This is a genomic window from uncultured Azohydromonas sp. (assembly GCF_937926365.1).
Taxonomy (GTDB): Bacteria; Pseudomonadota; Gammaproteobacteria; order Burkholderiales; family Burkholderiaceae_C; genus Azohydromonas.
The window spans coordinates 1-51,969 of record NZ_CALAOH010000176.1 but is presented as its reverse complement, the minus strand read 5'-3'; the positions used below and the strand labels follow the sequence as shown (position 1 = coordinate 51,969).

General features: G+C 69.5%; 45 protein-coding genes and 1 pseudogene. 21 read left to right on the top strand and 25 right to left on the bottom strand.

What is annotated here, in order from left to right:
* On the top strand, window positions 1-2,366 hold a 2,366-nt coding region (locus Q0741_RS18920), incomplete at its 5' end, for a DUF4082 domain-containing protein (RefSeq protein WP_298234743.1).
* 141 nt (window positions 2,367-2,507) lie between these two features.
* On the opposite strand, the gene Q0741_RS18915 is transcribed toward Q0741_RS18920, so the two are convergent.
* On the bottom strand, window positions 2,508-2,906 hold the full coding sequence (locus Q0741_RS18915) for a hypothetical protein (protein WP_298234742.1): 399 nt from the start codon (window positions 2,904-2,906) through the stop codon (window positions 2,508-2,510).
* A 197-nt stretch (window positions 2,907-3,103) separates the two neighbouring features.
* Here Q0741_RS18915 and Q0741_RS18910 point away from each other — a divergent pair, with 197 nt between their 5' ends.
* The 3 genes from Q0741_RS18910 to Q0741_RS18900 are packed head-to-tail and all read left to right on the top strand — an operon-like array spanning window position 3,104 to window position 6,844.
* A complete protein-coding gene (locus Q0741_RS18910) occupies window positions 3,104-4,495 on the top strand; it encodes an AAA family ATPase (protein ID WP_298234741.1) in 1,392 nt (463 codons plus the stop codon).
* A 7-nt stretch (window positions 4,496-4,502) separates the two neighbouring features.
* Complete coding sequence (locus Q0741_RS18905; protein WP_298234740.1) at window positions 4,503-6,002, top strand: VWA domain-containing protein; 1,500 nt, start codon at window positions 4,503-4,505, stop codon at window positions 6,000-6,002.
* Entirely contained in the window at window positions 5,999-6,844 is an 846-nt protein-coding gene (locus Q0741_RS18900) for a DUF364 domain-containing protein (protein WP_298234739.1), read from the top strand. Before Q0741_RS18905 ends, Q0741_RS18900 begins: the two co-directional genes overlap by 4 nt.
* Before the next feature lie 10 nt (window positions 6,845-6,854).
* Here Q0741_RS18900 and Q0741_RS18895 read toward each other — a convergent pair whose 3' ends face one another.
* Entirely contained in the window at window positions 6,855-7,226 is a 372-nt protein-coding gene (locus Q0741_RS18895) for a hypothetical protein (RefSeq protein ID WP_298234738.1), read from the bottom strand.
* A 647-nt stretch (window positions 7,227-7,873) separates the two neighbouring features.
* Here Q0741_RS18895 and Q0741_RS18890 point away from each other — a divergent pair.
* From Q0741_RS18890 to Q0741_RS18880, 3 genes are all read left to right on the top strand, one after another.
* The gene (locus tag Q0741_RS18890; RefSeq protein ID WP_298234737.1) at window positions 7,874-8,056 is read left to right on the top strand and encodes an H-NS family nucleoid-associated regulatory protein; all 183 of its coding nucleotides are present in this window, start codon (window positions 7,874-7,876) and stop codon (window positions 8,054-8,056) included.
* 331 nt (window positions 8,057-8,387) lie between these two features.
* The gene (locus Q0741_RS18885; protein WP_298234736.1) at window positions 8,388-9,419 is read left to right on the top strand and encodes an SGNH/GDSL hydrolase family protein; all 1,032 of its coding nucleotides are present in this window, start codon (window positions 8,388-8,390) and stop codon (window positions 9,417-9,419) included.
* 252 nt (window positions 9,420-9,671) lie between these two features.
* Complete coding sequence (locus tag Q0741_RS18880; RefSeq protein WP_298234735.1) at window positions 9,672-10,868, top strand: acetylornithine transaminase; 1,197 nt, start codon at window positions 9,672-9,674, stop codon at window positions 10,866-10,868.
* A gap of 231 nt (window positions 10,869-11,099) precedes the next feature.
* Here the strand turns inward: Q0741_RS18880 and Q0741_RS18875 are convergent, their stop codons facing one another.
* From Q0741_RS18875 to gcvA, 5 genes are all read right to left on the bottom strand, one after another.
* A complete protein-coding gene (locus tag Q0741_RS18875) occupies window positions 11,100-12,293 on the bottom strand; it encodes an MFS transporter (protein WP_298234734.1) in 1,194 nt (397 codons plus the stop codon).
* 37 nt (window positions 12,294-12,330) lie between these two features.
* Entirely contained in the window at window positions 12,331-14,292 is a 1,962-nt protein-coding gene (arsN2, locus tag Q0741_RS18870) for an arsenic resistance N-acetyltransferase ArsN2 (protein WP_367184141.1), read from the bottom strand.
* A 127-nt stretch (window positions 14,293-14,419) separates the two neighbouring features.
* Window positions 14,420-15,490, bottom strand: a complete 1,071-nt coding sequence (arsB, locus tag Q0741_RS18860; protein WP_298234733.1) for an ACR3 family arsenite efflux transporter — start codon at window positions 15,488-15,490, stop codon at window positions 14,420-14,422.
* Between the two features lie 18 nt (window positions 15,491-15,508).
* Window positions 15,509-15,820, bottom strand: coding sequence for a helix-turn-helix transcriptional regulator (locus Q0741_RS18855; RefSeq protein ID WP_298234732.1), 312 nt, complete (start codon window positions 15,818-15,820; stop codon window positions 15,509-15,511).
* Window positions 15,821-15,878: 58 nt separating this feature from the next.
* The gene (gcvA, locus tag Q0741_RS18850) at window positions 15,879-16,811 is read right to left on the bottom strand and encodes a transcriptional regulator GcvA (RefSeq protein WP_298234731.1); all 933 of its coding nucleotides are present in this window, start codon (window positions 16,809-16,811) and stop codon (window positions 15,879-15,881) included.
* Between the two features lie 145 nt (window positions 16,812-16,956).
* Here gcvA and Q0741_RS18845 point away from each other — a divergent pair, with 145 nt between their 5' ends.
* Complete coding sequence (locus Q0741_RS18845; RefSeq protein ID WP_298234730.1) at window positions 16,957-17,382, top strand: DUF2917 domain-containing protein; 426 nt, start codon at window positions 16,957-16,959, stop codon at window positions 17,380-17,382.
* A gap of 22 nt (window positions 17,383-17,404) precedes the next feature.
* Here Q0741_RS18845 and tssH read toward each other — a convergent pair whose 3' ends face one another.
* The 8 genes from tssH to Q0741_RS18805 all read right to left on the bottom strand — a co-directional run bounded on the left by tssH (window position 17,405) and on the right by Q0741_RS18805 (window position 26,779).
* Window positions 17,405-20,008 (bottom strand): type VI secretion system ATPase TssH, encoded by a 2,604-nt coding sequence (gene tssH / locus Q0741_RS18840; protein ID WP_298234729.1) that lies wholly within the window; start codon window positions 20,006-20,008, stop codon window positions 17,405-17,407.
* A gap of 33 nt (window positions 20,009-20,041) precedes the next feature.
* Window positions 20,042-21,145 carry a type VI secretion system baseplate subunit TssG gene (gene tssG, locus Q0741_RS18835; protein WP_298234728.1) on the bottom strand — a complete coding sequence of 368 codons (1,104 nt, stop codon included), beginning with the start codon at window positions 21,143-21,145 and terminating at the stop codon, window positions 20,042-20,044.
* Window positions 21,142-22,998 (bottom strand): type VI secretion system baseplate subunit TssF, encoded by a 1,857-nt coding sequence (gene tssF / locus Q0741_RS18830; RefSeq protein WP_298234727.1) that lies wholly within the window; start codon window positions 22,996-22,998, stop codon window positions 21,142-21,144. The genes tssG and tssF overlap by 4 nt, the downstream gene beginning before the upstream one ends.
* A 15-nt stretch (window positions 22,999-23,013) precedes the next feature.
* Window positions 23,014-23,502, bottom strand: a complete 489-nt coding sequence (gene tssE, locus Q0741_RS18825; RefSeq protein ID WP_298234726.1) for a type VI secretion system baseplate subunit TssE — start codon at window positions 23,500-23,502, stop codon at window positions 23,014-23,016.
* A gap of 127 nt (window positions 23,503-23,629) precedes the next feature.
* The gene (locus Q0741_RS18820) at window positions 23,630-24,148 is read right to left on the bottom strand and encodes a type VI secretion system tube protein Hcp (protein ID WP_298234725.1); all 519 of its coding nucleotides are present in this window, start codon (window positions 24,146-24,148) and stop codon (window positions 23,630-23,632) included.
* 25 nt (window positions 24,149-24,173) lie between these two features.
* Entirely contained in the window at window positions 24,174-25,676 is a 1,503-nt protein-coding gene (tssC, locus tag Q0741_RS18815) for a type VI secretion system contractile sheath large subunit (RefSeq protein WP_298234724.1), read from the bottom strand.
* Entirely contained in the window at window positions 25,669-26,196 is a 528-nt protein-coding gene (gene tssB / locus Q0741_RS18810; protein ID WP_298234723.1) for a type VI secretion system contractile sheath small subunit, read from the bottom strand. Before tssB ends, tssC begins: the two co-directional genes overlap by 8 nt.
* A 40-nt stretch (window positions 26,197-26,236) precedes the next feature.
* Window positions 26,237-26,779 carry a hypothetical protein gene (locus tag Q0741_RS18805; protein WP_298234722.1) on the bottom strand — a complete coding sequence of 181 codons (543 nt, stop codon included), beginning with the start codon at window positions 26,777-26,779 and terminating at the stop codon, window positions 26,237-26,239.
* On the opposite strand from Q0741_RS18805, the gene Q0741_RS18800 reads away from it, so the two are divergent.
* From Q0741_RS18800 to icmH, 4 genes are all read left to right on the top strand, one after another.
* Window positions 26,778-27,077, top strand: a complete 300-nt coding sequence (locus tag Q0741_RS18800; RefSeq protein WP_298234721.1) for a hypothetical protein — start codon at window positions 26,778-26,780, stop codon at window positions 27,075-27,077. The two genes, Q0741_RS18805 and Q0741_RS18800, sit on opposite strands and share 2 nt — an antisense overlap.
* Window positions 27,078-27,205: 128 nt before the next feature.
* Window positions 27,206-27,946 (top strand): type VI secretion system lipoprotein TssJ, encoded by a 741-nt coding sequence (gene tssJ / locus Q0741_RS18795; RefSeq protein ID WP_298234720.1) that lies wholly within the window; start codon window positions 27,206-27,208, stop codon window positions 27,944-27,946.
* 113 nt (window positions 27,947-28,059) lie between these two features.
* Entirely contained in the window at window positions 28,060-29,415 is a 1,356-nt protein-coding gene (gene tssK, locus Q0741_RS18790; protein WP_298234744.1) for a type VI secretion system baseplate subunit TssK, read from the top strand.
* A 39-nt stretch (window positions 29,416-29,454) separates the two neighbouring features.
* Entirely contained in the window at window positions 29,455-30,249 is a 795-nt protein-coding gene (icmH, locus tag Q0741_RS18785; RefSeq protein ID WP_298234719.1) for a type IVB secretion system protein IcmH/DotU, read from the top strand.
* 193 nt (window positions 30,250-30,442) lie between these two features.
* On the opposite strand, the gene Q0741_RS18780 is transcribed toward icmH, so the two are convergent.
* The 5 genes from Q0741_RS18780 to Q0741_RS18760 all read right to left on the bottom strand — a co-directional run bounded on the left by Q0741_RS18780 (window position 30,443) and on the right by Q0741_RS18760 (window position 35,230).
* On the bottom strand, window positions 30,443-31,099 hold the full coding sequence (locus tag Q0741_RS18780) for a hypothetical protein (protein ID WP_298234718.1): 657 nt from the start codon (window positions 31,097-31,099) through the stop codon (window positions 30,443-30,445).
* A 9-nt stretch (window positions 31,100-31,108) separates the two neighbouring features.
* The gene (locus Q0741_RS18775) at window positions 31,109-32,248 is read right to left on the bottom strand and encodes a DegT/DnrJ/EryC1/StrS aminotransferase family protein (RefSeq protein ID WP_298234717.1); all 1,140 of its coding nucleotides are present in this window, start codon (window positions 32,246-32,248) and stop codon (window positions 31,109-31,111) included.
* A 6-nt stretch (window positions 32,249-32,254) separates the two neighbouring features.
* The gene (locus tag Q0741_RS18770) at window positions 32,255-33,271 is read right to left on the bottom strand and encodes a Gfo/Idh/MocA family oxidoreductase (protein WP_298234716.1); all 1,017 of its coding nucleotides are present in this window, start codon (window positions 33,269-33,271) and stop codon (window positions 32,255-32,257) included.
* 130 nt (window positions 33,272-33,401) lie between these two features.
* Window positions 33,402-33,887, bottom strand: a complete 486-nt coding sequence (locus Q0741_RS18765; protein WP_298234715.1) for an acyltransferase — start codon at window positions 33,885-33,887, stop codon at window positions 33,402-33,404.
* 1,031 nt (window positions 33,888-34,918) lie between these two features.
* Window positions 34,919-35,230 carry an HPF/RaiA family ribosome-associated protein gene (locus Q0741_RS18760; protein ID WP_298234714.1) on the bottom strand — a complete coding sequence of 104 codons (312 nt, stop codon included), beginning with the start codon at window positions 35,228-35,230 and terminating at the stop codon, window positions 34,919-34,921.
* Window positions 35,231-35,345: 115 nt separating this feature from the next.
* Here Q0741_RS18760 and nhaR point away from each other — a divergent pair, with 115 nt between their 5' ends.
* The 5 genes from nhaR (at window position 35,346) to Q0741_RS18735 (ending at window position 38,723) form a co-directional block, all read left to right on the top strand.
* The gene (nhaR, locus tag Q0741_RS18755) at window positions 35,346-36,287 is read left to right on the top strand and encodes a transcriptional activator NhaR (protein WP_298234713.1); all 942 of its coding nucleotides are present in this window, start codon (window positions 35,346-35,348) and stop codon (window positions 36,285-36,287) included.
* Window positions 36,288-36,668: 381 nt separating this feature from the next.
* Window positions 36,669-37,367, top strand: a complete 699-nt coding sequence (locus Q0741_RS18750) for a Bax inhibitor-1 family protein (RefSeq protein WP_298234712.1) — start codon at window positions 36,669-36,671, stop codon at window positions 37,365-37,367.
* Window positions 37,368-37,384: 17 nt separating this feature from the next.
* Window positions 37,385-37,711 carry a hypothetical protein gene (locus Q0741_RS18745; protein ID WP_298234711.1) on the top strand — a complete coding sequence of 109 codons (327 nt, stop codon included), beginning with the start codon at window positions 37,385-37,387 and terminating at the stop codon, window positions 37,709-37,711.
* Window positions 37,712-37,857: 146 nt separating this feature from the next.
* Complete coding sequence (locus Q0741_RS18740; protein ID WP_298234710.1) at window positions 37,858-38,169, top strand: hypothetical protein; 312 nt, start codon at window positions 37,858-37,860, stop codon at window positions 38,167-38,169.
* A 149-nt stretch (window positions 38,170-38,318) separates the two neighbouring features.
* Window positions 38,319-38,723: an FKBP-type peptidyl-prolyl cis-trans isomerase gene (locus Q0741_RS18735; protein ID WP_298234709.1), complete on the top strand. Its 405-nt coding sequence runs from the start codon at window positions 38,319-38,321 to the stop codon at window positions 38,721-38,723.
* Window positions 38,724-38,918: 195 nt separating this feature from the next.
* Here the strand turns inward: Q0741_RS18735 and Q0741_RS18730 are convergent, their stop codons facing one another.
* The 5 genes from Q0741_RS18730 to Q0741_RS18710 form a co-directional block, all read right to left on the bottom strand.
* Window positions 38,919-39,821 carry an SHOCT domain-containing protein gene (locus tag Q0741_RS18730; protein WP_298234708.1) on the bottom strand — a complete coding sequence of 301 codons (903 nt, stop codon included), beginning with the start codon at window positions 39,819-39,821 and terminating at the stop codon, window positions 38,919-38,921.
* A gap of 106 nt (window positions 39,822-39,927) precedes the next feature.
* Complete coding sequence (locus Q0741_RS18725; protein ID WP_298234707.1) at window positions 39,928-40,401, bottom strand: GFA family protein; 474 nt, start codon at window positions 40,399-40,401, stop codon at window positions 39,928-39,930.
* Window positions 40,402-40,620: 219 nt separating this feature from the next.
* Window positions 40,621-41,100, bottom strand: a complete 480-nt coding sequence (locus tag Q0741_RS18720) for a VOC family protein (protein WP_298234706.1) — start codon at window positions 41,098-41,100, stop codon at window positions 40,621-40,623.
* 1,200 nt (window positions 41,101-42,300) lie between these two features.
* Complete coding sequence (locus Q0741_RS18715; RefSeq protein WP_298234705.1) at window positions 42,301-42,642, bottom strand: hypothetical protein; 342 nt, start codon at window positions 42,640-42,642, stop codon at window positions 42,301-42,303.
* Window positions 42,643-42,947: 305 nt separating this feature from the next.
* Window positions 42,948-43,655: an SOS response-associated peptidase family protein gene (locus tag Q0741_RS18710; RefSeq protein ID WP_298234704.1), complete on the bottom strand. Its 708-nt coding sequence runs from the start codon at window positions 43,653-43,655 to the stop codon at window positions 42,948-42,950.
* 145 nt (window positions 43,656-43,800) lie between these two features.
* On the opposite strand from Q0741_RS18710, the gene Q0741_RS18705 reads away from it, so the two are divergent.
* From Q0741_RS18705 to Q0741_RS18690, 4 genes and pseudogenes are all read left to right on the top strand, one after another.
* The gene (locus tag Q0741_RS18705) at window positions 43,801-44,154 is read left to right on the top strand and encodes an H-NS histone family protein (RefSeq protein ID WP_298234703.1); all 354 of its coding nucleotides are present in this window, start codon (window positions 43,801-43,803) and stop codon (window positions 44,152-44,154) included.
* Window positions 44,155-44,500: 346 nt separating this feature from the next.
* Window positions 44,501-47,905 carry an exodeoxyribonuclease V subunit gamma gene (recC, locus tag Q0741_RS18700; protein ID WP_298234702.1) on the top strand — a complete coding sequence of 1,135 codons (3,405 nt, stop codon included), beginning with the start codon at window positions 44,501-44,503 and terminating at the stop codon, window positions 47,903-47,905.
* Window positions 47,898-51,542: an exodeoxyribonuclease V subunit beta gene (gene recB / locus Q0741_RS18695; RefSeq protein ID WP_298234701.1), complete on the top strand. Its 3,645-nt coding sequence runs from the start codon at window positions 47,898-47,900 to the stop codon at window positions 51,540-51,542. Before recC ends, recB begins: the two co-directional genes overlap by 8 nt.
* Window positions 51,539-51,969: pseudogene (locus tag Q0741_RS18690) on the top strand (hypothetical protein); the annotation flags it as partial. The gene recB and the pseudogene Q0741_RS18690, both read left to right, overlap by 4 nt.

Here is a 51,969-nt window from a genome sequence, read left to right as displayed (position 1 = left end):
CGGTCGCGGCCAGCCTCAGCTACGACCCCACCACGCGCACCGCGACGCTGACGCCCTTCACGGCATTGGCGGCTTCCACCACCTACACCGCCACGCTGCGCGGCGGCGGCACCGACCCGCGCATCAAGGACGCCTCGGGCAACCCGATGACGAGCAGCGTGACGTGGTCCTTCACCACCGCAGCGGCTTCCGCCGAAAACAGCTGCCCGTGCAATGCCTGGTCCGACACGGCGACGCCCACCAATGCGTCGATCAATGACACCAGCGCGGTGGAGCTGGGCGTGAAATTCCGCGTGGACGTTGATGGCTTCATCACCGGCGTGCGCTTCTACAAGGGTACGGGCAACACCGGCACGCACATTGGCAACCTCTGGAGCCTGGACGGCACGCGGCTGGCCACGGCGCCCTTCACCAGCGAGACCGCCACCGGCTGGCAGCAGGTGAACTTCGCCACGCCGGTGCCGGTGAGCGCCAACACGGTGTACGTGGCCTCGTACTACGCACCGAACGGCCGCTATGCCGGGGACAGCCAGTTCTTCTCCACCAAGGGCGTGGACAACGCGCCGGTGCACCTGCTGCAAAACGGCGTGAACGGCGGCAACGGCGTCTTTGCCTACGGCAGCAGTTCCAGCTTCCCGTCGGAGGCGTACCAGGCCACCAACTACTGGGTGGACGTGGTGTTCTCGCCGGCGCCGGCGGGTCCCGACACCACGGCGCCGACGGTGACCGGCACCTCGCCGGCCAACGCTGCCACGGGCGTGCCCACGACCAGCAGCATCACCGCCACCTTCAGCGAGGCGGTGGACCCGGCCACCGTGGGCAGCAGCACCTTCGAGCTGCGCAGCGCGGGCGGCACGCTGGTGCCCGCCACCGTGACGTACAACGCGGCCAGCCGCACCGCCACGCTCACCCCCGGCGCGTCGCTGGCGGCCTCCACCGCCTACACCGCCACCGTTCGCGGCGGCGGCACCGACCCGCGCGTCAAGGACCTCGCGGGCAACGCGCTGGCCAGCTCCGTCACGTGGAGCTTCACCACCGCGGTCGCGCCCACCGTGGATGGTTGCCCTTGCAACGCCTGGTCCGACACGGCGACGCCCACCAATGCGTCGGTCAGTGACACCAGCGCGGTGGAACTGGGCGTGAAGTTCCGCGTGGACGTTGATGGCTTCATCACCGGCGTGCGCTTCTACAAGGGCACGGGCAACACCGGCACGCACATTGGCAACCTCTGGAGCCTGGACGGCACGCGGCTGGCCACGGCGCCCTTCACCAGCGAGACCGCCACCGGCTGGCAGCAGGTGAACTTCGCCACGCCGGTGCCGGTGAGCGCCAACACGGTGTACGTGGCCTCGTACTACGCACCGAACGGCCGCTATGCCGGGGACAGCCAGTTCTTCTCCACCAAGGGCGTGGACAACGCGCCGGTGCACCTGCTGCAAAACGGCGTGAACGGCGGCAACGGCGTCTTTGCCTACGGCAGCAGTTCCAGCTTCCCGTCGGAGACGTACCAGGCCGCCAACTACTGGGTGGACGTGGTGTTCTCGCCGACGCCGGCACCGGCGGGTCCCGACACGATGGCGCCCACGGCCACCTTCACCGCCCCGGCGGCAGGCGCCAGCGTGCTGGTCAACAGCAGCGTGACCATCACCGGCACGGCCAGCGACGCCGGCGGCGGCGTGGTGGGCGTCGTGGAGGTCTCCACCGACAACGGCGCCACCTGGCATCCGGCCAGCGGTAGCAGCACCTGGAGCTACACCTGGACGCCCACCGTGGCCGGCCCGGCCACCATCCTGGCGCGCGCGGTGGATGACAGCGGCAACATCCAGTCCACGCCCGCCAGCCGCAGCGTGACGGTGGGCGCGATGGCGTGCCCGTGTTCGGCCTTTACCGCCTCCGAGACGCCGGCGGTAGCCAGCCAGTCCGACTCTGCTGCGGTCAACCTGGGCGTGAAGTTCCGCGTCACCCAGAACGGCTACATCACTGGCATCCGCTTCTACAAGGGCCCGGACAACACCGGCCTGCACGTCGGCGCGTTGTGGAGCAGCGACGGCACGCTCCTGGCCAGCGCTCCTTTCCTCAACGAGACCGCCACGGGCTGGCAGCAGGTGAACTTTCTCTTGCCCGTCCCCGTCACGGCCAACACCGTCTACGTGGCTTCGTACCGCGCGCCCAATGGCGGCTATGCCGTTGATTACGGCTACTTCGCCGTCAACGCCGTGACCTCGGGCCCGATCCACCTGCTGGCCAATGGCGAGAGCGGCGCCAACGGCGTCTTCACCTACGGCGGGACGACGGTGCAGTTCCCGAGTTCCAGCTACCAGTCGTCGAACTACTGGGTGGACGTCGTGTTCACGCCCTCACCCTGAGGCCGTACCGCGGTGCGTAAGGGCACCGCAAGCGCCAAAACGATGGCCGTGTCTCCGCAAGGAGCACGGCCATCGCGTTGATGGGCAGGCAGGTGCGGCCCGAGGAACGCGGGCCAGGCCGATCTCCCCGCCGCTGCGCGCTCAACGGCGGTCGTTGCGCCGGTCGTACCGGTTCGGGATGCCGTCACCGTCCCGGTCGCGGCGCAGGTTGTTGTAGCGGTCGTAACGGTTGGGAATGCCGTCGCCGTCACGGTCCCAGGCGGGGTTGTAGAGACGGTCGCGACGGTTGGGAATGCTGTCGCCATCCGTGTCCCAGCGCGAGGGGTGGCGATAGCCGCGCGGACGGCTCAGCGGCGCCGGCTGCAGGTAGACCGGCGCCGGCACGTACACCGGTGCGGGCTGGCGGTACACCGGCACGCCCACCGGGGCGCCGATGGTTACGGACCACTGCACGTCGCCGCCGCCATGGGCCCGGGCCAGGCCGCTGCCCAGCGCGCCTGCCAGCGCCAGCACCGTGACCACGAATGTCTTGCAACTCATGAACGCAACTCCTTGGCTGTGGGCCTGCCTGTCGCAAGGCAGGGCCAAGTCAGCAACGGCGCACCGTGGCGGGCGGTGTACCGGCGCCATGTAAAGCCCCGGTAAAGCTGCGTAAAGCCGGAGATGGCGTCGCCGTGGGCCGTGAATTCTTGATCCGGTTTCTTTTCGATCCCCCGACCGGGTGGCGACAATCGCGCATGACTTGCCTTGACTCCGCGCGCCTGGGTGCGCTGCTCGAATCCCTGGAAGCCGGTCTGCTGGAGCGCCAGACCGCCGTGCGGCTGGCGCTGCTGGCGGCGCTGGCCGGCGAGCACGTGCTGCTGATCGGCCCGCCCGGCACGGCCAAGAGCGAGTTGGCGCGGCGCCTGCACCGCGCCTTCGACGGTGCGCGCTATTTCGAGCGGCTGCTCACGCGCTTCTCGACGCCGGAAGAGCTTTTCGGCCCGCTGTCGCTCAAGGCGCTGGAAGACGACCGCTACGAGCGCCTGACCGACGGCTTCCTGCCCACCGCCGGCATCGCCTTCCTCGACGAGGTGTTCAAGGCCAACTCGGCGATCCTCAACGCGCTGCTGACACTGCTCAACGAGCGCGAGTTTGACAACGGCAGCGGCCGCGAGCGCACGCCGCTGGTGAGCGTGGTGGGTGCCAGCAACGAGGTGCCCGGCGACGAGGCGCTGCAGGCCTTCTTCGACCGCTTCCTCCTGCGCGTGCCGGTACAGCCGGTCACCGACGCCGCCTTCAGCGCGCTGCTGCAGCTGCGGCCGGCGACTGCCGCCGCAGCGCAGCCCCTGGACGCGGCCGAGCGCGCGGCGGTGGCCGGGGCTGCGGCGCAGGTGCGGCTGGGATCGGAGGCCGAGGCCGCCTGCCACGCCCTGCGCGCCTGGCTGCGCGCGCAGGAGCTGTCCCTGTCCGACCGGCGCTGGCGCCAGTGGATCGGCCTGCTGCGCGTGGCCGCCGCTACCGAGGGCCGCGCCGAAGTCGATGCGCTGGACCTGTGGACGGCGCCCTATGTCGCCAGCACCGGCCCGCAGGACGTGCCGCGCCTGGCCGCCTGGTTCGAGCAGGAGCTCGTCGGCGCGGTGCCGCAGGACGCCCCCTGGCTCACGCATGCGGTGGAGGCCTTCGAGCGGCAGCTGGAGATCGAGCAATCCGCGCCGGACGATCCCGGCGCCGCCAACGCCGCCGGCAAGCTGGCGCTGGCGCGCTCCATCAGCGGCAGCGAGCAGGGCGAGCAGTTGCTGCGCATGGTCTCCGGCACGCTGGAGGAGAAACTGCGCCGCCGTTACAGCCCCGTGCACGTCGAGGCGCGCGTGGCGCAGGTGGACGAGGTGCTGGCGCAGGCGCGCGAGCAGCATTCGCTGGCGGCGCAGCAGGAGCAGGCACTGGCGCGGCGGCTGCAAGGCCGCCTGTGGCTGCCGCCCGACCTGGCGCAGCGCCTGCTGGGCGCGCACGCGCACACGCGCGAGGTGCTGGCCGGGCTGATCGCGCGGCTGCAGCACGCGCGCGAGGCCTTCAGCCGCCTGCCCGTGGACGCGCAGCTGGAGGCCGCCGCCCCGGCGCCGGTTGTGCTCGAAGAGGCCGCCGCCTGAAGCCCGCATGGACGCTGCTCCCCTGGACCGTCCCTACGACCGGCTGGAGGCGCTGCCGCGCGGCTTGTGGCTGCCGGCCCTGATCACCAGCGCCGGCGAGCGCGGCCGGCGTCTGGCCGATGCGCGCACTTGGCTCGACAGCCTCGGTGCCGGCACGCTGCCGCCGTCCCAGGCCGACTTCGGCGACGCCGCGGCCGTCGAGCCGTTGCGCCGCGTGGTGGGCGAGCTGGGGCTGGCCGGCCTGGCGCGCGGCGTGCCGGCGCTGGCCGAGCAGGTGCTGCGCACGCTGCTGTGGCACCTGGACCGCATCGTCGATCACCAGCCGCGGCTGTCGCGCGCGGAGGCCATCGCCCGCGTGGCGGAGGATTTCCGGGCCGAGTGGCAACTGGAGAGCGCGGGGCTGGAAGAGCACCTGGCGCTGCTGCGCAGCCTGGGCGACCTGGGCCACATGCGCTGGGACGAGCTGCATGGGCAACTGCACTCGCGCTCCTGGCAGGCCGCGCGCAAGGCCAGCGAGTGGCTGCAGCAGTTGCCGGCCCTGGTGGCGCTGGTGCGGCGCCTGGGCCGTGCCGAGCGCAGCGCCGCGGCGCCCGCGCCGCAGTCGCGCGAGAGCGCCCGCGACGCCCCGCCGCTGGCGCTGCGCGCCATCGAGACGCGGCTGCCCGATGCGCCGGGCGAGATCGTCGGCGTGCGCTTCTCGTCGCGGCCCGAGCGCATGCTCGCCAGCGAGGCGGTGATGCTGCACCACCCGGTGCTCAAGAAGCTCTGGCGCGCGCGCCATGCCGAGGCGCGGCTGCTGAGCTGGGAGACGCAGGCCGTGCTCACCGACTGGCGCGTGGACCCGCACGCGCCGCCGCACCGGCGCAGCGCCCAGGCCGAGCCCGAGCCGCTGGAGCGCGGGCCAATCATCCTGTGCCTGGACACCTCGGGCTCCATGCGCGGCGCACCGGAGAACATCGCCAAGGCCGTGGCCATCGCCGCGCTGCGCGCCGCCCACGAGCAGCGCCGCGCTTGCAAGCTCATCGCCTTCGGCGGCCCGGACGAGGTGCTGGAGCGCGACCTGGGCGCCGATGCCGCCGGGCTGCGCGCGCTGCTGGAACTCATGGGCCAGAGCTTCGACGGCGGCACCGACATCCAGACGCCCATCGAGCGCGCCATCGAGCGCGTGCACGAGGCGCGCTGGCACCAGGCCGACGTGCTGCTGGTGAGCGACGGCGAGTTCGGCTGCGTGCCGCGCACGCTGCAGCGGCTGGACGAGGCGCAGCGCCGCTTCGGGCTGCGCGTGCAGGGCGTGCTGGTGGGTGACCGCGAAACGATGGGCCTGCTGGAGGTCTGCGACGACATCCACTGGGTGCGCGACTGGCGCCGCTACGCCGATGCGGCCGAGGGCGGCGACGGCCGCGGCTTCTCGCCCGTGCACAGCAAGAGCCTCACGGCGCTGTACTTCCCCAACGCCCTGTCGCAGCGAGCGGCACGGCATGCCCCTTCCACAGGAAACAACGAATGAGCTACGCCGACGACGCCCTGGCCCTGGTGCGGGCCCTGGCCGACCTGGGCCCGCTGCCGCGCGTGCGCGCGCTGCACCTGCCGCCGCCGCCGGCCCCCGACGCCCTGCGCGGCGAATTCGCGGCGCTGGAGCTGGAGGACGGCACGCTGGGCCTGTCCTACGTGCTGCTGGGCGACACCTGGGCACGGCTGCACGGGCAGGTGGACCGCGACGCGCTGGCCGGCGGCGACGCCCTGGCCCTGGCGCGCTGCTACGCCGAGGCGGACCCGATCCGGCGCACGCTGGGCTTCGCCGCGCTCAACGCGCTCACGCGCTGGCTCTTCGACCGTGCCGGCTTCGCGCCCCCGGCCAGCGGCGACTCGCTGGGTGCGCTGGATCCGCAGCCCGGCGAGACGGTGGGCATGGTCGGCTACTTCACGCCGCTGATCCCGCGCATCACCGCGCGCGGCGCGCGCGTGCTGGTGGTCGAGCTGCGTGCCGACCTGGCCGGCGAGCGCGAGGGCGTGCGCGTCACGCTGGACCCGGCCGAGCTGGCCGGCTGCGCCAAGGTGCTGTGCACCGGCACGCTGCTGCTCAACGACACGCTGGGCGCGACACTGGCGCATTGCCGCAACGCGCGGGCGCTGGCGATGGTGGGGCCCAGCGTCGGCTGCCCGCCCGATCCGCTGTTCGCGCGCGGCCTCACGCTGTTGGGCGGCAGCTGGGTCAGCGACAGCGCCGCCTACGTGCAGGCGCTGCGCGCGGGAGCCTCCACCGGCGACTTCGCCCGCAAGTTCTCGCTGGCGCCGCGGGACTATCCGGGCTGGCCGGCGCTGCTGGCACGCGCGCGGCGCGGCAGCTAACGCCCTGGCACTACGCCTGGCGGCGCGGACGCCAGTGGCGCAGCGGACGCGGCGCGTGCGACATCAGGCCCGAGACCGCCAGCACCAGCCAGAACAGCAGCGGCGCCATCGCCGGGTCCAGCGCCATCCAGGCCACCGCCGCCAGCTTCACCAGCACCACCACGCCGGCCAGCTCGCCCAGGCGGATGCGCGTGTCCGCCAACTCGGCCACGAACAGCGCCAGCCCGGTGAACAGCGTCACGGCCGCGCCGCTGCGCGGCGACAGCGGTGCGCCCAGCAGCGCCGCACCCAGCAGCACCAGGCCGGCGATGTGCGCACAGCGCAGCACGATGGCGATCCAGCGCCGCCAGGCAGGAGGTTTGGGAGCGGGGACGCGAGTCATGGGCCGCGATTGTGGCCGCGCTGCCATGAGACACCGCGCGGCGCCGGCGGCCGATTTACTTGCCCGCTGGTAGATTCCCGGAAATTCGTGAAACAATGGGGCATTTGTTGAATGTCCTTGCGCGCGGCCCGTACCCCGGGTAGCCGGCCGGGATGCTGTTGAAAGCGGAAGTTGTACGGACGTGGATTCAAGCCTTGCGTGCTGAATCGGCATCACGTTCTGTATCGTGAGATTGGCCTCGCTTCACGGGGCCCTGGCCGTCAATTGCAGTCCGGTACCGTGGGCAGCGGCAATCAATAACGAGAATTCATGTTGCGGAAACAGTCTTCGCCACCTTGTCGGTATGCTTGAACGCATTGTGTCCGTATCGGCCGGGCACGCCGTCCTTTTCATATGCCTGCTAGCGGTCACGATGAGGCCCGGTACAGGGGTTTGCGAATGCCTTTACCCCGGGTAGGCTGCCCAAGGGTAGGAATGCAGTGATAACCAGAAACACCAACAAGGAACCTCCATAACCCTGCAAGACTTACCGAACCCTTGGCCGGGTTCAGGGTGGATCGTCATTTGATCTTTGAGCGAGAGATATGGCAGCAGTAGAGCAAACCGGTTGGGTCAAGCCGCAGCGGGCTCCCACATACGACGAAATCATGGTGCGCATCGGCGAGTTGCGCACTGAATTGCAGGAACTGGAACGCCAGGCCAGCGACATGCGCGAGGCTGCCAGGCTTGAAGCCCTGGTGAAGATCCGCAACATCATGCGGGCGCAGCAGCTCACCATCGAGGACATCCTGCCGGAGCTGCGCCGCCCGGTGCGCACCGGGCGCGACTGAGGCCGCGCCCCAGCCTCGGGACCAAGCCCGCCGTCCGCGGGCTCTTTCATTTGCAAACGGCGGCCGGGAATCTCGCCCGGCATAAAGGGGCGGACTACCCAGGAGCCGCGCCATGAAAATCGCCGCGCTTACCCGTATTCCGGTCCGCCGGTGGGCCGCCATGTTGCTGGCGTTCACGGTTTGGCACGCCGCCGCGGTCCCGGATATGGAACCCGAGGCCGCCGGCCTGCATTGGGTTGGTACCTGGAGCGCGACGCCGCAGCAGCCCTGGCACAACGGGGCATCACTGGCGACCGGATTTTACAGGCAAACCCTACGTGAAATCGTTCACGTGAGTATTGGCGGCAGCCGGGTGCGCGTGCGCTTTACCAATGCCCATGGACAAGCCCCACTGCGAATTGGTGCAGCCCATGTCGCGCTGCGCAGCCATGGCGCGGCGACCGTGCCGGGCTCGGACCGTGCGCTGGCCTTTGGCGGCAAATTCGGCGTCACCATCGCACCCGGGGCGGCGGTGCTGAGCGATCCGGTGAATCTCGAAGTGCCGCCGCGCAGTGACCTGGCCGTGAGCATTTACCTGCCTGCGGCCACCGGGCTGCCCACGCTGCATTTCCGGTCGCGGCAAACCAATTACGTCTCGCCCAAGGGCAATTTCACCAGCGCGGCCAGCATGCCGGTGGCGTCCACCACGGTGTGCGCCGAACAGTTCGTGAACCGGGTTTGCACCTCGCCCTGGTATTTCCTGGCGGGTGTGGACGTGCGGGCTTCCGCCGGGGTCGGGGCCGTCGTGGCGCTGGGCGACTCCATCACGGCCGGGGCCGGTACCACCACCGACACCAACCGCCGCTGGCCCGATGTGCTGGCGCGGCGGCTGCTGAACCAGGGGCCGGTGATGGGCGTGCTCGACCAGGGCCTGGACGGCAACACGCTTTGGACCTCGGCCCTGGGCCTCAGCGCGTTGGCCCGCTTCGACCGCGACGTGGTGGCCGCCTCGGGGGCGCGCTTCGTCATCGTGCTGCTGGGCATCAACGACCTGCGCGCCGGCGCCTCCGCCGCGCGCGTCATCTCCGGGTTGCAGCAACTCGTCACCCGGGCGCACGCCGCCGGGCTGAAGGCCTACGGCGGCACGCTCACGCCCTTCTTGCGTGCCTCCGACGCGCAGGAGGCGCAGCGCCAGGCGGTGAACCGCTGGGTCCGCACCAGCGGCGCCTTCGATGCCGTGATCGACTTCGACGCCGCGCTGCGCGACCCCGCCTGGCCGCGGCGCATGCGCCCGCTCTACGACAGCGGCGACACGCTGCACCCCAACGCCGCCGGCTACGAGGCCATGGCGGGCGCGATCGACCTGTCGCTGTTCAGGCCCTGAGGGTGTGCTGCGGAGCGCTCGCGGCGGGCGTTCTGCAATCTCCTGTTACGATGGTCCGATGATTTCCGCTTCCCGCCTTTCGCGACGCAGTGCCGCGGACCGACGCCGGTCCCGCAAGCCGTGCCGCGTTCGTGCGAAGCGTGGGGTGAGGTTCGAAGCAGCGGACCGCTAGCAGTCCCCCAGGCAGTTTTCCCGACCAGGCCACGGCTCACCCCCGTGGCCTTTTTCTTTGTCCCGTCCGACCTGAAGGAGATGCCCGTGCAAGCTCAAACCCCCCTGTCCACCGCCAGCCTGATGCCGGTGGCGCCCCGTCCCGAGACGGTTTTCGTCCGCGGCGAAGGAGCCTTCCTGTTCGACAGCGAGGGCCGCCGTTACCTGGACTGGGTGCAGGGTTGGGCGGTCAACGGCTTGGGACACTCGCCCGCGCCGGTGGTGCGTGCCCTGGCCGAGCAGGCGGCGATGCTGATCAACCCCAGCCCCGCCTTCTTCAACCCGCGCGCCATCGAGCTGGCCGAGTTGCTCACCGCGCACAGTTGCTTCGACCACGTGTTCTTCGCCAGTTCCGGCGCCGAGGCCAACGAAGGCGCGATCAAGCTGGCGCGCAAGTGGGGCCAGCTGCACAAGCAGGGCGCTTTCGAGATCGTCACCTTCGCCGACGCCTTCCACGGCCGCACGCTGGCCACCATGTCGGCCAGCGGCAAGCCCGGCTGGGACCGGCTCTTCGCGCCGCAGGTCGAGGGCTTTCCCAAGGCCCGCTACAACGACATCGACTCCGTGCGCGCCCTGGTCAGCGAGCGCACCGTGGCCGTGATGCTGGAGCCGGTGCTGGGCGAGGCCGGCGTGTTCCCGGCCAGCACGGCCTTCCTGCGGGCACTGCGCGCGCTGTGCGACGAGGCCGGGCTGCTGCTGATCGTGGACGAGGTACAGACCGGGTGCGGACGCACCGGGCCGCTGTTCGCCTACCAGCGCCACGGCATCGAACCCGACATCATGACCCTGGGCAAGGGGCTGGGCGGCGGCGTGCCGCTATCGGCGCTGCTGGCCAAGCGCGCGGTCTCGTGCTTCGCGCCGGGCGACCAGGGCGGCACCTACTGCGGCAACCCCCTGGCCTGCGCCGCCGGCAAGGCGGTGCTGGACACGCTGCTGGCGCCGGGCTTCCTGGAGGCCAGCCAGGCCGCCGGCGAGCGGCTGGCGCAGGGATTGCGGGCGCTGTCGGCGGAGCTGGGCCTGGGCGCCGTGCGCGGCAGCGGGCTGCTGCTGGCGCTGGAGCTGGGCGAGCTGCCCTCGGCGCGGGTGGTGGCGCTGGCGCGCGAGCGGGGATTGCTGATCAACGGCCCGCGCCCGCACTGCCTGCGCTTCATGCCCGCGCTCAACACGACGGCCGAGGAGGTCCAGATGGGGCTGGCGCTGCTGCGGCAGGTGCTGCAGGAGGTGAAGGCGGAGGGCTGAAGCGCACTGGCGGGCGGGGAGAGTTGGAAACCGGTTCGCATCGCCGGCTGCAACGCAGGCCGCCAGCCCACCCCGTCGTCATCCCGGTTTTCGCCGGGATGACGACGTTTTTTTCCACGGCCAGCCCCACGGCACGCGAGGCGTCCTGACGTCGAAACTTTTCCCGGACAGCAGTGCGCCTGCGCGGGAGTGACGAGTCATTGGCGAGGCCGAGCAGCTTTAGGCCAACGCTCAACCGCTCCCCGCCCGGCCCACCGCTCCTTCTGCCGCCGCGGGCGCGCGCAGCAGCATGAGCGCGCCGAAGGCCGCCAGGCTCAGGGCGAGCGACAGCCCCAGCGCCGCGCTGCCCAGCCGCTGCAGCGCCAGCCCGAACAGGAAGGGCGACAGCGCCTGCACCACGCGCGCCGGCAGCATCAGCCAGCCCTGGCGCGCGCCATAGCCGTGCGCGCCGAACAGCAGCAGCGGCAGCGTGCCCTTGGCGATGGTCAGCATGCCGTTGCCCACGCCGTGCAGCAGCGCGAACGGTGCCGCCGCCGTGCCGCCCGCCAGCAGCAGCGCTGCGGCCCCCAGCGGGTGCGCCAGCGCGGCCAGGCGTGCCGTCAGCAGCGCGTGCAGCCGGCGCAGCACGCCCAGCTCCAGCAGCCGCCCCGCCACCTGCGCCGGCCCGACCAGTGCGCCCAGCGCCACCGCCGTGGCCAAGCTGACGCCCGCGGCCTGCAGCACCCCGGGCAGGTGCGTCGCCATGGCGGTGGTGACGAACGAGGTGCAGGCGAAGCTGAGGGCCAGCAGCACGAGCGCCAGCCGTGGCTGTGCGACCGCAACGGGCGGCTGCGACGCGGAAGGCGCCGCCGCGGTGTCCCCGGAGGACCACGGCGGTGGGGCCGCGGTGGCCGCACGCGGCAGCCAGGCGTTGAGCGGCAGCCCCAACAGCAGGTGCAGCGCGGCCCAGGCGAAACAGGCCTCGCGCCAGCCCCAGTGCGCCGCCATCCAGGCCGACAGCGGCCAGCCCACGGTGCTGGCGAAGCCGCCGAACAGCGTCACGCCGGTGATGGCGTTACGCGCCCGCGGCCCGTACAGCCGTACCAGGGCGGAAAAGGCCGCCTCGTACAGGCCGCAACCCATGCCCACGCCCAGCAGCATCCAGCCCGCGAACAGTATCCAGGCGTTGGCCGCCAGCCCCAGCACCGCCAGGCCCAGCGCGAACACCACGTTCGACGCCATGAGCACCGGGCGTCCCCCCAGGCGGTCGATGGCGCGCCCGGCCCAGGGTCCGGTCAGCGCCGAGACGCCCAGCGCCATGGAGAAGGCCGCGAAGACCGTGGGCTCGCCCAGTCCCAGCGAGCGGGCCATGGGCGCGGCCAGCACCGCGGGCAGGTACTGCGACGAGGCCCAGGCCAGGATCTGGGCCGTGCCCAGGAGGGCCACGGCCCGGCCGCGGTGAGGCGGCGCCGGCGCGCCCGGCTCAGCCACGGCAGTGGGCGGCCACCTTGATCTCGGCCATCACCGGCGTGCCGCAGCAGGACGCCGGCTGGACGGGCGCCGTGGCGGTCGGCGCGGGCTCGCCGCAACCGCAGCCGGCCTCGCCCTCGGCTTTCTTCTTCTGTACATCGAGGCCGCAGCACACGGTGCTCTCCACGCTTTCCGTGCTCTTCGGCTGGGCCGGTCCGCCGCAGCAGTCGCCGCCGGTGCCGGTGTCCGCGAAGTCCGGGCCGGCGCTGCATATGCCCGTTTCCGGCAGGTCCAGCTCCACCCGGTCCGCGGCTTCCAGGTCGCCGGCGATGGCTGCCACTACCGAGCGCGCCTGCTCGAAGCCAGTGGCCATCAGGAAAGTCGGGGCGCGGCCGTAGCTCTTCACGCCCAGCGTGTAGAAGCCCGGCTCCGGATGCGCCAGCTCCCGGTGTCCGTGCGGGCGTACCGTGCCGCAGCTGTGCAGGTTGGGGTCGATCAGCGGGCCCAGCGCCTCGGTCGATTCCAGCCACGGGTCCAGCTTCAGGCGCAGCTCGCTTACCAGGGCCAGGTCCGGACGCTGGCCGGTGGCGCAGACGATCTGGTCGATGCCCTCCAGCACCAGCCGCTGGCCGTCCGCTCCGGTGCCCTCGACCACCAGGCCGTCGGGCTCGCGTCGCAGCGCGGCGATGCGCAGCCCGCTGACGAACTCCATGCGCCCGCTGTCGCGCAATCCCCTCAGCGCCGAGCCCAGTGCGCCGCGCGCTGGCAGCGCGTCGGCCGAACCGCCGCCGAACACGCGCGCCAGATTGGGCGAGCGCACGGCCCAAACGAAGTGCGTGGCGGGCTCGGCTTCGGCCAACTCGGCCAGCGCCAGCAGCGCGTTGGCGGCCGAGTGCCCGGCGCCCACCACCAGCGTGCGCCGCCCGGCATAGCGCGCGCGGTTGCGGCCGAGCACGTCGGGGAGGCCATAGAAGACGGCGTCGGCGAGCTCGCGCTCGCCCAGCGCCGGCAGGCCGCTGGCGCCCAGCGGATTGGGCTGCGACCAGGTGCCACTGGCGTCGATCACGGCGCGGGCGCGGAATTCGACCGACCGCCTATCGCGCTGGGCGCGGATCAGGAAGGGCGCGGCCTCGCGCCCGGCGCTCTTGACCTTGTCAAAGCCCTCGCGGCTGATGGCCGTGACGCGGGTGTTCAGATGCACGGTCCGAGCCACCGCCGGCAGCGCGGCGTAGGGCTGCAGCACGCGCTCCACCACCTCGCGCGCCAGCGGCACCTCATCGTCGGGCGGCGCGTTCCAGCCGGTGGACGCGAGCTGCGCAGCCATGGCCGGGTCGATGTCGTAGCGCCAGGGCGAGAACAGGCGCACGTGGCCGTAGTCCAGCAGGTGCGCGCCCACCTGCGCACCCGCTTCGAGCACCAGGGGTTCGATGCCGCGCTCGATCAGCCGTGCCGCCGCCGCCAGGCCAACCGGGCCGGCGCCGATCACGGCCACGGGCAGGTTTCGCGGTGGCTGCGCCGGTGTGGCCTCACGCAGCGCCAGAGCCATCGGCACCGCGCTGGCCGGGCAGGCGCCCTGGAATTCGGCCGATGCCTTCAGCGCCTGCGGCACCTGCGCCGCGGCAATGCGCTGGAAGCCGTGGCGGCTGAAGTACTCGGGCGCGGTGACGGTGAGCAGATACAGCGCGCGGATCTGGCGCTGCCGCGCTTCCTGGATCAGCGCGCCCACCAGCGCTTGGCCCAGGCCCCGGCGCTGCAGTCCCGGTGCGACCGCCACCGAGCGCAGCAACGCCACGTCGCCATAGATCTCAGCACCGGCGCAGCCCAGCACCTCGCTGCCGCCCTCGGTCAGCACGAAGGTGGGCAGGTGCTCGCGTGCGCCGGCGGTGGGCAGGTGGTTGGCTTCCAGCAGCGCCTGCACGGCGCTCCAGTCGGACGCGCCGGCTTGGCGCAGGGTGATGCTGGGGCTCATCGACATGGGGGCTCTCCTGGGTGGGCACGAGTTTCAGGGCGCGCGGCGGACCGCGACGCGCCTGCGCTCGCGCAGGGCTTCGGACAACGGCTACTGCGGGAAAGGCGGGGCGGTGGGTCCCCGGTGAACAGCGTCAACCTCGGGCGCCGGCTTCGTACCAGGCCTTGCTGCGGTTGACGAGACGTACCACCAGCAGCATCACCGGCACCTCGATCAGCACGCCCACCACGGTGGCGAGTGCGGCGCCCGATTCAAAGCCGAACAGGCTGATGGCCGCTGCTACCGCAAGCTCGAAGAAGTTGCTCGCGCCGATGAGCGCCGAAGGACCGGCCACGCTGTGCGACTCGCCCAGCCGGCGGTTGAGCCCGTAGGCCAGAGCCGAGTTGAAGAAGACCTGGAGCAGGATCGGCACTGCCAGCATGGCGATTACCAGCGGTTGCTTCAGAATCGCCTCGCCCTGGAAGGCGAACAGCAGTACCAGCGTCGCCAGCAGCGCGGTGATGGACCAGGGGCCGATCTTCGCCAGCGTCGCATCGAAGGTGGCCTGGCCCTGGCGCAGCAGTTCCTTGCGCCACAGCTGTGCCACGATCACCGGGATCACGATGTAGAGCAGCACCGAGGCGACCAGCGTGTCCCAGGGCACACTGATGGCCGACAGCCCCAGCAGCAGCGCCACGATGGGAGCGAAGGCGAACACCATGATCGTGTCGTTGAGTGCCACCTGCGACAGCGTGAAGAGCGGGTGTCCGTTGGTGAGCCGGCTCCACACGAACACCATGGCGGTGCAGGGTGCCGCAGCCAACAGGATCAGCCCCGCGACGTAGCTGTCGAGCTGCTCGGCCGGCAGCCAGGGCGCGAAGACCTGGCGCACGAAGGCCCACGCCAGCAGGGCCATCGAAAACGGCTTGACGAGCCAGTTCACGAACAGCGTGACGCCGATGCCCTTCCAGTGCCGGCGTACCTGATGCAGTGCGCCGAAGTCCACCTTCAGCAGCATCGGGATGACCATCACCCAGATCAGCAGGCCCACCGGCAGGTTGACCCGCGCCACCTCCATGCGGCCGATGACCTGGAACGGGCCGGGCAGGAACTGTCCCAGCGCGATGCCGGCGACGATGCAGAGGAAGACCCAGAGCGTGAGCCAGCGCTCGAACAGGCTCATCGGGGCGGGCGTGGCGGCGTGGGCGATGAGGGTGGTGTCCATGCGGGGCGGCTCCTCAGCTCAGGGTTTGGAGCCGGGCAAGCAGCCCGCGCCCTGGCAGCAGTTCTCGGTGAGGTAGGCCAGCAGCGCGTTCATGTGCTCGAAGGCGGCGCGGTAGATGAGGTTGCGGCCCTCGCGCTCCGGGCTCACCAGGCCGGCATTGGCCAGCTCCTTGAGGTGGAAGGACAGCGTGGAGGCCGGCAGGGCCAGCGCCTCGGCCATCGCGCCGGGCGTCAGGCCCGCCGGGCCGGCCACCACCAGGCTGCGGAACACCCGCAGGCGCACCGGCTGAGCCAACGCGGCCAGGGATCGGACAACGTCTTTCTCTTCCATATTTCTAGACTACTGGAATTATTGAGAGAATTCAAGCCGCGGATCGCACCGCGGCGGCTCAGGGCCGGCGCGCGTCCTCGGCCATCTCGGTACTGAGCCAGTCGCGGAACGCGGCCACGCCGGGCAGCTGGCGCTTGCGGGCCGGGCAGACGAAGTAGTAGGCACGGTCCAGGGGCAGCACCACGTCCAGCGGCTGCACGAGCCGGCCGCCGCGCAGCTCCTCGCGCACCAGCAGCGTGTGCGCCAGCAGCAGCCCGGCGCCCTGGATCGCCGCATCGACGGCGTGGTCGGCGCTGTTGAAGTGCAGGCCCCGCTCCACCGCCGTGTCCGGGTCCAGGCCCGCGGCCTTGAACACGTCGCGCCAGCCGGGCATTTCCGGGTGGCCGGCCAGCTGGTCATCGTGGATGCGCGGCAGCCGGTACCAGGGCTGGGCGCCGTCGCCGCCATCCTCCTGGCCGCCCAGCAGCCTGGGGCTGCACACGACGACCATGCTGGCGTCAGCCAGCTTCTCGTAGGACAGCCCCGGCTCCCGGGGGCGGCGGTGGGTGACGCTGCGAATCGCCGCGTCCACGCCGTCGGTCGTGAAGTTGGCGTAGGCGGCCGAGGCGGCGACGCGCAGCTCGATCTGCGGATGCCGCTCGGCGAAGCGGTACAGCCGGGGCGTCAGCCACTTCGAGGTGAAGCCCGGGGGCGCGCTCAGCACCAGCACCTGCTGCTCGCCCGCGGCGCGCAGCGCCTCGACGGCCTCGCGGATCTGGACGAAGCCGCTGCGCAGCCCCGGGAACAGCACGCTGCCGTGTTGCGTGAGCACCATGCCGCGGGCCTGGCGCTCGAACAGCGTCACGCCCAGGAGCTGCTCCAGGCCGCGGATCTGGTGGCTCAGTGCGCCCGGGGTGACATGCAGCTCCTCGGCCGCCTTGGTGATGTTCGAGTGCCGCGCCACGGCCTCGAAGGCGCGCAGCGCGCCCAGGGGAGGGAGGGAATGGGCCATGAGGTGTGAGCTGAACTCAACGGTTCGTGTCGCAATTCTCCATTGTTCCCAGAGCGGATTGGGCCTTCAATGCGGGCTATCCAAGCTTTGAGCCGGCTTCAAGGGCTGCGGGCGCAGTGCCGGGCTGGCCACGGAAGGAGTTGCCATGAGCCCGTTTCAAGCCGCTGGGACGCCGGCCTGGCCGCGCCTGTTCTCCGCCGCCGGGGCCGCGGTGCCGTTCGAGCCGGTCAGGGCGGTCCTGCGCCGGGCGGTTGCCGGGCGTGGAACACCGTCGCTGGAGGTGGGCTTCTGCTGCCGCGCCCGCCTGGCGCTGGCACGCAGGGAGTGGGTCGTGCTGTCTCAGGTGCGCCGCCAGACGCTGGTGTGCGAGGCCGGCGAGTTATGGGTGACGCTGGACGGCGAGGGCGAGGACCATGTGCTGCGCCCCGGCGAGCGCCTGGTCGTCGCCGCGAACGCCAGCGTGATCGTGTCGGCCACCCGGGAGGCGGTGCTGCGCGTGGTGGCGTCAGCGCCCGAAGGCCGCATGGCGCGGGGGCTGCTGGTGCCGCTTCCCGTCACGGGTCGAGCCTGAGGCCCACCCGCAAAGGCGCTGCTCAGCGGCCGTGGAGCGCGGACGCCTGGCCGGTGGCGGCGCCGATGCTGATGTGGATGCCCTGCGGCGGCCGGCCGCCGGCCATGCGCTGCAGCACCTGCTCGGCGATGGCGGGCAACAGCGTGGCTTCGAGGAACTGGTCGATGGGGTGCGCGCCGGGCGCCGTCCCGCTGCAGCGCGCCTGGATGGCGGCGACGACGGCGTCGTCGTAGTGCAGCGGCGCCTGGTGCCGCGCCGCCACGCGCATGGCGAGGCGGTCGAGCTTGAGCCGGACGATGGCCTGCAGCGCGGTGGCGTCCAGGGGCAGGTAGGGCACCAGCGTCAGGCGCTCCAGCAGCGCCGGGCTGAAGCGGCGGGCCAGGGGGGGACGCAGCGCCTTGGCGAGCCGGGTGGTGTCGGCGCCGGCCACGGCGCAGGCCTGGCGGACCAGTTCCGCGTCCAGCTGGCTGCTCAGGAGGAGCAGGCAGTGGCGGAAGTCCACCGGGCGGCCCTCGGCGTCCTGGAGCACACCTTGGTCGAGCACCTGGTGCAGCAGCGCCAGCACCTCGGGAGGCGCCTGCTCGGCCTCGTCCAGCAGCACCACGCTGTGGGGATGGCGCCGCACGGCCTCGGTGACCACGCCGCTGCCGCGCCAGCGCGGCGGCGTGTCCTGGGGAACGTCGAGGGTGTGGATCTCCCGGTAATCGTCCATGCGCAGCGTGACGAGCCGGCGTTCGCTGCCACAGAGCAGCTCCGCCAGCGCCCGCGCCGTCTCGGACTTGCCCACGCCGCCCGGACCCACGAGCAGGAACACGCCCCGGGGCTGGTTCAGCGCCTGCAGGCCGGCGCGGTTGCCGCGCAGGCGCTGCGCGATGGCGGACAGCGCCTGCGGCTGGGCGATGACGCGCTGCGCCAGCAGGGTTTCCAACTTCACCATCGTCTGGATCTCGTCCTGGAGCAGCCGGGTGGGCGGGATGCCGGCCCGGTCGGCCACCACGGCGGCCACCGCGTTCGCATCCACCTCCAGCGGCACCAGGCCTGACTGCGCCTGCAGCTCGGCCAGCGCGGCCCGGCCCGAGAGCAGGCGCTGCGCCGTGCGCCATGACAGCGCCTGTGGGTCCGACAGGGTGGCGTGCAGCGTCTTGAGCTCCTGCACCAGCGCACGCTCGGCCTCGAAGCGGGCGCACAGCGCGTCGAGGCGGGCCTGGGCCACGCCGCGCTCGGCCTGCAGCGTCCGCAGCCGCCGCGCTTGTGCCTCGCTGAGGGCGTCCTCGCGCCGCAGCGACGCGGCCTCGGCTTCCAGGCGCTCGATCTGGCGCCGCTGCGCCTCGATGGCGGCCGGCACCGTGCTCTGGCTCAGCGCCACGCGCGCGCAGGCGCTGTCCAGCACGCTGACGGCCTGGCCCGGCAGCTGCCGCTCGCCGAGGTGGCGCGTGGACAGCCGCACGGCCTCGGTGATGGCGTCGTCGCGGATGCGCAAGCCGAAATGCCGCTCCATCCGCGGCGCCAGGCCGCGCAGCATGGCCACGGCCAGCGCCGGGCTGGGCTCCTCCACCTTCACCACCTGGAAGCGGCGCGCCAGCGTGGCGTCCTTGCCGACGTGGCGCCGGTATTCGCTCCAGGTGGCGGCGGCGATGGTGCGCAGCTCGCCGCGGGCCAGCGCGGGCTTGAGCACTTCGGCGGCCCCAGTGCCCAGGAGCGTGTGCGCCTCGTCGATGAACAGCACGACGGGATGCGCACTGCCCTGCACTTCGGCGATGAGCCGGCGCAGCCGCCGCTCCAGCTCGCCGGGGATGCCGGCACCGGCCTGCAGCAGCTCCAGGTCCAGCGCGCGGATCGCCACGCCGCACAGCTCCCGGGGCACCTCGCCGGCGGCGATGCGCAGCGCCAGCCCGGCCACCACCGTCGTCTTGCCCACGCCCGCCTCGCCGATGAGCAGGGGGTTGTTCTGGCGCCGGCGCAGCAGGATGTCCATGAGCTGCCGGATTTCGGCGTCGCGGCTGATCACGGGATCGATGCCGCCGTCGCGGGCATGCTGCGTGAGGTCCAGCGTGTACTGCTCCAGCGCCGACGGTTCCAGGGCTTTCGATGCGGGCGCCACCATGGCGCCGCCGGTGGGCGCCTGCATCGTCGCCATCGCGCTCCCCGGCGCCTCCGCCGAGCCGAGCGTGAGCTCGTCCACGCCGTGCGTCAGCGCCTCGGCCGGGATGCGTGCGAACTGCGGGCTGGCGCGGCGGGTGACGTGGCTCAGCGCCGGCTGCGTGAGCAGCGCCTGCAGCAGGTGGACGCTGCGGATGCGGGTGTCGTGCGTGTCCCGCGCAGCAAGGCTCCAGCCCTGCTCGAACAGCGTGCGCAACCGCAGGCTGAAGACGGGCATCTGCTCATGGCCGGCGGGCAGCGTCGCGAGCTCCTGCTCCAACTCGGCGCGCAGCTGTGCGGCATCCACCCGGAAGCGCCGGCACAGCCCCGTGAAATCGCTGCCGGCGCCTTCCAGCAACGCCAGCAGCAGGTGTTCGATGTCCACCTCGTGGTGGCCGCGCGCCATGGCGAGGGCGGCTGCGCGGGCCGCCGCATGGCGGCAGGTGTCGTTGAGCTTGGAAACGAGCTGGGTGATGCGGTGGCTCATGGCTTCTTTCTGAAGCCGCGGCGGGCACCACGCTCAGGTGGCCGTGGCGTGCAGGTCGTAGACCGCTTCTTCCCGCTCGCGGGGACTGGGGCTGGAAAGTAAGAAAGTGTTCCAACCGAGCCGGGCATGGAAGCCCGTGTTCTCGCGGTTCAGTTGCGTACGCACCACCGCGTCGCTGCGCAGGCGCAGGCACACCTCGTACTCCAGGCTCACGCCGCTGGCCAGCGTCAGCAGCTCCCGCAGCGCCAGCGCCCCGCTCTGGCCGGGCAGGAAGCGCTGGTGCCGCGCCGCATCCAGCGGCCCCAGGCACACGCGCAGGCGCAGGTCCCGCTGCCAGGTGCGCTCGCCCAGCACGGCGCTGTCGCCCAGCGTCGCGTTGGTGGCGCCGAGCAGGGTTCGGCCGCCGGACGCCAGCGCGCACCAGCGGCCGGTGAACGGCTCGATGCGCACCGGCACGCCGAGGTAGTGGGCCAGCAGCGCCTGCAGGGCGCCGACGCTGGTGCAGCGTCGCTGCAGCGACCCGGCGTGGTAGGCCAGCGCCGCATCGCCCACGCCACCCTCGTGCGGGTGCAGCCGCTCGCGCAGCGACGCGTGTCCCAGTCCCAGCAGGCTCAAGGCCAGTGCCAGGCCCGCATCGCGGCCCTCGGCCTCGGCCCGCGGCGCGAGGCGGTGATGGCGCCAGGCGGCGTGGAACAGCACGACGGCGCGGTGCTGGAACAGGTCCAGAAACGCCCGCGCGGCGCCGTCGCGCTGTTGCACCTCGCAGGCCGTGAGCATGTCGGTGTAGGCCAGCGGCAGCGCGCCGGCGGCACCCAGCAGGCCCATGAAGGCGGGCGTGAGCGTGATGCGGCGCGGGGTGGCGGACCGATCCGGCCCGGTGTCGCCGGCCTCCGGCGCCGCGGGGCCGGGCGCGTCGTGCTCCACCTCCAGCGCCTCGATCTCGCTGGCGGGAAAGGCCAGCGACAGCGAGTTGCGGAACCGCAGCGTTGGCCGCGCGCCCGCCGGGAGCGCGGCCAGCCAGCGCTCCAGCAGCCGCAGCGATTGGTGGAATTCGAAGTGCTGGGGCTGCTGCAGCAGCCGCGCGATGGCGCTGGCCTGCGGACCGGCGGCGCCCGTGCGCGGCGAGGGCGGCCTCATGCCAGCGGTGCCGCGCCGCTGCGTCGCGGGCCGTCGATCAGCAACTGCCCCGTGCGCGCGGACAGCACCTGCAACTGCGTGAAGGTGTTGAGCTGGGCCTGCAAGCCGAAACAGCGCTCCAGCACCTGGGCGAACAGCCACAACCCGCTGCCGACGAAGTGGCGCTCGTCCACGCTGAGCCGGATCCGCGTGCCGTGCACCACGGTGGCGAAGGGATTGCCGGCCACGCAGGCCTCGGCCGGCTCGTACTCCACCGCCTGCAGCCCGGCCATCAGGCGCTCGGCCTGCACGCTGCGCGGCAGGTCGTGCAGGCGCAGCAGCGCCTTGAGCGCGTCGATGTCACCGGCCACCGGCCCGGCCAGGTTCAGCGTGAGGTGCGAGATCAACCGCCACAGGCCTTCGCCGCCGCTCTCCAGGCGGCGTGGCGGCGTGGGCTTGCGCAACAGCCGGATGACGGGTTGCACGCCGGCGCCACCGCCGTCGGCCAGGGCGAGGTCGCCATCGGGCTGGCCGATGCGCATGCGCGTGGGCAGGTCGCGGTTGGTGGCGCGCAGCTCGATGCTCAGTGTCTCGGTGGCCGGCTGGGCCGGGTCGAAGCCGGCATCCAGCAGGCCGATCTCCATTTCGTGGCCCGGGCTGCGCTGGGCGAGCGCCGGGTTGCGCTGGGCCCACCAGCACAGCCTCGGGACGGGGCCCTCGCGCAGCAGCGCCTCGTGGTGCAACGCGTGCAGGGGGACCACGGGTTCCGTGCGGCTGCCGGTGGCGGTCTCGCGGGTGCGCAGCACGCGGTCGATGGCGTAGACCTCGTGGGCCGCGGCGGCGGCGGCGGCATCGGGCAGCACCGTGTACAGCGCGGAGCGGTGGTCGATGCGGATGGGATCGGCGCGGCGGCGGAACAGGTTGATCACGGGCACGCAGCCCGTCACGAAGTTGCCCGCGCTCGCGAGCTCCAGCAGCCGCGCCGCGTCGGCATCGAGCGGGCCGGCCAGCGCGTAGTGCAGGCTCAGCTCGCGGCTGTGCGACGCGCGCGCCGCGGCCGGCAGGGGCAGGTCGATGAAATTGAATTTCTCCGGGTACGCGAAGTACTCGACCAGCAGCCGGCTGGCCTCGGGCGCGCGGGTTTCGGGCTCGACCAGGGCCTCGTCGTCCTCCAGCCCCACCGCCCGCGGCAGGGCCGTCGCGTCGGCCTGCCAGGGGCCTTGCGGCGAGGCCTGCACCAGCGCGGCCAGCACGCGGCTGCACAGCGTCTCGCGCAGCAGCGCCACCAGCGAGGCGTCGCCGTCCAGGAAGAGGCGGATGCTTTGAACGCCGAGCGCTCCCCACCCCGGCGCCTGTGGTGCCAGCGCCAGCCGCAGCGACAGCAGCGCGCCGGTGCGCAGCGGCAACGGCATGCCCGCCAGCGTGGCGGCTGCGCTGCGGCAGCCCGCCGCCGCCACGTGCAGCGGCAGGAGCTGGGTGGGCGCCGTGGTGGTGAAGCGGCAGGCGGGATTCGGCCCGGGGATCGCGTCCAGCACCGTGCCGCGCGGAAGGAGCGTGGCGGCACCCGGCCGCGCGGTCCACGGCGCGGGCTCGAAGCGGGCGATCGCGCAGGAAGGGAAGGGGCGCAGGTCCTGCGGCGCCAGCAGCTCCAGCAGCGTCGCGGTGAGCAGCGGAAAGTCGTCGTCCAGCCGCTTGTGGATGCGCGCGCTCAGCAGCGCGAAGGCCTGGATGAGGCGCTCCACGTGCGGGTCCTGCGGCAGCTCGGCCGAGGCCGCCAGGCAGCCGGCGATGCGGGGGTAGCGCCGCGCGAAGTCCTCGGCCGGCTCGCCCAGCGCCGCCAGCTCGGCCTCGTAGTAGGGCAGCAGGCGATGCATGGCGGGCCCCGGCCGCTACGGCGCGACGCGCGCGCCGGCGCCGCCGCTGGTGACGGCGTAACGGTTGCTGCCCGGCTGCAGCACGGCGTCGAAGGCCACCGGCTCGCTGCTGCGCTGCAGTTGCAGCTGGGCATGGATGGTGAAGCACAGCCCGGCGCAGGTGGGCATGCCCTCGCGCACGGCGACCTTCACGCCGCGCAGGCGCGGTTCGTGGTCGAGCAGCGCGCGGGTGATGGCCCGCACGATGGCGCCGCGGTCCCGGTCGCTGGCCAGGCTCAGCGGGCTGATGTCCACCAGCCCGAAAGTCAGCAGCGAATGGGTGGCCTGCTCGAAGCCGCTCAGCTGCGAGGGCCTGTAGCCCGGTCGGGTGTTGAGCAGCGTCTCGATGTCGCGCGCCACCGCGGCCTTGATCTGCGCGATATCCACGCCCTGCGCGCTGGCCCCGGGCTGCTCCTGCGGCGTGCCCAGCAGCTTGTCCAGCAGCGAAGGAACGAAGCGGTCCATGGCGTGCGGCTTTCGAAGGACGGCGCAGGCGCGGTGCGGGGGCTGGAACGGCACGGGCCGGGAGGGCGGGCCCGTGCCGGGGCCGAGGGCGCGGGAGCGGGCTCCGGCGGCCTCGGCGGGGCGGCGCTCAGACGGCGATGTTGCGGGCCAGGTCCCAGCCGGCGATGCCGGTGGAGGCCGAGGAGCCGTCGAGCTTGTGCTGCTTGTACTCCCAGGTGATCTTGCTGCACTTGAGGCCGAAGCGCTGCATCGGCAGCTCGCCGTTGTTGATCTCCGTGGCCACGGAGGAGACGACCACGTCGTCCAGCACGATCTTGTAGTAGTCCACCCGGGTCTGCGCCGTGGAGGTGGCGTTCTTGCCGCCGTAGGCGCGGTAGAAGGTGATGAAGACCTTGGGATAGACCGTGCCCGCCGCGCAGGCGCGGTTGAGCTTGGCGGAGGAGCGGTCCACGTCCTTGGTGAAGACCAGCTCGCCGATCTCGGTGCGTTCCGAGGTGTGGGCGCCGGAGGTGGACGCGGTGGAGGACTTGGGCTGCGTGATGAGGTGGTTGAACGAGGTGATCTCGATCTCGTGCGGGTGCGCGGTGTCGGTGCTGTCGCCCTGCAGCTCGGTGGCGCCGACGAACTTCATGTAGATGTCTTTCATGTCTCAGCGATCTCCTTGGAAAGGCTCATCCCTTCTGGGACGGAGGCAGCTCGGCGACCAGGCGCAACGACACCGACAGCTCATCGAGCTGGAAATGGGGGCGGATGAAAGTGACTGCCCGGTACACGCCGGGTCGCCCCGCGACCTCGGACACCTGCACGCTGGCTTCGCGCAGCGGGTAGGTGGCCTTGGTTTCCTGGGTGGCGTTGTCGTCCTCGACCACGTACTGGCGCAGCCACCGGTTGAGGAAGTCCTCGACGTGGCGCGCCGAGGAGAAGCTGCCGATCTTGTCGCGCATCATGGCCTTGAGGTAGTGCGCGATGCGGCAGATGCTGAACATGTACTGCAGCTGCGCCGAGAGCACGGCGTTGGCGTTGGCCGCGTCGCTGCTGTACTTCCTGGGCTTCTGTGCCGACTGCGTGCCGAAGAAGGCGGCGTAGTCGGTGTTCTTGCAGTGCACCAGCGGGATGAAGCCCAGGTCGCTGAGCTCCTTCTCGCGCCGGTCGGTGACGGCGAGCTCCGTGGGGCACTTGAGCGCAACCTCGCCGTCGTCGGTCTTGAAGGCATGCGTGGGCAGCTCTTCCACCAGGCCGCCGCCTTCGACGCCGCGTATCGCGGCGCACCAGCCGTGGTGCTCGAAAGCCGAGGTCAGCCGTGCGCCGAAGGCGTAGGCGGCGTTGATCCAGAGGTACTTGTCGTGGTCGCTGCCGTCCACGTCCTCGATGAAGCTGAAGCCCTCCACCGTGTTGCCGTCCCTGGGATTGAAGGGCAGCCGGCCCAGGAAGCGCGGCAGCGTCAGGCCCACGTAGCGCGCTTCCTCGGATTCGCGGAAGGAGCGCCAGCGGGCGTACTCCACCGTGTCGAAGACCTTGGAGAGGTCGCGCGGCTTGCCCAGCTCGGTGAAGGACTCCAGCCCCAGCAGCTCCGGCGAGGCGGCGGCCACGAAGGGCGCGTGCGCCGCCGCGGCCACGTGCGACATCTGCTCGATGAAATAGATGTCCTCGGGCTGGCGCGTGATCTCGTAGTCCCCGATCAGGGCGCCGTAGGGCGCGCCGCCGAAGGAGCCGAACTCCTCCTCGTACACCTTCTTGAACAGCGCGCTCTGGTCGAAGTCGATCGCGGACCTGAAGTCCTTGATGAGCTCCTTGCGCGTGGCGTTGAGCACCTGGATCTTCATGCCCTTGCCGGTGGCGGTCTGGCGGCACAGGTAGTGCAAGCCGCTCCAGCTGGCTTCGAGGCGCTGGAATTCCGGGTGGTGCAGCACCTCGCTGAGCTGCGCGGAGATCAGCCGGTCCAGCTCGGCGATGCGCGCATCCAGCGCGGCGCCCAGGTTCTCGGTCAGCACCACCGTGCCCAGGATCACCTCGCGCACCAGCTCGGCGACCAGCTCGCAGGCGCGCTGGTGTTCGGTCTCGGAGCGGGCCACCCGGCTCAGCGTAACGAGTTGCGCCAGCAGGCCGGGCTGCTCCGGCGGCGCACTGGCCGCAACGGCCGCGGGAGTGGTGAAGGCGGGGACTGGTTCAGTCATGGTCTTGCTCCCCAGACCCGCTGGCTTCACAGCCCAGGCGCTGCAGCTGTTCGCTGTTGCTCAGCGCCTCGGTCAGCAGGTCGTCGAGCTTGTGGTTGCCGGCAACCTTGTTGCGCAGGTCGCAGAGCCGGGCACGCGCTTCGAGCAGGCGGCGCAGCGGCTCCACCTGCTGCACCACGGACTCGGGCCGGAAGTGCTGCATCGAGCTGAAGCTCAGGTTGACCGCGAACTCGCCGCCTTCGGGCGTCAGCACGTTGCTGACACGGAACGAGGCCCGCGGGCCCATGCCGGCCATCACGTCGTCGAAGGTTTCAAGGTCCACGTTGACGAATTTGCGGTCCTTGAGCCGTACCGGCACCTCGTCGGGGGCGCTGGCGCCGGTGAAATCGCCGAGCACGCCGACGACGAAGGGCAGCTCCTTGCGCTCCGTGGAGCCGCCCACCTGCACCTCGTAGGTGAGCTGCACGCGCGGGGGCCGAATCTCCTGGAGCCGTTTCTGCACGCTGTCTTTCCTGGACATGGTCATCCTTCCTGAGGCATCGAAGTCGCGGGAAAACCGTTCACTTGAGCTTGTCGAAGGGACTGCCGCCTTGGGCACTGCCGCGGGCAGCCGGCGCCGGCGCGGCCGCCGTGGGCACGATGGCGGAGCCTGCGGCCGCCGGCACCGGGCGCTGGACCGTCGTGGCGGGGACGGACGGCCTCTTGCCTCGTGCGGCCACGTTGTTCTGGGGCGCCGGTGCCAGCAGCGCGGTGGCCCCCAGCGTGTCGCGCAGGGCCCGGGCCACGACGATGGCCTCGTCGCGCGAGCCCACCGGGTAGCTCCCGTCCTGCCGCAACGCCGCGAGGGAGCCGGCCGTCAGGCGCAGCCCGCTCACGGCCAGGATGCTGTGGGCCACGCTGTCCTCGCGGTCGCGCTGCAGCGCTTCCTGTGCCGCGAGCACCGCGTTGCCGTAGTCCCGTGCCTGGAAATAGTCTTCCGCCAGCTTCAGCCACGGCAGCTTTTCCGCCGGATAGTTCTGCGCCGCCGCGCGGTACGCGGCCCGGGCCTTCTCGCGTTGCCCTTCGCCGGCGGCAGTCCGCGCCCGCGCCATCCATTCCTCCATGGAAACGACGGCCGGAGCCGCTTCTGGCGCCTTGGGCGACGGGGCCGGCGCGGAAGCACAACCCGCCAGCGCAATCGCCACGCAGCAGCCGGCGGCAAGCCCGGATATTCCGGCCCAGGGCTTGGCGCCGAAGTCGTGCATTGGTTTTTCCGGAGTTTTATCGAGCAGCCAAAGGGTAGCCATGTCGAAACTTTCTCCCGCCAAGGAGTTTGAGAAATCGAAGCAGGCAGGCTGCCTCGGATCGATCGCGAACCTGTGCTGCGTGGTGGTCCGGCGGTGGTCATTGCAGGGCAAATAATCTCGATTCGTACATGGGGAAAACTCCATCCGCTCATGAATGGGGGGAGCAGTCAAAAATATGTATGCCAGCCCGCCCGGAACCGTCAACATAGGTCACCTTTTAGCAAGAGGCAGATCGGTACACCCATGTTTGCGATTGCGCAGCAGTTGGTGCATCTGTTTCAGGGGGCAGGTCAAATCCTGGGATGCACGCCATGGATTGGCGGCCTGTATATGAGCATGCGTCGATTCCGGCTCCGCCATCTGGGTTTGGTGTTCGGCTGGGCGGCGCTGTGCGGATGCAACTCGGTGCCCGGTGACCGCGGCGGCTTGTTCGATCGCACTCTTTACGTCCTGGGACTGCAGCGAACGGATGCCGTGTCACTGCAGGCACAAGGTACATCGTCCTCACAGCCTGTGCAGAACGGGCCGCAACGCGTGGGACTGCGGCTCCACGCCGGGCAGGTGCTGAACCTGAGCGAGCAGGGCCAGTCCTTGTCCGTGGTGGTGCGGTTGTTCAAGCTGCGCGAGCGCGCCGCCTTCGAGCAGGCACCGTATGCCGCGTTCCAGAAAAACCAGGCCGGACATTACCTGGAGCTTTCCACCGATATTCTGGAGAGCCGTGAGCTGGTACTGACGCCAGGTCAGAAATACGAGGTCGTGGAGACGCTCGGTCCGGATGTCCATTATTTTGCTGTTGTCATCCTTTTTCGCCTTCCGGCCGAACAGCGCTGGCGCTTCATATTCGATGCCAAGGCTGCCGCGGTGACGGGACTCACCTTGGGTTTGCACGGATGTGCCGCCAGCGTGGCCGCGGGACAACCGCTGGACACGCCTATTGAAATGATGCGGGTGGCCGGCGTGCGTTGCGGATCGCCGCCGTCCTGAGGCTATTGGCAGGTGTATGCCCGTGCGGAGCAGCGTGTTTGACGCCGTTGAATTGCTCAAGGATCGATCCGGGGAACGGATTCGGTATTTTTTCTTCACTTCGGGTATTCAAAATGATCCGATCACCCAAGATTCTTTGGGGCGAGGGGCTGTTCCTGCGACCGCAGCATTTTCAGCGGCAGGATGCGTATCACGAAGGGCGGCTGGCGGACGTGGCGCGGGCCTTGAATCCGTTCGGCTGGGGCGTGCAGCGGCTGCAGATCGACGACGACGCTTTGAAGGCTGGCTTGGTGCAGCTCAGTGTCCTGGAGCTGATCCTTCCGGACGGCGACCTGTACGCGGCACCGCGCGTGGACGAGCTACCGGCACCGGTGGCCTTGTCGAGCTTGCCGGCGGACCTTTGCGACGTGGTTTTCCACCTGGCGCTGGCCCCGATGCGCCATGCCGGCAGCAATTTCGCCCGCGATGCCCATGTGGCGCAACCCGGTACGCGCTACGTGCAGCGTGAGGAGACTGCCGCCGACTGGTTCACCGGGGCGGTGGAGGCATCGCTGGCCACGCTGCGTCGCCAAGCCCGGTTGCTGGCGCAGGGCGAGCCGCGCGAGCACCTGGTGACCGTGCCGCTGCTGCGCCTGCGGCGCCAGGGATCCGGCGGCTTCACACGGGATGAGAGCTTCGTGCCGCCTGCGTTGTCGCTGGAGGCCGCGCCGGCCCTGCTGAAGCAATTGCGCAGCCTGCTCGACGTGCTGCAGGCCAAGGTCAATGCCCTGTATGGCATGCACCGCGAGCCGGCACGCCATGTCATTGAATTCCGCTCCGGCGACATCGCCTCGTTCTGGCTGCTGCATACCTGCAGTGCTGCCTATGCGGGGCTGTCGCACCTCCATCACCAGACCACGGTGCATCCGGAGCGCCTGTTCGAGCGCTTGCTGGAGCTCGCGGGTGCGCTCATGACCTTCTCCAAGTCCCATCGTCTGGCCGATCTGCCGCCCTACCAGCACGGTGCGCCCGAAGGCTGCTTTGCCAAGCTGGACCTGATCGTGCGGGAGTTGCTGGAAACCGTGATCTCCACCCGGTGCTTCTCCATCGCGTTGGAGGAACTGCGCCCTTCCTACCGCCAGGCGCGGCTGGACTCCCAGAAGATCGATGCGCACACCCGCTTCTTCCTTGGCGTGCAGGCCAGCGTGCCGGTCGCGGAGCTGGTTCAGCTCATTCCGCAGCGCCTCAAGATCGGCACGCCCGACGATGTGGAGAAGCTGGTGCTGGCGGCCACGCACGGTGTACGCCTCACACATGCGCCTCAGGTGCCGGCAGCCGTTCCTGTCCGGCCCGGGGCCTTGTATTTCGGCCTGGAGCCGCGTGGCCCCCTGTACGAGCGCATGCTGCAGTCACAGACCTTGGCCCTGTACGCGCCCAGCGGGCTGCCGGATCTGCAGCTGGAGCTGTTTGCCTTGAACGATGGCACCTGAGCACCGCCATCGACCGCATCTGACCGCGAGGAGCTGTCCATGAAAGACGTGCCCGTGCCTTCACTGCTGACGGCGGGGCCACAGGGGGGAGCGCTCCAATGCCCGGGGCTGCCGGCTGCCGTGACCGGTGGGCCGCGCAGCCTGCTGGACCTGATGCATCCCGGCTTCTACATGTTGTTCCTGCTGCGTAATGGCCACGCGCCCGCGGATGCCACGGCTTTTCGCCACAAGGTGTGCCAGCTCCTGGAAGGCATCGAGCGCAGTGCGCGAGAGCTGCAGATCGCGGCCGGTGACGTGTCGGAGGCCCGCTTCGCCTTCTGTGCCTTGCTGGATGAAGTGGTGCTGAACTCGAAGTTGCCGATCCGCGGCGAGTGGGAATGCAGGCCGCTGCAACTGGAGCTGTTCGGCGAACACATGGCCGGCGAACGTTTCTTCGACAAGCTGGAGTTGCTGCGACGCGAGGGTGTGGCGCGCCTGGGCGTGCTGGAGGTGTTCCAGCTGTGCCTGTTGCTGGGCTTTATGGGCCGCTACGCCCTTGAAGGGCGCGAGAAGCTGGACTACCTCACGGTGCGCCTGGGCGACGAGATTGCGCATCTGCAGGGGCGGCGCGCGGCCTTCGCCCCGCACTGGGCCGCACCGGATCGGGTGGTCCACAAGTTGCACGGCGAGTTGCCGCTGTGGGCCATGGCGGTGGTGTTCGGGGGGTTGGCGCTGGCCGCCTTCATCGTGATGCGCTTGCAGCTGGACCGCAGCACCGAACGCGACCTGGCACCCTACAGCGACGTCGTGAAGTTGGCGCCTCAAGCCGCACACGTGGTGATCACCTGGCCTTGAGTAAAAGGGCGGTTGAGGGAAGCGGAGGGTGAAATCCCTGCATGGCCCTTCGATATCGACGCGGCGGACGGGCCGGGCGGCAGGCGACTGGGAGCAAGAGAAAGCCCGCCGGGGCGGGGAGCCGCGGCGGGCTGGGATGTTGGAGCGAGAGTGGAGCCGTGAACCGGGCTGTGCCCGTCGGCCTTGACCGCGTCTACGCCCTCAGCACCCGGGCCGGGTTGCCTGCGATGCAGACACCGCTACCCACGCTGCGAATGACGTTGCTGCCCAGGCCGATCAGCGTTCCGTCGCCGATCTCCACGCCGTTCATGATGCTGGTGCCACTTCCCACGTAGCAGTTCTCGCCGAGCATGACGTTGCCCGCGATGGTTACGTTCGATCCAATGAGGCTCCAGCTTCCAACGTGCGCGTCGTGGTGGATCACGGTGTTGGGCAGTACGCACACATGGTCGCCGATGACTGCGTTGCTGGTGATCACCACGCCGGCCATGATCAGAACATTGCGCCCGATCGTGGCCAGCGGTGACACGCGCGCGCTGGGGTGGATGACGCGGGCGAAGCGGGTACTCGGCAGGCCCAGCGCCTCCACGATCGAGCGGCGCGAGCGGTACGACGTCGGACTGCCCGGTACCGCCAGCACTTGCGCCTCGGGCCAGCGCTGCAGAGCTTCTCGGCCCGTCACGAGGCAGCCATGGCGATCAACGCCTTGCTTGCCCGGCGTATCGTCCACGAAGCTGACGAGGCGGTACGCCGGGCCCAGGCAATCCAGTGCCTCCAGCCCGTTGCCGTTGTACGGGAAGATGAGCAGGGGTTGCGCCGTTGATGGTGCAACTTGGTCCGCGCCGCTCATCGTCCTGCCTCAGGCGGCGCCCACCGGGGTCGCTTCCGACGCGGCCGGGGCCGGCGTGGCCAATTCCTGCACCGCCTGCGCCACGCGCTCGCACTGCGCCGCCGTCAGCTCGGGGAACATCGGCAGCGACAACACTTCGTTGGCTGCTTTTTCCGAGTGCGGGAACTGCCCGGCCTGATAACCCAGGTCGGCGAAGGCGGGCAGCAGGTGTACCGGCGTGGGGTAGTGGATGCCGGTCTGGATGCCCTGTGCCAGCAGCGCGTCCTGCCAGGCTTGGCGGTTCTGCGTGCGGATGGCGTAGAGGTGATAGACGTGGCGCACGTCCGGACGGGCGTAGGGTGTCGGGACGCCCGTGCCGGCCAGCAGGCTGTCATAGCGGGCGGCGGCCGTGCGGCGCGCCTCGGTCCAGCCTTCCAGGTACTTCAGCTTCACCCGCAGCACGGCGCCCTGGATACCCTCGAGGCGGAAGTTGTAGCCCTTGAGCACATGCTGGTATTTCTTTTCCGCCCCCCAGTCGCGCAGCATGCGGATGCTGCGGGTGAACTCGGGGTTGTTGGTGACCACCATGCCGCCTTCGCCATAGGCGCCCAGATTCTTCCCGGGGTAGAAGCTGAAGCAGCCCATGTGGCCCATGCTGCCGGCGCGGCGGCCCTTGTACTCGGCGCCATGGGCTTGGCAGGCGTCCTCGATCACGACCAGGTTGTGCTTGCGCGCGATTTCCAGGATCGGGTCCATGTCGGCCGGCTGGCCATACAGGTGGACCGGGATGATGGCCTTGGTCTTCTCGGTGATGGCGGCCTCGATGGCGTTCACGTCCATCGTGAAGGTCTTGGGATCGATATCGACGAACACCGGCTTGGCACCCGTGTAGTCGATGGCTGACACCGTGGCGACGAAGGTGAAGGGCACGGTGATCACCTCGTCACCCTTGCCTACGCCTGCAGCCAGCAGCGCCAGATGCAGCGCACTGGTGCCGGTATTGACGCCGATGCCGTGCTCGACTTGGCAATAGCCGGCGAATTCCTTTTCGAAGGCGGCAACCTCGCTGCCCAGCGTGAATTCACAGTGCTCGATGACGCCCTGGATGGCGGCATTCACCTCGTCCTTGATGGAGCGGTATTGCGCCTTGAGATCAACGAAAGGAATCATGATTTTTCAGCCCCTCTTCTGAATGGTGACGGTATCGCCGCGGCAGCGCATGGAGCGATTGGCGGCTTCGATCAGTTCCACGACCCGTATGCCGAGATGACCGTCGGTCATGGGCACGGTACCGTTCTTGATGCAATCGACGAAATGCTCGCTTTCGACGCGCAAGGCTTCGGAGACCGCCAGTTTTGGTGCCCACATGTCACCCGTGCGGTAGCCAATGCGCATTTCGCGGATTTGGTTGGGGTCGTCGGTAAAGCTGACGCCCTTGTCATATACCTTGATTTTCTCGCTGGGTTCGAGATCGTCATAGGTAATCATCTTGTTGCTGCCGCCGATGAGAATCTGGCGTACCTTTACCGGCGCCAGCCAACTCACGTTGGCGTGGGCAATGGTGCCCGAGTCGTAGAACAGCGTCACGTAGGCCAGGTTTTCCGGCGTGCCGGGGAAATGGTTCGTGCCGCTGGCGGTGACTGCCACTGGATGCTCGCCCAGCAGATAGTCCAGGATGGAGAAGTCGTGTACGGCGAGATCCGAAATCACGCTGACGTCGCGCTGGAATAGGCCGAGATTGACGCGTACCGAGTCGTAGTAATAGATCTTGCCCAGTTCACCGTTGCGGATGATCTCGCCCATCTTGCGGACGGCGCCGGTGTAGATGAAGGTGTGATCGACGATGAGCACCCGGCGACGGCGCTCCGCTTCCTCGACCAGGCGACGTGCCTGCACCGCGGTTTCCGTCATCGGCTTTTCCAGCCAGACATGTTTGCCGGCCTGGAGGGCTGCGAGCGCAAGTTCGTAATGGGTATTGACTGGCGTGGCGATGGCGATGGCGTCGATCGAGCTGTCGTTGAGCAGGTCGCGGTAATCGGTGGTCGTGTTGCAGGCGTGCCGCTTGCGCACCAGCTCCAGCTTGGACGAATCGAGATCGGACACCGAAGCCACATTGAGCCCTGGCGTTTCCGCGAAATTGCGCACGAGGTTCGGACCCCAATATCCGTAACCGATGACGCCGATGTTGATCATCTTGCTTCCCTCGCTAGTGAAAAACCTTGAGCTGCGGCTTCCCTGACGGATGACACCGCTCAGCCCGTCCTGCCTGGAATGAGTTTGTTGCTTAGGTAGGCCGCTGCCGGAATGAGTATTCCGGCGGAATTCAGGTCTTCTTCATTTCACGGGTGTCGCCCACCACGCGCGCCGGTACGCCGGCAACGATGGCATAGGGGCGAACATCCTTGGTCACCACCGCGCCGGCGCCTACCAGGGCGCCTTCTCCGATGGTGATGCCCGCGACGATGGTGGCGTTGCTGCCGATCGATGCACCGCGCTTGACATAGGTCGGTTCGACTTTCCAGTCCGCTTCGGTCTGCAGCCCGCCATCGGTATTGGTGGCGCGAGGATAAAGATCGTTGGTAAACATTACCCCATGCCCGATGAAGACTTCATCGGATATTTCAACGCCTTCACAGACAAAAGCGTGCGATGAAATTTTGCAGCGAGCTCCGATGAGAGCATTTTTTTGAATCTCGACGAATGCACCGATTTTCGTGTCGTCGCCGATGGTGCAGCCGTAGAGGTTGACCAGCGTCGGTTGGAAAATCTGCACCTTGTGGCCAAGCTTGACGTTCTCGCTGATGGGCATGGGTATTTGCCTTTGCGTGAGGCACACGCCATCAGCAGCCTTCGGTCTCAGCGATCTGGCTGGCTGATTGCGGTATGCCGACTGAATTCACAGGACTGGAAAACTACCGTGTGTGATCGTTGCAGTCGCTGCGCCCCTCGAAGTGATGTTGTTGTTTGGCGTCACCCTGGAATCGGCCTAAGCGCAATTCAACGGGACGTCTTGTGGTGGTTTCGTGCCGTGATCGGATGAGACTGAATCACAGCACGAGGTCATTTTGTTCCCGAAGGCGCAGTCGCCGCGAACCCGCAAACGCGGGTTTTCGCAACAACCGCGTGCCCCCGTTTCAATATGGATACGCTGTGAATATTGTTGCTTTTTGTGTCTACCGGTCGCTGCTCGTTTGGGGGCTGCGAAGTATTTGCGCCGTCATTCGGGCAGGGGGTATGTCTTTGCCTCAATCACTGGCAAGCCCGATGCGGTGGCTGCGAGCAGGACTCGGTATGCCTGAAGGCGGGCTGACAGCACGACGTAATCCGTTGCGCTCGGCATGCGGTTTAGGCAAGGCATTACGCCGTGCGACGTCCCGCTTGCCTTCCCGGGCGGGCGCGGCGCAGGCATGCTGTTACGGTCTTCTACACTTCTCCCGCGGCATGCGCTGCATGGGCACGTCGGCGGTGATAGGCGCGGTCCAGTTAAAGCCAGGGCGCCTATGCCTGCACCACGCTGCTAAATAGCATCGTCCCGCGGGCAAGCGGCTGCTGCGCTGGGTGCCGCCGCAGCCAGCGCGCCACTGCTCACGCCTGATCTCTCTGCTTCCCTGGACGAGCCTTTCGGTCGCGGCAGCCGTAGTTCGCGCGTGGATCCGGCCACCAGTGGGGTCTTTTGAGACGGCAGCCTGAGGCTGGCGCGCCGAGGTGCTGCACGTGTTTGAGGAGGTCTGGCCGCGCAAGCAGCGCCGGGAAAGCCGAAGCCCGCGGCTTGAGACGGCTCGCGCCGCAGGGATAGGCGTGGGCCGGCAACTGTATGCGGCCCGTGCGCCGGGGCGGGCCTCAGGCCACCGCGGGCTGGGCGACGCGCAGGTGTTCCACCGCGAGGCGGCCGGCGCGATCCACCGCGCGGTCGATGGCGTCGTAGAGGTCCTTGCCCACGTCCACCACCGAGGTCACGCCGGCGTGCACCAAGCGCAGCTGGACGCGGCAGTAACCCTCCTGCTGGCCGTGGCGGCTGCGCGTGTCGCCCAGGCGCACCTCGACGCTTTCGACCTGGTGCTGGCGAGGCCGCAGCACGTAAAGCAGGCGGCGGCGTGCGTGGTCGGCCAGTGCGGCGGCATGGGCGCAGGCGACATGCACTCGGATTTCCATTCGGCGCTCCGGATTCCCGGGGAAGTGACGATCAGGCCACTGTAGGGAACTGCCTCTATCCAAGTAAATCCGATTATTCCGGGCTTGCGTGTAGGAAAAGTCTGATGATTGGCGCATGAACTACAAGCACCTCCACTACTTCCTGCAGGTGGCCGAAACCGGCAGCGTGGCCCGCGCCAGCGAGCAGTTGCACCTCACGCCTCAGACGGTCAGCGGCCAGATTCAGCTGCTGGAGGAACGCTTGGGCAGCCCGTTGTTCGCGCGCAGCGGACGCCGCCTGGTACTCACCGATACCGGGCGCATGGTGTTGGACTACGCCAAGGACATCTTCGCTCTGGGCGCCGAGCTGGAAGCTTCCGTGCGCGAGCGCACCACGCACGGCCGAGCGTTGGACTTTCGCGTTGGCGTGGCCGACGCCGTGCCCAAGGCCATCGCCTACCACCTGGTGGAGCCGGCATTCGCGGTGGAGAACGTGCACCTGGTGTGCCGCGAGTGGAAGCTGGATCTGTTGCTGGCCGAGTTGGCGCTGCACAAGCTCGATCTCGTGATCGCTGACGCGCCCATCCCGTCGTCAGTGAGCGTGCGTGCCTTCAGCCACCGCCTGGGCTCCTCGACGCTGAGCTTCTTCGCCACGCCGGCGCTGCGCGAGCGTCACCCCGGCGACTTCCCGGCTTGCCTGGACGGCGCGCCGGTCCTCATGCCGGGCGAGGACTCCGCCATGGGCCAGCGCCTGCGCGCTTGGTTCCAGTCGCAGAACGTGCGCCCGCGGCTGGTGGGCGAGTTCGACGACAGCGCGCTGATCCAGGAATTCGGGCGCCGCAGCGCTGGTTTCTTTGCCGCGCCGGGGGTGATCGCACCCGAGATCGAGGCGCAGTTCGGCGTGCGCAGCGTGGGTGTTGCCGAGGGCGTGGAGGAGGATTTCTTCGCCATCTCGGTGGAGCGCCGCATCACGCACCCCTGTGTGGTGGCCATCACGCAGACCGCGCGCAATGAGTTGTTCCAGATGGCGCAGAAGCCGGTACGCGCGACTGCGCTGCGGCGGCGTCAGGTGGCCTGAGCCTGGAGGCGTCCGTCACTGCCTTCTCCGCGAAATCTGCACGGCCGCGTTTGCGCCAACGCAAGTTCACCTCGCCGTGCTCAGGTGCCCCGGAGCGCATGCGCCGGCTCGTGGCTGTGCTCGAAGCCGGCCGCGTGAGCCTGGGCGCCATGGTCGGCCACCAGCGCGACGGGCTGCTGAAAATGCTGGTCACACCCTGAGCGACGGCGTTGCTTGTGGCGCCGGAGCAGGCTGGCCCCAGAGCATGACGATACGGTTTTTTCGATCAAACGCATCGTAACCTTCTGATTGTTTCGATGTGACGACGCCCCTAGATTAGCGTTGTCGTCCCGAATCCGTGGCCTTCGCCACGGGGGCGGCGAGCCAGTCTAGGGAGCTTTCATGAACCTTCAGCCGATCAACCTTCGTGCCCGCGCCGCGCAGGCGCCGGGTTTGGCCGCGCAACAGCAGCGCGTATTGCGCAACACCTACTGGCTGCTCGCGCTGTCGATGGTGCCCACTGTGGCGGGCGCCTGGCTGGGCATCGCCACGGGGTTGTCTAGCGCGATGTCGCCGATGGTGAGCCTGGTGGTGTTTCTCGCGGGTGCCTTCGGCTTCATGTTCGCCATCGAGCGCACCAAGGATTCCGCTGCCGGCGTGCCGGTGCTGCTGGCCTTCACCTTCTTCATGGGCCTGATGCTGTCGCGCCTGGTGGGCACGGTGCTGGGCCTGTCCAACGGTGCAAGCCTGGTGATGACGGCCTTTGCCGGCACGGGCGGCATTTTCCTGGGCATGGCGATGCTGTCCACGGTGATCAAGCGCGACCTGACCTCGATGGGCAAGTGGCTGTTCGTGGGTGTGGTGATGCTGGTGGTGGCGGGTATCGCCAACGTCTTCATCCAGTCCGGCGCGCTGATGATCACGCTGTCGGTGCTGGCCATCGGCATCTTCTCGGCCTTCATCCTGCATGACCTCAAGCGCGTGCAGGACGGCCTGGAGACCAACTACATCACGGCCACGCTGGGCGTCTACTTGAGCCTGTTCAACGTCTTCCAGTCGCTGCTGGCGTTGTTGGGTATCTTCGGCAGCAACGACGACTGACTCCCTGAAAGAAGCTGATGCATCTGCCTTACTCCACGCGCACGTCCTCGGCCCCGGTGCGCCTGCTGCAAACCCTGGTGAATGCGGCCCGGGGCCTGGTTCTGGGTTTCGTCGGCTTGCTGGTGCTGGCCTTTACGCTGCTGGCCGGCATGGTCACCGCGGGTGTGCTGCTGGTGGTGGCGCTGGTGGCACGGCGCCGGCTGCAGCGCAGCGCGATGCGCTTTGCCTGGCACAGCCGCATGGGCGCCCGCCCGGGTGCCGCGACGAAGCCATCCGGCCATGGGCACGTCAGCACTGGAGCTGGCGAGATCGTCGATGCCGAGGTGCGCGAGATCCGCGATTGAGGGTCGCCGGCCCTTGCGCCACACCTCTATTGCGGCATTGTTCGCACCCCCGGGCCCGCGAACTGCTCCAGGCGGGGAGGCCGACGCCGGTGTCCTCCGTGTCGGTCACAATGATCCAACCCATGGCGGGCTCGAGAGGAGGCAGCTTGATACATTTGCAGGCAACCATTCCCGACGGCGTCAACTTCGAGGATCTGCGCCTGTCGCGGGATGTTCGCGATGGCGCGGTGATCTTCGATCCCCAACCGATTGAGGCCATCTGCATGGCCAGCGGTTTCGATATCGATGAACTGGTCCAGGGCCCCGATCCCATCGTGTGCGCGCTCATCACGGCCTGGTACCAGGAACATCTCAAGCGTGGCGGTGCGCCCGACCCGGTGCAGGAAGACCTGATGGAAGAGACCCGGCTCGAACAGGAGCGTGGCGGCGGCTTCAGCTACGCACCGGGCCACGCCTGAGCACATGCACCGGCTGCGCCCCAGCGGTTGCGAAGGCAACTGCGTGATCGGAGACGACAGCCGGCAGCATGTGCGGTGACTGGTGCCGCAGCCGATCGGTGTGAAAGCAGCGACACTGCGCGCCTGCATCACCTTCCGCTTCTTCACGCATGAAAACGTCTTCCGCCCTCTGCGCTGTGCTGCTGTTGGCCGCCGCGCTCCCCGTGACCGCCCAGACCGACACCGAGAAGCTGCCCTCGGGCGTAGTCGTCGAGCACAGCGTCAAGGGTCAGGGCACCCAGCCAGCGCCCACCAGTACCGTGCAGGTGCACTACCGCGGTACGCTGCCCGATGGCAGGGAGTTCGACAGCTCCCACAAGCGCGGCCAGCCCACCACGTTCCCGCTCAACCGCGTCATTCCCTGCTGGACCGAGGGACTGCAGCGCATGAAGGTTGGCGGCAAGGCCAAGCTCACGTGCCCGGCCGACACCGCCTACGGCGCGCGTGGCATTCCCGGCGTCATTCCCGGCAACAGCACCTTGACTTTCGAGGTCGAACTGCTGGCCGCACGCTGAAATTGCAGGCGTTTCAGCGCTTATTGACATAACGAAGATTGAGGCGCCATTGTGTGTAGGCGCCAAGTAGTAATGTCGCGTTCTGGCCGGGCTGAAATACCGCAACGTTGGCCTCTGCGGCTGGGTGCTCGCTGTCCTGGTCGGCCCAGTGAACTTGTCGATCCGGCCCTCCCTTCCGAGCTGCCATGACCGTGCTCAGAGCCTGCTCAGCAACTCCGCTTTCTTGGCCGAGAACTCCTCGGCAGTGAGCACGCCGCGCGCGTGCAACTCGGCCAGCCTCTCGATCGCTGCAAACACGTCCAGCCCCTGCGACAGGCCGCCGGCCGCGCCGGCCTGCGGCACGGGTGCGGTGGATGCGGGCATCGGCGCCGGCGTGGATGCCTCAGGCGGCGGTGTCGGTGCCGATGTGGCGGCTGGTGGCCGGCCATCCACCGACACCACCGGCAGGCTGCCCACGTTGACCAACCCATGCTGGCTCGTGAAGCTCAACGAGCCGCTGCCGGACTGCTGCTGCGAAAAGCCGCCGATGTGGTGGTCCAGCGTGTCGTAGACCGTGACCCGGCCGTGCAACTCGATAGCCAGCCGCCGTGCCTGCGCGAAGTAGGCGTAGCGCACGCCGTTCTGTGCGCCGCTGCTGTGGGGCCGGCCCAGCCCGGGGCCCCACCAGTCGCCGCCACCGTCGGCAGCCGGCACGAACAGGCTGACCGTCGTCGGCGGCATGCCAGCACCGGGCGGCTGCCCGCCACCACTCCAGGCCGACTGCTGCTGTCCCGGCGATCCGCCGTTGCCCTGATTCTGCGATTGGAAACTGCCGCCGCCGTGCAGCAACTCGGGTTGGCTGGCGACCAAGCTGGCGAGCTCGTTGCACAAGCCGTCCACGCGGGCCTTGAGTGCGTGGTTGAACATGTCCGACACCATCGTCATGCCGTTGCGCATCCATTGCCCCGGGCCGCCGAACTCGGGATGTCCGAACTGCGCCATGCTGCCCTGGCCCTGCACCACGGCCCAGAGCATGGCGGTCACGGCCTCGGCGCTGAAGCCGTGGCGCCGGGCGATGTCGTCGATGGCTTGCCGGCCTTGCGGCATGAGTTGTTTCATCCTGAACCTTCCGTGCCGTGAGACCTGCCGCTGCAGGCCGGAACCAAGCTTTTCGCGCTGCCCTGGGCAAGCGACGCGCCGCACCGGGGCTGTGCGGGGCACGGACTCAGCGCATCAGCCCATGGCGCCGGTGCCACTCGGCCAGCGACTCGTCCGGGTAGCTGTCGAAGGTGGCGTCTTTCGGGCCGGCCTGGACCTGCACCCAGGCCGGCCTGGAGCCCAGCATCATGTGCGTGAGCAGTGGCGCCTCGGGCAGTGGCGTGTCGATGGCGCCGGCATGCGGATGCACCAGCGCCGGCCAGCGCGGGTCCCACAGCCACAGCGCCGTGCCGCAGTGCTTGCAGAAATGCCGTTCGCCGCTGCTGCGGCTGCCGTCTTCCATGCGCGCGCGGTACACGCTCAGATGTTCGCGGCCTTGCACCTGCAGCGTGGCGTTGTCCGCGCCCAGGTTGACGGCGTAGCCACCGGTGCCCGCGGTCTTGCGGCAGATCGAGCAGTAGCAGCGCATGAAGGGCACGGGTTCGTGCGACTCCACAGAGAAGCGCACGGCGCCGCAATGACAGGAGCCTTCGAGTTGCATGGCATGACCTCTTGGCGCGGGCACCGGGCCGGACTCGCGCGGCGGCACCCGTGTGCCGCCCTTCCGCGGGCCGGCTCGCAGCGCCGGTGCGCGAGCCTGCTCCCACGATGCGCCCGCGCACGCCAGACGCGCTGCTGCGGTCCGGCGCCATCTGTATCCAGGCGTTTGCGGCCCGCTGCGAGCCGGCTGTCCGGGAGTCTCGGCACGCGGCCGCGGTGCTCAGCCGGCGCAACTGCCCTCGAACAGCCTCGCAGCGCGGCGGCGAACCTCTTCCTCCGACACGTCCTCCACGTGCGTAGCGATGTGCCACTTGTGGCCGAACGGGTCCTTCAGCCCGCCGGCGCGGTCGCCGTAGAACTGGTCCGCCACCGCCATGGTCAGCGTCGCGCCCGCCTCCACGGCGCGCTGGACAAAGGCGTCCACGTCGTCCACGTAAAGCATCAGGCTGCACGGGGAGCCGCCCAGGGTCTGTGGGCTGAAGGCCTGCCACTGCGGCGCCTCGTCATGCAGCATCAGTACCGAGTCGCCGATGCGGATTTCGGCGTGCATCACCGAGCCGTCCGGCGCCTGCAGCCGCATGTTTTCCTCGGCGCCAAAAGCCCGCTTGTAGAAATTGATGGCCTGCGCCGCACCCTTGATGGTCAGGTAGGGCGTCACGGTCGAGTAGCCGTTGGGAATCTTCTTCACCGGGTTTGCCATCACGGAGTTCTCCAGGGCTGAGGACAGGCACGCCGCGCCGCGCCAGCCCAAACAGGCGGCGGGGTGTCAAAGCTGTATGGGTGTACAGCATAGGCGTCTTTATCCCGCATGCAAGCTGGCGTGTGCAGGCATGCCACACGCTGGTTCCCATCGCTGGTGGTCGTGCCGGCGATATCGCCATACAAGCCCTGTCCCGGGTTTTGTCCGCATCCTGCTCCGGCAGCGGGGCGTTCCGCGCTGGAATGCGGAACGGCGACTGGTTCCTACCGGAAGGCATCGAACGTCCGGACTTTGCGCCCCGCGCCATGGCGGCCAAGGCATGGCTCGAATGCCCCGGGCGAATCCAAGGACTGCCCGGGGATTCAAGGCCGCGGATGGCGACGGCCTTAGCGTCCGGCATTCACTTTCCCCCGGCTTCCCCTCGCAGATTGCCGCGCCCGGCCCGTGTTGATGGATGTGCCGGAACACTTCTATTTCATGTCGGTGCGAGGGGAAACCGGTCCGGTGCCCCAACGACATTCCGGTGATGTCCCATGACGCGCAGCCGGGGGAATTCGCCCGATATTGCGCGGCGCATCCACCGCATTGCTGAGACCAGCATGCCGCAAATCCGCCGGTCGCCAGGCTTTGGCCTAGGGTTGCATCGCTTCGTGGCAGACAGCGACGGCTGACCGGTCGGAGCTGAGATTGACGGCCTTTTCCGGTTGAGGGCAAGGGGGCTATGGCAACCATGCGCCCTGGAGCCCGTGCGAGGGCATGCAGGTTGTTATTGGATGACCCTAGCGGAATCCCGCTGCGTGTCGCTTCGAACCGTGGAGTCCTGTGGTTGCCGAGCCGGCATTGAAAGCCAAGCATGGAATTCGGCACGATGCCGCAATGCCCAGGGCGCCACATGCCTGCGCGGCAAGGCATTTGACAGCTTTTTCCCGTAAGCGGCTTCGCGCGCCGCTTGCCAGAGCAATGGCGTACAGGCGTGTTATGGATTGCCGCAATCCCCATCGAGGGTCCGGGCTGTGGCATTCGTGGAGTCCGGCCGGCGAGTGACCGTCCGCGGGCTCAATTCACGAGCCCCCCCTGCATTTTTGCCGGACTCCGTACCCGGGCGGTACGGAGGAAGGTGCCAATGCTGCACCGCGGCAACTTGGGGTGCGGTGCGCGTCCGGGTGGATTCACCGCAGGACGCGCAGCAGTTTCAACTGCTCAATGCCGGATCGAATGGTGGCTCGGGCCGTGGCGCGAGGGCACCGCATCGGTCTCCATGGAGCCCTGGGCGTAATGGGGCCGATCCAGCGCATTGGCCGCACCTTCGATCCAGCCGCCATACCAATCCAGCGCCTCAAACGAACCCTGTACGTATGGGCACTGTTCAGCGAATATCCCGCCAGCTAGAAAGCCAGCGGTCCAGGCCCTCTTGTCCATGCTTTGCACGCTTTTCCTCCGCGTTGTTGCAGGTCTGCGCCGGCCATCCGGCTTCGAATGGGCATCGATTCCTGCCCAGACATCCCGTGTCTTGCGCGACCCTTCGCCAACGATATCGGCCATTGCCCGGTAACCTGTTCCAGCGCCCGCTGCAATATGTGACGGCCTGTGTATACCCCGTCCGTGCCGCACGGGTTCGCGGCTCTTATCATCAGGTGGTATTCAATTCAAGCAAACTTTGCAAATTTTTTTCGCATGGTCCTCCCGGCACTCCATGGGCTTTGTGATGGTGTGGATTTTTCACGGTCAACCTTGCGCAAAACCGACACCCGTATCCGTGAAGCAGGCCGCACAGGAAAACGTTCCAGCAGCGCTTGTAACGCAGGATTTTTGCAATCTGTTACATGAGCGTGCCGACCTCGTGCCGGTCAGGCCCGTGAGTGGCTACTCTCGGGAGTCGAGACAGCTCCAGTACAGGTGCTACGCCCGGCCATAGACGCCCGAGGCGGGCGCGGTGCCGGTGTGGTGACGAATTGTGCGGCCTGCATCGGCTGCAGCAGCGCACGGGCCTCGCGCACGTCGGCATACAGCCCATCCCGATAATGCCTGGGAGGTACCACGGCCACCGTGCGCTTTTCTTCGCCGGGCTTGTGAAAACGCCGCATGAGCTCATGCGTGCCCGCATTGATGGTGAGCATGGAATACGACCACACCGTGCCGCTATCCCGGTACGCTTCTTCCCATATCCCCGCCAAGCAGAACGGTAATCCGCCCGTGCGCTCAATGCGCCAGCGTTCGGCACGACCTGATTCATAGTTAGGTTCGAAGATGGCCTGGACCGGTATCAGGCAGAAGCGGCGCGCCTTCCAGGCGGCCTTGAAACTCTGTTTCGAATCCACCCTTTCACTGCGGGCGTTGCAGGTGTGGCGCGCCAAGCCGGGCTCGCGTACCCAGGGTGGCAACAGCCCGAACACCCCGGGCCAAGGCGAGAAATGCGATTCATACTCCGGCTCTGCCGTGATGAACACCGCATTGGAAGCTGGATATGCCTCATTCATGTAGCTGAAGTGAGGCTCCCCACTTTGCAGGTGAACCCGAAAATTCTTTTGCGACGGCGGTTCATAGTTCGCGCGCATTGTGGCATTATCCGTTTCGCGCAAGTCCGAAGGAGATACGAGCTGGACACCGGAAGGTTCCAGGGTAGTCCAGGGCAGTTCAAGACAACCGGTCCAGGAACCTGCTCCACGTATCATTCGCAGGGCTTGTCGTTACAGATCAGAAATGTCCCAGACATTCAACGAAGGTGCAAAGCGTATGGCAAACATCCAAGACCTCCTCAAGCAGCGCGAAGAACTCGAGCGTCAGATCAAGCAACTGCAGGAGAACTCTCGTGCGGAAGCCATCAACACCATCAAGGAGTTGATGGCCCAGAACAATCTGACCATCGAGGATCTGTCCTCCAGCTCCCGCGGTGGCAAGAAAGGTGAATCCGGTGGCAAGACCGGCACCGTGGCCCCCAAGTATCGTGACCCAGTTTCCGGCAAGACCTGGACCGGCCGCGGCCTGAAGCCGAAATGGGTCACCGAAGCCCTGGAAAGCGGCAAGACGCTGGACGACCTGGCCATCAAGGCCTGATGCTCAAGGTTCAAGCCTGAATTACCCGCGGTCCACACCGGCCGTGTTGACAGCCCCGCCCTGGCGGGGCTTTTTGCTTTCGGTCGCACATTTCAGGCGCGGTGCGCGTGGATTTGTTCACGCCGACGCCGCAGTTGTGTCTTCGGGTTGATCGTTGAGCTGGCTATTACTGGGTCGTAAGAATCGGTGCAGGACGCGCGCTCCATACCCGGGCGCCGAGGCGGGGTTTGAGGTCAAAACGCGACATCGGTTCGGGGCCGGGGCGCTCGGGGCTGCGAAAATCCGTTCTCTGCCGGCATCGGGCCGGCGGGGCGTGTGAAGAAACTGATTGAGGGAGGTCGGCCTCATGAGCGCCGAAATCGGCACGGGGTTGCTGGTGTTGCACGGCAACCGGCTGGAGTTGCTCAAGGAGGCGGTGGTGGATTGGCTGCAGCGCCAGCCCCTGGCGCCGCTGGAGGCCGAGGTGTTCCTGGTCCAGAGCAACGGCGTGGCCGAGTGGCTCAAGATGGCCCTAGCCCAGGCGCGCGGCGTCTGTGCCGCGGCGCGGGTGGAACTGCCGGCGCGCTTCCTGTGGCGCAGCTACCGCCAGGTGCTGGGGCGCGCCTCGGTGCCGTCGCTCTCGCCGCTGGACGAGATCCCGCTGACCTGGCGCCTGATGCGGTTGCTGCCGCGCCAGCTCGAACGTCCCGAATTCGCCCCCCTCGCCCGTTTCCTGGACGGCGGCGACGTGGCGCGGCGGCTGCAGCTCGCGCGCCGCCTGGCGGACCTGTTCGACCAGTACCAGGTCTACCGCGCCGACTGGCTGGAGGCCTGGGCCGTGGGCCGCGACGAACTGCGCCGCGCCGACGGCGAGGCCGTGGGGCTGGCCGAGGACCAGCGCTGGCAGCCGCTGCTGTGGCGCGAGCTGCTGCGGGAGCTCAGCGACGCCGAGCGCCTGGTGGTGCGTCCGGCGATCCACAACCGTTTCCTGGCCGCGCTGGAGTCCGGCGCGGCGCCGCGCAGCCCGGTGGCGCGCCGCGTGGTGGTGTTCGGCATGTCGCAGCTGCCGATGCAGATGTTGCAGGCGCTGCACGCCCTCTCGCGCCATACGCAGGTGCTGCTGGCGGTGGTCAACCCCTGCCAGTACCACTGGGCCGACATCATCGACGGGCGCGAGCTGCTGCAGATGCAGCGCCGCCGTTTCCAGCACCGCGCCGAGCGCGACCTGGCCGCCGTGTCCCTGGAAGAGATGCACGCCCATGCCCATCCGCTGCTGGCCGCCTGGGGTCGCCAGGGCCGCGACTTCGTGCGCCAGCTCGACGCCTTCGACGCCCACGCCCTGGGCCACGAAACCACGCTGCCGCGCATCGACCTGTTCGACACCGAGACCCCGGCCGAAGCCCCGTTGCTGGCGCAGGTGCAGGCCGCCATCCGCGACCTGTTGCCGCTGGCCGAGCACGCCAGGACGGCGCCGGCGGCGGCCGATCGCTCCATCGTCTTCCACATCGCGCACAGCGCGCAGCGCGAGGTGGAGGTGCTGCACGATGAGGTGCTGGCGCTGCTGGCCGAGCCGCCGGGCGGCCAGCCGCTGCGCCCGCGCGACATCCTGGTGATGGTGCCGGACATCGACCGCTTCGCCCCCTGCATCCGCGCCGTGTTCGGCCAGTACGGGCCGGGCGATCCGCGCCACGTGCCCTACGGCCTCGCCGACCTGCAGCAGCGCGGCCACGTGCCGCTGTTCGTGGCGCTGGAGTGGCTGCTGCGGCTGCCGCAGCAGCGCTGCCGCCTCACCGAGATCCGCGACCTGCTGGACGTGCCGGCACTGGCGCGGCGCTTCGACGTGGGTGACGACGACCTGCCGCGCATCGCGCAGTGGCTCAGCGGCGCGGGCGTGCGCTGGGGCCTGGACGAGAAACACCGCGCCGCGCTGGGCCTGGGCGCCTGCGGGGCGCAGAACACCTGGGTCTTCGGCCTGCGCCGGATGCTGCTGGGCTACACGGCGGGCGACGGCGCCGCCTGGGCCGGGATCGAGGCCTACGGCGAGGTCGGCGGCCTGGAGGCGGCCGGCGCGGGCTCGCTGGCGGTGCTGGTCGATGAGCTGCACCGCTGGCACGAGCTGGCGGCCACGCCCGCCACGCCGGCGCAGTGGGGCGAGCGCGCCCGCGCGCTGCTGGAGAGTTTTTTCGAGGCCACGGACGAGGCCGAGCGCCAGCAGCTGGCGCTGCTGCAGGAGGCCCTGGAGGGCTGGCTGGAGGCGGCACAGGCCGGCGGCTTCGAGGAAGCCGTCCCGCTGGAAGTGCTGCGCGAGGGCTGGCTCACCGGGCTGGACGAGCCCACGCTGCGCCGGCGCTTCCTCGACGGCGGCGTCACCTTCTGCACCCTGATGCCCATGCGCTCCATTCCCTTCGAGGTGGTGTGCCTGCTGGGCATGAACGATGGCGACTATCCGCGCCGCACGCACCGTGCCGATTTCGACCTCATGGCCCTGCCCGGCCAGCGCCGCCCCGGCGACCGCTCGCGCCGCGACGACGACCGCTACCTGATGCTGGAAGCGCTGCTGTCGGCACGGCGGCGGCTCTACATCAGCTGGAGCGGGCGCAGCGTGCGCGACAACAGCGAGCAGCCGCCCTCGGTGCTGGTGTCCCAGCTGCGCGACTACCTCGACGCCGGCTGGGGCGAGGGGCTGTGCAAGCGCCTCACCACCGAGCACCCGCTGCAACCCTTCAGCCGGCGCTATTTCGAGGCCGGCGCGGCGCTGCGCACCTGGGCGCGCGAGTGGCGCGCCGCGCATCACGCGGGCGAGGCGGCGCCGGCCGAGGCCGAGCCGCCGCGCTTCGAGGCCGAGACGCAGCTGCTCACCATCCAGCGCCTGGCGGCCTTCCTGAAAAACCCGGTGTCGGACTACTTCGTGCGCCGCCTGGGCGTGAATTTCGACGAGGGCGAGCCGCCTGGCGAGGACGACGAGCCCTTCGGCCTCAACGGGCTGGAGGCGTGGACGCTGATCGGCGAGCTGCTGGCCGACGCGCACCGCTGCACGCCGGAGGAGATCGAGCGCCGCGCGCGGCGCATCCAGCGCAGCGGCCGGTTGCCCATGAACGCCATCGGCGAGCGCCAGCGCCAGGCGCTGCTGGCCCCGGCGCAGTGGATGCACCGCCAGTGGCTGAAATTGCAGCGCGAGTTCTCGCAGGCCGCGCCCAAGGAAGCGCTGGCTTTCGCGCACGAGGGCGTGCGGCTGGAGGATTGGCTCACCGAGCTGCGCAGCGGTCCCGAGGGCCCGGTGTTGCTGAAACTCTCGCCCAGCGTGCTGCAGCGCGAGGGCCAGGCGCGCACGGACAAATTCATCGAGCACTGGGTGCGGCACCTGGTGGCCAGCGCCTGCGGCGTGGCGCTGCAGGCGCGCATCGTCTCGCGCGACGCGGTGCTGGCGCTGCAGCCGCTGCCTCAGGCCGCCGCGCAGGAGACGCTGCGCACGCTGCTGGCACTGTGGCGCCAGGGCATGGAAAGCCCCTTGCCGCTGGCCTGCCGCACCGCGCTGGCCTTCGTGACCGACGGCAAGGCGCAGGAGGTGTACGAGGGCGGGGGCTTCGGCCCCGTCAGCCCCGAGAGCGAGGAGCCCTGCCTGGCGCGGCTGTATCCGGACTTCGAGGCGCTCACGCGCGACGGCCGCTTCCAGGAATTCGCGCCGCGGCTCTACGGTCCGCTGGTGTCGTGGGCGGCTTCCGGCGTGACGGTGCTGGCGCAGGCCGGCGCCGGGGAGGCGGGCGATGAGTGAGATCCTCGACCCGCTGCGCCTGCCGCTGTGGGGCAGCCGCCTGATCGAAGCCAGCGCCGGCACGGGCAAGACCTACACCATCGCGGCGCTGTACCTGCGCCTGGTGCTGGGCCACGGCGGCGAGGACGGCGCCTTCCACCGCCCGCTGCTGCCCAGCGAGATCCTGGTGATGACCTTCACGCGCGCGGCCACGCGCGAGCTGTCGGATCGCATCCGCGCACGGCTGTGCGAGGCGGCGCGCTGCTTCCGGGGCGAGCTGGCGCCCAAGGAGGGTGATGCGCTGTTGCGCGGGCTGCTGGCGTCCTGCGCGGACGGACCGGAGCGCACGCGCGCGGCCTGGCGCCTGGCCTGCGCCGCCGAGGCCATGGACGACGCGGCGGTGCACACCATCGACGCCTGGTGCCAGCGCATGCTGCGCGAGCACGCCTTCGACAGCCGCAACCTCTTCGACGAGCAACTGCTGGCCGACGAGCGCCGGCTGCTGGAGGAGGCGGTGCGCGACTACTGGCGCCAGCAGGTCTATCCGCTGGACGACACCGCGCTGGACGCCGTCTTCGGGCTCTGGCCCGACGTGGGCGCGCTGCACGGCGACGTGGCGGCGCTGGTGCCGCGCATCGGCGCGGGCGACGCGGCCCCGCCGGCGCTGGGCGAGCTGTGCAGCCGCGTGCTGGCCGAGCAGATGAAGCACCTGCAGCGCCTCAAGCAGGGCTGGCCGGAGAAGGTGCAGGCACTGCGCGAGTGGTTCAGCGCGCAGCAGGCGCGCAAGGTCTGCCTGCTGGACCGGCGCAAGCTGCAGCCGCGCTACTACGAGCCCTGGCTGGATCAACTCGACGCCTGGGCCGCGACGCCGGGCAAGCTCGATCCGGAGCTGCCCGACAGTGGCCGGCGCCGCTTCTCGGTGGCGGGCATGCAGGAGGCGGTGAAGCCGGAGCTGACGCTGCCGCCGGAGTTCGAGGCCATCGACCGGTTGTACGAGGCGCTGGCGCAATTGCCCGACCTGAAGGCGCAACTGCGCCGCCACGCCGCCCAGTGCATCGCGCGGCGCCTGGCGGAGCTGAAGACGCAGGCCGGGGCCTACGGCTTCGCCGACATGCTGGTGCGGCTGGACGCGGCGCTGCACGACCCGGGCGCGGGCGAGCGGCTGCGCGAGCGCATCCTGTCGCAGTACCCGGTGGCGCTGGTGGACGAGTTCCAGGACACCTCGCCGCTGCAGTACCGCATCTTCGACCGGCTCTACCGCACGGCCGAGTGCGCGCGCGGCAGCGCGCTGCTGCTCATTGGCGACCCCAAGCAGTCGATCTACGCCTTCCGCGGCGCCGACATCCACAGCTACCTGGGCGCGCGCCGCGCCACCGCCGGGCGGCACTACGTGCTGGGCACGAACCACCGTTCCACGCAGGCGCTGGTGCGGGCGGTCAATCAACTGTTCGAGCAGGCGGAAGCGCGCGAGGGCGGCGCGGGAGCGTTCCTGTTCCGCGCCGGCGCCGACAACCCCCTGCCCTTCCAGCCGGTGGACGCGCGCGGGCGGGAGGAGCGTTTCGTCTGCGGCGCGGGCGAGGTGCCGGCGCTGTCGCTGCACGTGGACGCCGAGCTGGGCAACGCCGAGAGCCACCGCCAGCGCGCGGCCGAGCGCTGCGCCGAGGCCATTGCCACGCTGCTCAACGACCCGCGCGCGGGCTTCGAGCATCCGCAAGACGGTTTCACGAGGCTGCGCCCGGCGGACATCGCGGTGCTGGTGCGCACCGGCGTGGAGGCCGAGTGCGTGCGGCGCGAGCTGCGCCGGCGCGAGATCGCGTCGGTCTATCTCTCGGACAAGGATTCGGTCTTCGCCAGCGCCGAGGCGCGCGACCTGCTGCGCTGGCTGCGCGCGGTGGCGGCGCCGCTGGACATGCGGCTGGCGCGCGCGGCCTACGCCACCTCGCTGGTGAGCCTGAGCCTGGCGGAGCTGGCCCGGCTCGCGGTGGACGACGAGGCCTGGGAGCAGCGGCTGGAGACGCTGCGCGAGCTGCGCTCGGTGTGGGAGCGCCAGGGCGTGCTGACCATGCTGCGCCAGACGCTGCACCGCCTGGCGCTGCCGGCGCGCTGGCTGACGGCGCCCGATGGCGAGCGGCGGCTGACCAACGTGCTGCACATCGCCGAGCTGCTGCAGGCGGCCAGCGCGCAGCTCGACGGCGAGCAGGCGCTGGTGCGCTGGTTCACCGAGCAGATCGAGAACGAGGACGCGGCCGAAGGCGACGAGCGCATCGTGCGGCTGGAGAGCGACGCCGACCTGGTGAAGGTGGTGACGATCCACAAGTCCAAGGGCCTGGAGTACCCGCTGGTCTATTTGCCTTTCGCCTGTGACTTCCGGCCGGTGGACAAGCGCGGGCGCAGCTTCATCGAATGGATTGGCGAGGATGGCGCGCGGCAGCTGAGTTTCGACCTCAGCGCCGAGGCGCTGGAGCAGGGCGACCGCGACCGGCTGCGCGAGGACCTGCGGCTGCTGTACGTGGCCTTGACCCGTGCCCGCCATGCGCTGTGGGTGGGCATCGCGGCGCTGAGGAAGGGGCAGGCGAAGAACTGCGTGCTGCACCGCAGCGCCTTCGGGCAGTTGCTGGGCGGGGGCGAGGCCATTGCCGAGGGCGAGGTCCTGGCGCGGCTGCGAGAGGCCTGCGGCGAGTGCGCTTCCATCGCGGTGCTGGAGGCCCAGGCCGCCTGCGCCGCCACGCCGCTGCTGCCGCGCGACGACGCGCCGGCGCTGCAGCCGGGAGCGGAGTACGCGGCGCGCTTCGAGCGCGACTGGAGCATCGGCAGCTTCAGCAAGCTGGTGAAACACCTGCCCGTGCTGCCGCTGGAGCGGCTGGAAGACGCGCCGGTGCGCGAGAGCGACGAGTTCGAAGAGGGATTGCCCTCGCTGTCGCCCCCTGCGGGTGCGGCCTGGCACCGGTTCCCGCGCGGCAGCTTCGCGGGCAACTTCCTGCACGACCAGCTCGAATGGCTCGCCGGCGAGGATTTCAAGCTGGCGGACGAGACGGTGCGCGAGCAGCTGAAACGGCGCTGCGAGCGCCAGGGCTGGAGCAACCGCGCCGACGACGTGCTGGAGTGGCTGAGCGTGGCCGTGGACACCGAGCTGCCGCCGCTGGGCGTGCCGCTGTCGGGGCTGCGCGGCACGCTGCCGGAGATGGAGTTCTGGCTGCCCAGTCAGGGGCTGGACGCGGCGCGGGTGGATGCCCTGTGCCGGCAGCACCTGCTGCCCGGGCGCGAGCGCCCGTCCCTGCCGCAGCGCCGGCTGCGCGGGATGCTGATGGGCTTCGCGGACCTGGTGTTCGAGCACGGCGGGCGCTACTGGGTGCTGGACTACAAGTCCAACGCGCTGGGCGCGACGGACGCCGCCTACGGCTCGGCCGCGCTGGAGGCCGCGATGGCGGCGCACCGCTACGACGTGCAGGCCGCGCTGTACCTGCTGGCGCTGCACCGGCAGCTGCGCTCGCGCCTGGGCGAGGCCTACGACCCGGCCGAGCACCTGGGCGGCGCGCTGTACTTCTTCCTGCGCGGCATCGGCCACGCGCAGCGCGGCTGCCTGCTGGTGGCGCCGGAGCTGGAGCTGCTGGAGGCGCTGGATGCGGCTCTGGGGGCGGATGAGGAGACCTGCTCGTGAAACCGCGCAAAGACGTGGACACCCTGGACTGGATCGACGCGCTGGAGCGTTTGAGCGCGCAGGACCTGCTCGATGAACTGCTGTGCTGGGCGCGCGCGGGCTGGATCCGGCACCTCGACGCCGCCGTCGCGCGCTTCGCGCTGGACTTGATACCTGACGCCCCTCCCCTCGTGCTGCTGTGCGGCGCGCTGGTGGCGCACATGGAAAGCCGCGGCCACAGCTGCCTGCTGCTGCAGGAGCTGCACGCGCGTCCGCATGAGCTGCTGGGTTGGAACGCCGAGCAGCTCCAGGCGCTGGGCGACCTGCTCAAGCGTCTGCCGGGCGACCTGGAGCACTGGCTGCGGACGCTGCGCGCCTGCCCGCTCGTGGAGGCCCGGCCCGCGGACGGCGGCGGTGCCGGGGCGGGCGGCGCGGCGGACGGTCCCGG

Excerpts from the sequence above, each read along its gene's own strand:
- Q0741_RS18915 (WP_298234742.1), bottom strand. The coding sequence starts at position 2,906 with ATGAGTTGCAAGACATTCGTGGTCACGGTGCTGGCGCTGGCAGGCGCG.
- Q0741_RS18910 (WP_298234741.1), top strand. The coding sequence starts at position 3,104 with ATGACTTGCCTTGACTCCGCGCGCCTGGGTGCGCTGCTCGAATCCCTG.
- Q0741_RS18905 (WP_298234740.1), top strand. The coding sequence starts at position 4,503 with ATGGACGCTGCTCCCCTGGACCGTCCCTACGACCGGCTGGAGGCGCTG.
- Q0741_RS18900 (WP_298234739.1), top strand. The coding sequence starts at position 5,999 with ATGAGCTACGCCGACGACGCCCTGGCCCTGGTGCGGGCCCTGGCCGAC.
- Q0741_RS18895 (WP_298234738.1), bottom strand. The coding sequence starts at position 7,226 with ATGACTCGCGTCCCCGCTCCCAAACCTCCTGCCTGGCGGCGCTGGATC.
- Q0741_RS18890 (WP_298234737.1), top strand. The coding sequence starts at position 7,874 with ATGGTGCGCATCGGCGAGTTGCGCACTGAATTGCAGGAACTGGAACGC.
- Q0741_RS18880 (WP_298234735.1), top strand. The coding sequence starts at position 9,672 with ATGCCCGTGCAAGCTCAAACCCCCCTGTCCACCGCCAGCCTGATGCCG.
- arsN2 (WP_367184141.1), bottom strand. The coding sequence starts at position 14,292 with ATGTCGATGAGCCCCAGCATCACCCTGCGCCAAGCCGGCGCGTCCGAC.
- arsB (WP_298234733.1), bottom strand. The coding sequence starts at position 15,490 with ATGGACACCACCCTCATCGCCCACGCCGCCACGCCCGCCCCGATGAGC.
- Q0741_RS18855 (WP_298234732.1), bottom strand. The coding sequence starts at position 15,820 with ATGGAAGAGAAAGACGTTGTCCGATCCCTGGCCGCGTTGGCTCAGCCG.
- gcvA (WP_298234731.1), bottom strand. The coding sequence starts at position 16,811 with ATGGCCCATTCCCTCCCTCCCCTGGGCGCGCTGCGCGCCTTCGAGGCC.
- Q0741_RS18845 (WP_298234730.1), top strand. The coding sequence starts at position 16,957 with ATGAGCCCGTTTCAAGCCGCTGGGACGCCGGCCTGGCCGCGCCTGTTC.
- tssH (WP_298234729.1), bottom strand. The coding sequence starts at position 20,008 with ATGAGCCACCGCATCACCCAGCTCGTTTCCAAGCTCAACGACACCTGC.
- tssG (WP_298234728.1), bottom strand. The coding sequence starts at position 21,145 with ATGAGGCCGCCCTCGCCGCGCACGGGCGCCGCCGGTCCGCAGGCCAGC.
- tssF (WP_298234727.1), bottom strand. The coding sequence starts at position 22,998 with ATGCATCGCCTGCTGCCCTACTACGAGGCCGAGCTGGCGGCGCTGGGC.
- tssE (WP_298234726.1), bottom strand. The coding sequence starts at position 23,502 with ATGGACCGCTTCGTTCCTTCGCTGCTGGACAAGCTGCTGGGCACGCCG.
- Q0741_RS18820 (WP_298234725.1), bottom strand. The coding sequence starts at position 24,148 with ATGAAAGACATCTACATGAAGTTCGTCGGCGCCACCGAGCTGCAGGGC.
- tssC (WP_298234724.1), bottom strand. The coding sequence starts at position 25,676 with ATGACTGAACCAGTCCCCGCCTTCACCACTCCCGCGGCCGTTGCGGCC.
- tssB (WP_298234723.1), bottom strand. The coding sequence starts at position 26,196 with ATGTCCAGGAAAGACAGCGTGCAGAAACGGCTCCAGGAGATTCGGCCC.
- Q0741_RS18800 (WP_298234721.1), top strand. The coding sequence starts at position 26,778 with ATGGAAACGACGGCCGGAGCCGCTTCTGGCGCCTTGGGCGACGGGGCC.
- Q0741_RS18805 (WP_298234722.1), bottom strand. The coding sequence starts at position 26,779 with ATGGAGGAATGGATGGCGCGGGCGCGGACTGCCGCCGGCGAAGGGCAA.
- tssJ (WP_298234720.1), top strand. The coding sequence starts at position 27,206 with ATGTTTGCGATTGCGCAGCAGTTGGTGCATCTGTTTCAGGGGGCAGGT.
- tssK (WP_298234744.1), top strand. The coding sequence starts at position 28,060 with ATGATCCGATCACCCAAGATTCTTTGGGGCGAGGGGCTGTTCCTGCGA.
- icmH (WP_298234719.1), top strand. The coding sequence starts at position 29,455 with ATGAAAGACGTGCCCGTGCCTTCACTGCTGACGGCGGGGCCACAGGGG.
- Q0741_RS18780 (WP_298234718.1), bottom strand. The coding sequence starts at position 31,099 with ATGAGCGGCGCGGACCAAGTTGCACCATCAACGGCGCAACCCCTGCTC.
- Q0741_RS18775 (WP_298234717.1), bottom strand. The coding sequence starts at position 32,248 with ATGATTCCTTTCGTTGATCTCAAGGCGCAATACCGCTCCATCAAGGAC.
- Q0741_RS18770 (WP_298234716.1), bottom strand. The coding sequence starts at position 33,271 with ATGATCAACATCGGCGTCATCGGTTACGGATATTGGGGTCCGAACCTC.
- Q0741_RS18765 (WP_298234715.1), bottom strand. The coding sequence starts at position 33,887 with ATGCCCATCAGCGAGAACGTCAAGCTTGGCCACAAGGTGCAGATTTTC.
- Q0741_RS18760 (WP_298234714.1), bottom strand. The coding sequence starts at position 35,230 with ATGGAAATCCGAGTGCATGTCGCCTGCGCCCATGCCGCCGCACTGGCC.
- nhaR (WP_298234713.1), top strand. The coding sequence starts at position 35,346 with ATGAACTACAAGCACCTCCACTACTTCCTGCAGGTGGCCGAAACCGGC.
- Q0741_RS18750 (WP_298234712.1), top strand. The coding sequence starts at position 36,669 with ATGAACCTTCAGCCGATCAACCTTCGTGCCCGCGCCGCGCAGGCGCCG.
- Q0741_RS18745 (WP_298234711.1), top strand. The coding sequence starts at position 37,385 with ATGCATCTGCCTTACTCCACGCGCACGTCCTCGGCCCCGGTGCGCCTG.
- Q0741_RS18735 (WP_298234709.1), top strand. The coding sequence starts at position 38,319 with ATGAAAACGTCTTCCGCCCTCTGCGCTGTGCTGCTGTTGGCCGCCGCG.
- Q0741_RS18730 (WP_298234708.1), bottom strand. The coding sequence starts at position 39,821 with ATGAAACAACTCATGCCGCAAGGCCGGCAAGCCATCGACGACATCGCC.
- Q0741_RS18725 (WP_298234707.1), bottom strand. The coding sequence starts at position 40,401 with ATGCAACTCGAAGGCTCCTGTCATTGCGGCGCCGTGCGCTTCTCTGTG.
- Q0741_RS18720 (WP_298234706.1), bottom strand. The coding sequence starts at position 41,100 with ATGGCAAACCCGGTGAAGAAGATTCCCAACGGCTACTCGACCGTGACG.
- Q0741_RS18715 (WP_298234705.1), bottom strand. The coding sequence starts at position 42,642 with ATGGCCGATATCGTTGGCGAAGGGTCGCGCAAGACACGGGATGTCTGG.
- Q0741_RS18710 (WP_298234704.1), bottom strand. The coding sequence starts at position 43,655 with ATGCGCGCGAACTATGAACCGCCGTCGCAAAAGAATTTTCGGGTTCAC.
- Q0741_RS18705 (WP_298234703.1), top strand. The coding sequence starts at position 43,801 with ATGTCCCAGACATTCAACGAAGGTGCAAAGCGTATGGCAAACATCCAA.
- recC (WP_298234702.1), top strand. The coding sequence starts at position 44,501 with ATGAGCGCCGAAATCGGCACGGGGTTGCTGGTGTTGCACGGCAACCGG.
- recB (WP_298234701.1), top strand. The coding sequence starts at position 47,898 with ATGAGTGAGATCCTCGACCCGCTGCGCCTGCCGCTGTGGGGCAGCCGC.